The 55,807-nt window shown below is 63.6% G+C and carries 55 protein-coding genes (1 of these 55 running past the window's edge); 23 read left to right on the top strand and 32 right to left on the bottom strand.

All coding sequences use genetic code 11. The features are described 5' to 3' along the window. From IB262_RS02240 to IB262_RS02235, 4 genes are all read left to right on the top strand, one after another. Nucleotides 1-2,087, top strand: the 3' portion of a protein-coding gene (locus IB262_RS02240) for a mechanosensitive ion channel family protein (protein ID WP_127889124.1). The gene continues 211 nt to the left of window position 1, outside the view; only the last 2,087 of its 2,298 coding nucleotides appear in the window; its start codon lies beyond the left edge, outside the window; its stop codon occupies nt 2,085-2,087. A 239-nt stretch (nt 2,088-2,326) separates the two neighbouring features. Then, the gene (locus IB262_RS36415; protein ID WP_255380500.1) at nt 2,327-2,458 is read left to right on the top strand and encodes a hypothetical protein; all 132 of its coding nucleotides are present in this window, start codon (nt 2,327-2,329) and stop codon (nt 2,456-2,458) included. 417 nt (nt 2,459-2,875) lie between these two features. Beyond that, nucleotides 2,876-2,998 (top strand): hypothetical protein, encoded by a 123-nt coding sequence (locus tag IB262_RS36410; protein WP_255380501.1) that lies wholly within the window; start codon nt 2,876-2,878, stop codon nt 2,996-2,998. A gap of 482 nt (nt 2,999-3,480) precedes the next feature. Beyond that, nucleotides 3,481-3,873: a hypothetical protein gene (locus IB262_RS02235; RefSeq protein ID WP_112977157.1), complete on the top strand. Its 393-nt coding sequence runs from the start codon at nt 3,481-3,483 to the stop codon at nt 3,871-3,873. Between the two features lie 178 nt (nt 3,874-4,051). Here the strand turns inward: IB262_RS02235 and IB262_RS02230 are convergent, their stop codons facing one another. From IB262_RS02230 to IB262_RS02215, 4 genes are all read right to left on the bottom strand, one after another. Then, nucleotides 4,052-4,852, bottom strand: coding sequence for a nucleotidyltransferase domain-containing protein (locus IB262_RS02230; protein ID WP_348646882.1), 801 nt, complete (start codon nt 4,850-4,852; stop codon nt 4,052-4,054). Nucleotides 4,853-4,934: 82 nt separating this feature from the next. Continuing rightward, nucleotides 4,935-5,975 (bottom strand): cell division protein FtsZ, encoded by a 1,041-nt coding sequence (gene ftsZ / locus IB262_RS02225; protein WP_034793296.1) that lies wholly within the window; start codon nt 5,973-5,975, stop codon nt 4,935-4,937. Nucleotides 5,976-6,435: 460 nt separating this feature from the next. Then, the gene (locus IB262_RS02220) at nt 6,436-7,044 is read right to left on the bottom strand and encodes a glutathione S-transferase family protein (RefSeq protein WP_089043578.1); all 609 of its coding nucleotides are present in this window, start codon (nt 7,042-7,044) and stop codon (nt 6,436-6,438) included. A 167-nt stretch (nt 7,045-7,211) separates the two neighbouring features. Beyond that, on the bottom strand, nt 7,212-8,009 hold the full coding sequence (locus IB262_RS02215) for an aminoglycoside phosphotransferase family protein (RefSeq protein ID WP_034793279.1): 798 nt from the start codon (nt 8,007-8,009) through the stop codon (nt 7,212-7,214). A gap of 151 nt (nt 8,010-8,160) precedes the next feature. Between IB262_RS02215 and IB262_RS02210 the strand changes: the two genes are divergently transcribed. Next, nucleotides 8,161-8,457 carry a hypothetical protein gene (locus IB262_RS02210; RefSeq protein ID WP_063891143.1) on the top strand — a complete coding sequence of 99 codons (297 nt, stop codon included), beginning with the start codon at nt 8,161-8,163 and terminating at the stop codon, nt 8,455-8,457. Nucleotides 8,458-8,469: 12 nt separating this feature from the next. Here IB262_RS02210 and IB262_RS02205 read toward each other — a convergent pair whose 3' ends face one another. The 4 genes from IB262_RS02205 to IB262_RS02190 form a co-directional block, all read right to left on the bottom strand. Beyond that, the gene (locus tag IB262_RS02205; protein WP_192493374.1) at nt 8,470-9,510 is read right to left on the bottom strand and encodes an ABC transporter ATP-binding protein; all 1,041 of its coding nucleotides are present in this window, start codon (nt 9,508-9,510) and stop codon (nt 8,470-8,472) included. Continuing rightward, on the bottom strand, nt 9,498-11,204 hold the full coding sequence (locus IB262_RS02200) for an iron ABC transporter permease (protein WP_246802576.1): 1,707 nt from the start codon (nt 11,202-11,204) through the stop codon (nt 9,498-9,500). Before IB262_RS02200 ends, IB262_RS02205 begins: the two co-directional genes overlap by 13 nt. 74 nt (nt 11,205-11,278) lie before the next feature. Next, entirely contained in the window at nt 11,279-12,259 is a 981-nt protein-coding gene (locus tag IB262_RS02195; protein ID WP_034793273.1) for an ABC transporter substrate-binding protein, read from the bottom strand. A gap of 171 nt (nt 12,260-12,430) precedes the next feature. After that, nucleotides 12,431-13,357, bottom strand: coding sequence for a peptidoglycan-binding domain-containing protein (locus tag IB262_RS02190; RefSeq protein ID WP_034793270.1), 927 nt, complete (start codon nt 13,355-13,357; stop codon nt 12,431-12,433). Nucleotides 13,358-13,590: 233 nt separating this feature from the next. Here IB262_RS02190 and IB262_RS02185 point away from each other — a divergent pair, with 233 nt between their 5' ends. Then, complete coding sequence (locus IB262_RS02185; protein WP_034793267.1) at nt 13,591-14,061, top strand: carboxymuconolactone decarboxylase family protein; 471 nt, start codon at nt 13,591-13,593, stop codon at nt 14,059-14,061. Continuing rightward, nucleotides 14,061-14,918: a sigma-70 family RNA polymerase sigma factor gene (locus tag IB262_RS02180; RefSeq protein ID WP_060603541.1), complete on the top strand. Its 858-nt coding sequence runs from the start codon at nt 14,061-14,063 to the stop codon at nt 14,916-14,918. Before IB262_RS02185 ends, IB262_RS02180 begins: the two co-directional genes overlap by 1 nt. A 27-nt stretch (nt 14,919-14,945) precedes the next feature. On the opposite strand, the gene IB262_RS02175 is transcribed toward IB262_RS02180, so the two are convergent. Further along, the gene (locus IB262_RS02175) at nt 14,946-15,353 is read right to left on the bottom strand and encodes a RidA family protein (protein WP_034793253.1); all 408 of its coding nucleotides are present in this window, start codon (nt 15,351-15,353) and stop codon (nt 14,946-14,948) included. A 171-nt stretch (nt 15,354-15,524) separates the two neighbouring features. Between IB262_RS02175 and IB262_RS02170 the strand changes: the two genes are divergently transcribed. Then, a complete protein-coding gene (locus IB262_RS02170) occupies nt 15,525-16,121 on the top strand; it encodes a TetR/AcrR family transcriptional regulator (RefSeq protein ID WP_192357120.1) in 597 nt (198 codons plus the stop codon). Between the two features lie 38 nt (nt 16,122-16,159). Here the strand turns inward: IB262_RS02170 and IB262_RS02165 are convergent, their stop codons facing one another. The 7 genes from IB262_RS02165 to IB262_RS02135 all read right to left on the bottom strand — a co-directional run bounded on the left by IB262_RS02165 (nt 16,160) and on the right by IB262_RS02135 (nt 25,102). Continuing rightward, nucleotides 16,160-18,064: an adenylate/guanylate cyclase domain-containing protein gene (locus IB262_RS02165; protein ID WP_112977162.1), complete on the bottom strand. Its 1,905-nt coding sequence runs from the start codon at nt 18,062-18,064 to the stop codon at nt 16,160-16,162. Between the two features lie 146 nt (nt 18,065-18,210). Beyond that, complete coding sequence (locus IB262_RS02160; RefSeq protein WP_034793244.1) at nt 18,211-18,816, bottom strand: nucleoside deaminase; 606 nt, start codon at nt 18,814-18,816, stop codon at nt 18,211-18,213. 299 nt (nt 18,817-19,115) lie between these two features. After that, a complete protein-coding gene (locus tag IB262_RS02155) occupies nt 19,116-20,600 on the bottom strand; it encodes a nucleobase:cation symporter-2 family protein (protein ID WP_060516100.1) in 1,485 nt (494 codons plus the stop codon). Nucleotides 20,601-21,007: 407 nt separating this feature from the next. Then, complete coding sequence (locus tag IB262_RS02150; protein WP_060516099.1) at nt 21,008-21,346, bottom strand: hypothetical protein; 339 nt, start codon at nt 21,344-21,346, stop codon at nt 21,008-21,010. A 156-nt stretch (nt 21,347-21,502) separates the two neighbouring features. After that, nucleotides 21,503-22,141 (bottom strand): glutathione S-transferase family protein, encoded by a 639-nt coding sequence (locus tag IB262_RS02145; RefSeq protein ID WP_112977164.1) that lies wholly within the window; start codon nt 22,139-22,141, stop codon nt 21,503-21,505. A gap of 85 nt (nt 22,142-22,226) precedes the next feature. Next, entirely contained in the window at nt 22,227-22,574 is a 348-nt protein-coding gene (locus IB262_RS02140; RefSeq protein ID WP_112977165.1) for a hypothetical protein, read from the bottom strand. A gap of 92 nt (nt 22,575-22,666) precedes the next feature. Continuing rightward, nucleotides 22,667-25,102: an arylsulfatase gene (locus IB262_RS02135; protein WP_192493373.1), complete on the bottom strand. Its 2,436-nt coding sequence runs from the start codon at nt 25,100-25,102 to the stop codon at nt 22,667-22,669. Nucleotides 25,103-25,411: 309 nt separating this feature from the next. Between IB262_RS02135 and IB262_RS02130 the strand changes: the two genes are divergently transcribed. Further along, nucleotides 25,412-26,425, top strand: coding sequence for an aldo/keto reductase (locus IB262_RS02130; RefSeq protein WP_112977175.1), 1,014 nt, complete (start codon nt 25,412-25,414; stop codon nt 26,423-26,425). Between the two features lie 228 nt (nt 26,426-26,653). Here the strand turns inward: IB262_RS02130 and IB262_RS02125 are convergent, their stop codons facing one another. The 4 genes from IB262_RS02125 to IB262_RS02110 all read right to left on the bottom strand — a co-directional run bounded on the left by IB262_RS02125 (nt 26,654) and on the right by IB262_RS02110 (nt 30,602). After that, complete coding sequence (locus IB262_RS02125) at nt 26,654-27,595, bottom strand: efflux RND transporter periplasmic adaptor subunit (RefSeq protein ID WP_089043567.1); 942 nt, start codon at nt 27,593-27,595, stop codon at nt 26,654-26,656. Then, nucleotides 27,592-27,879, bottom strand: coding sequence for a DUF3302 domain-containing protein (locus IB262_RS02120; RefSeq protein WP_112977167.1), 288 nt, complete (start codon nt 27,877-27,879; stop codon nt 27,592-27,594). Before IB262_RS02120 ends, IB262_RS02125 begins: the two co-directional genes overlap by 4 nt. Nucleotides 27,880-28,016: 137 nt before the next feature. After that, nucleotides 28,017-29,522: a M81 family metallopeptidase gene (locus IB262_RS02115; RefSeq protein WP_112977168.1), complete on the bottom strand. Its 1,506-nt coding sequence runs from the start codon at nt 29,520-29,522 to the stop codon at nt 28,017-28,019. A gap of 291 nt (nt 29,523-29,813) precedes the next feature. After that, nucleotides 29,814-30,602 carry a transporter substrate-binding domain-containing protein gene (locus IB262_RS02110; RefSeq protein WP_034793219.1) on the bottom strand — a complete coding sequence of 263 codons (789 nt, stop codon included), beginning with the start codon at nt 30,600-30,602 and terminating at the stop codon, nt 29,814-29,816. 243 nt (nt 30,603-30,845) lie between these two features. Here IB262_RS02110 and IB262_RS02105 point away from each other — a divergent pair, with 243 nt between their 5' ends. Next, complete coding sequence (locus IB262_RS02105; RefSeq protein ID WP_051659269.1) at nt 30,846-31,757, top strand: LysR substrate-binding domain-containing protein; 912 nt, start codon at nt 30,846-30,848, stop codon at nt 31,755-31,757. Nucleotides 31,758-31,842: 85 nt separating this feature from the next. On the opposite strand, the gene IB262_RS02100 is transcribed toward IB262_RS02105, so the two are convergent. Continuing rightward, nucleotides 31,843-32,826: an aldo/keto reductase gene (locus tag IB262_RS02100; RefSeq protein WP_112975920.1), complete on the bottom strand. Its 984-nt coding sequence runs from the start codon at nt 32,824-32,826 to the stop codon at nt 31,843-31,845. Nucleotides 32,827-32,897: 71 nt separating this feature from the next. Here IB262_RS02100 and IB262_RS02095 point away from each other — a divergent pair, with 71 nt between their 5' ends. Then, the gene (locus tag IB262_RS02095; RefSeq protein WP_112975883.1) at nt 32,898-33,293 is read left to right on the top strand and encodes a MerR family transcriptional regulator; all 396 of its coding nucleotides are present in this window, start codon (nt 32,898-32,900) and stop codon (nt 33,291-33,293) included. Here the strand turns inward: IB262_RS02095 and IB262_RS02090 are convergent. From IB262_RS02090 to IB262_RS02080, 3 genes are all read right to left on the bottom strand, one after another. Next, nucleotides 33,241-34,311 carry an NAD-dependent epimerase/dehydratase family protein gene (locus IB262_RS02090; RefSeq protein ID WP_192493372.1) on the bottom strand — a complete coding sequence of 357 codons (1,071 nt, stop codon included), beginning with the start codon at nt 34,309-34,311 and terminating at the stop codon, nt 33,241-33,243. The two genes, IB262_RS02095 and IB262_RS02090, sit on opposite strands and share 53 nt — an antisense overlap. Before the next feature lie 27 nt (nt 34,312-34,338). Next, entirely contained in the window at nt 34,339-34,917 is a 579-nt protein-coding gene (locus IB262_RS02085; protein ID WP_060583254.1) for a TetR/AcrR family transcriptional regulator, read from the bottom strand. A 500-nt stretch (nt 34,918-35,417) separates the two neighbouring features. Continuing rightward, nucleotides 35,418-37,376, bottom strand: a complete 1,959-nt coding sequence (locus IB262_RS02080) for an elongation factor G (protein ID WP_060603559.1) — start codon at nt 37,374-37,376, stop codon at nt 35,418-35,420. Between the two features lie 353 nt (nt 37,377-37,729). Between IB262_RS02080 and IB262_RS02075 the strand changes: the two genes are divergently transcribed. Next, complete coding sequence (locus IB262_RS02075; RefSeq protein ID WP_060603562.1) at nt 37,730-38,410, top strand: glutathione S-transferase family protein; 681 nt, start codon at nt 37,730-37,732, stop codon at nt 38,408-38,410. A gap of 82 nt (nt 38,411-38,492) precedes the next feature. On the opposite strand, the gene IB262_RS02070 is transcribed toward IB262_RS02075, so the two are convergent. Beyond that, on the bottom strand, nt 38,493-38,738 hold the full coding sequence (locus tag IB262_RS02070) for a hypothetical protein (RefSeq protein WP_034793196.1): 246 nt from the start codon (nt 38,736-38,738) through the stop codon (nt 38,493-38,495). A gap of 470 nt (nt 38,739-39,208) precedes the next feature. After that, on the bottom strand, nt 39,209-40,186 hold the full coding sequence (locus tag IB262_RS02065) for a transporter (RefSeq protein ID WP_112975886.1): 978 nt from the start codon (nt 40,184-40,186) through the stop codon (nt 39,209-39,211). Between the two features lie 239 nt (nt 40,187-40,425). Here IB262_RS02065 and IB262_RS02060 point away from each other — a divergent pair, with 239 nt between their 5' ends. Continuing rightward, nucleotides 40,426-41,475 carry an aldo/keto reductase gene (locus tag IB262_RS02060; protein WP_192493371.1) on the top strand — a complete coding sequence of 350 codons (1,050 nt, stop codon included), beginning with the start codon at nt 40,426-40,428 and terminating at the stop codon, nt 41,473-41,475. Between the two features lie 98 nt (nt 41,476-41,573). Here IB262_RS02060 and IB262_RS02055 read toward each other — a convergent pair whose 3' ends face one another. After that, on the bottom strand, nt 41,574-42,197 hold the full coding sequence (locus tag IB262_RS02055; RefSeq protein WP_060516083.1) for a hypothetical protein: 624 nt from the start codon (nt 42,195-42,197) through the stop codon (nt 41,574-41,576). A 507-nt stretch (nt 42,198-42,704) separates the two neighbouring features. On the opposite strand from IB262_RS02055, the gene IB262_RS35855 reads away from it, so the two are divergent. The 8 genes from IB262_RS35855 (at nt 42,705) to IB262_RS02015 (ending at nt 47,638) form a co-directional block, all read left to right on the top strand. Continuing rightward, a complete protein-coding gene (locus tag IB262_RS35855; protein WP_034793180.1) occupies nt 42,705-43,097 on the top strand; it encodes an antitoxin Xre-like helix-turn-helix domain-containing protein in 393 nt (130 codons plus the stop codon). Further along, entirely contained in the window at nt 43,094-43,789 is a 696-nt protein-coding gene (locus IB262_RS02045; RefSeq protein WP_060603575.1) for an RES family NAD+ phosphorylase, read from the top strand. The genes IB262_RS35855 and IB262_RS02045 overlap by 4 nt, the downstream gene beginning before the upstream one ends. 431 nt (nt 43,790-44,220) lie before the next feature. Then, nucleotides 44,221-44,661, top strand: coding sequence for a GNAT family N-acetyltransferase (locus IB262_RS02040; RefSeq protein ID WP_112975889.1), 441 nt, complete (start codon nt 44,221-44,223; stop codon nt 44,659-44,661). Nucleotides 44,662-44,773: 112 nt separating this feature from the next. Then, entirely contained in the window at nt 44,774-45,361 is a 588-nt protein-coding gene (locus tag IB262_RS02035) for a GrpB family protein (RefSeq protein WP_348646577.1), read from the top strand. Next, nucleotides 45,354-45,755 carry a hypothetical protein gene (locus IB262_RS02030; protein WP_060516079.1) on the top strand — a complete coding sequence of 134 codons (402 nt, stop codon included), beginning with the start codon at nt 45,354-45,356 and terminating at the stop codon, nt 45,753-45,755. Before IB262_RS02035 ends, IB262_RS02030 begins: the two co-directional genes overlap by 8 nt. A gap of 104 nt (nt 45,756-45,859) precedes the next feature. Continuing rightward, on the top strand, nt 45,860-46,423 hold the full coding sequence (locus IB262_RS02025) for a hypothetical protein (protein ID WP_112975890.1): 564 nt from the start codon (nt 45,860-45,862) through the stop codon (nt 46,421-46,423). 78 nt (nt 46,424-46,501) lie between these two features. Continuing rightward, the gene (locus tag IB262_RS02020; RefSeq protein WP_060516077.1) at nt 46,502-46,837 is read left to right on the top strand and encodes a hypothetical protein; all 336 of its coding nucleotides are present in this window, start codon (nt 46,502-46,504) and stop codon (nt 46,835-46,837) included. A gap of 234 nt (nt 46,838-47,071) precedes the next feature. Then, nucleotides 47,072-47,638 (top strand): hypothetical protein, encoded by a 567-nt coding sequence (locus tag IB262_RS02015; RefSeq protein ID WP_112975891.1) that lies wholly within the window; start codon nt 47,072-47,074, stop codon nt 47,636-47,638. 3 nt (nt 47,639-47,641) lie between these two features. Here the strand turns inward: IB262_RS02015 and IB262_RS02010 are convergent, their stop codons facing one another. Together IB262_RS02010 and IB262_RS02005 are read right to left on the bottom strand one after the other, a co-directional pair. Beyond that, entirely contained in the window at nt 47,642-48,412 is a 771-nt protein-coding gene (locus tag IB262_RS02010) for an adenylate/guanylate cyclase domain-containing protein (protein ID WP_060516188.1), read from the bottom strand. A gap of 116 nt (nt 48,413-48,528) precedes the next feature. Continuing rightward, nucleotides 48,529-49,416 (bottom strand): LysR family transcriptional regulator, encoded by an 888-nt coding sequence (locus IB262_RS02005; RefSeq protein WP_060583237.1) that lies wholly within the window; start codon nt 49,414-49,416, stop codon nt 48,529-48,531. Nucleotides 49,417-49,541: 125 nt separating this feature from the next. Here IB262_RS02005 and IB262_RS02000 point away from each other — a divergent pair, with 125 nt between their 5' ends. Further along, nucleotides 49,542-49,886, top strand: a complete 345-nt coding sequence (locus tag IB262_RS02000; protein WP_162728764.1) for an antibiotic biosynthesis monooxygenase — start codon at nt 49,542-49,544, stop codon at nt 49,884-49,886. A 63-nt stretch (nt 49,887-49,949) separates the two neighbouring features. Here IB262_RS02000 and IB262_RS01995 read toward each other — a convergent pair whose 3' ends face one another. Then, a complete protein-coding gene (locus tag IB262_RS01995) occupies nt 49,950-51,389 on the bottom strand; it encodes a DUF1254 domain-containing protein (protein ID WP_112975892.1) in 1,440 nt (479 codons plus the stop codon). 329 nt (nt 51,390-51,718) lie between these two features. On the opposite strand from IB262_RS01995, the gene IB262_RS01990 reads away from it, so the two are divergent. After that, on the top strand, nt 51,719-53,656 hold the full coding sequence (locus IB262_RS01990) for a TetM/TetW/TetO/TetS family tetracycline resistance ribosomal protection protein (protein ID WP_112975893.1): 1,938 nt from the start codon (nt 51,719-51,721) through the stop codon (nt 53,654-53,656). Between the two features lie 106 nt (nt 53,657-53,762). Here IB262_RS01990 and IB262_RS01985 read toward each other — a convergent pair whose 3' ends face one another. Together IB262_RS01985 and IB262_RS01980 are read right to left on the bottom strand one after the other, a co-directional pair. Beyond that, nucleotides 53,763-54,611, bottom strand: a complete 849-nt coding sequence (locus IB262_RS01985) for a hypothetical protein (protein ID WP_034793150.1) — start codon at nt 54,609-54,611, stop codon at nt 53,763-53,765. A 521-nt stretch (nt 54,612-55,132) separates the two neighbouring features. Continuing rightward, complete coding sequence (locus tag IB262_RS01980) at nt 55,133-55,555, bottom strand: YciI family protein (protein ID WP_192357115.1); 423 nt, start codon at nt 55,553-55,555, stop codon at nt 55,133-55,135. Nucleotides 55,556-55,807: the final 252 nt, after the last annotated feature.

The following is a 55,807-nucleotide window of genomic DNA, read 5'->3' as shown; positions in this document are numbered from 1 at the left end:
AGGCCTCGGGCGAAACGCCGACGCCCGCTGGCGCTGGCGTCGCGGCACCGGCGCCCGCGTCGGGGGGCGCGGCCACGCATCAGGCTGCACCCGCAACCACGACGCCTGAACCAACGTCCTCGCCCGATCAGCCGGACACGCTCGACACGCTTTCCGCTCGTTTTGTCAATGGCTTGCAGATGGGCGTTGCCGGTATGTCCGGCATCGCCGGGGTGATGGCTGACGTTGCGGCAGGCATCCGCGCCGAGGGCTGGTCGGTGGTTTCGGTAACAGCCGTGGCCCTGCTCGCCGTCGCAGCCGGCCTTGCCGCCGCCTTTGCCAGCCGGCTCCTCATCCACCGGCTGTTCGGCGCCTCGTTCGAAGTGGTCGATCTGCTCCACCGCATGCGCGCCTCGCTGATCCGGCTTGGCTTCGACATCGCCTATCTGGCGATCTTCGCCGTGGCCGCTCATGCCGTTGCCCGCCTGTTCCTGACGCCGGCCACTGCGTCTGCCGAACTCGCCCACGCCCTCATCACCATCGCCCTCGCCTCCGTGGTCTATGCGGTCGGCGCCCGCTTCCTGTTTGCGCCGACGCGGCCCGAGATCCGCCTGCTCGATATCGCCCACCCGCGCTTCCACGCCAACATGCTGACCGCCTATGGGGCGATCGGCGCCATCCTCGGCGCCAGCCTGCGCTTTGCCCACCAGCGCGGACTGGAGAACGCTGCAACCGATGGCTGGCTGTTGATCGGCGTGACCCTGTTGACGCTGTTGAAACTCTATTGGTTCATCGCCGGCGCCGGCGATATCCGCACGGTGTTTGCCGGTGAAAACCCAGGCCCGGTGCGCCGCGCCATCGCCTTCGGCGTGCCCGAATTCTATGCGGCAAGCGCCATCGTGCTCTGGCTGATGAGCGTCATCGTTGCCGGCAGCCCGAACAGCGCCGCCTGGAGCTTTGCCGGCGGCACGACACAGATCATCCTGCTCGCGCTTCCGATCCTTGCCTTCGGCATCCATTCGCTGGCGGGGGCTGCCGCCGAGCGCCGGCGCACGCCGGCCTCCCACGCGCTGCACGCGGCGATTTCGGGCAGCGTCCAGACGGCGCTTGCCGGCGCCATCTGGCTGATCGGCCTGCATCTGATCATCACGCTCTGGCGCCCGGTGCTCGTCCAGCATGATACGGCCGGCGCCATCGGCTGGATCGTCATCCTCGAGCGCATCAGCCTTGCGGTGGTCGCGAGCTGGGTGATCTGCAGTTTCCTCTGGAAGAGCTTCGAGGCCTTCGCGCCCACCGCCCGCCTCGCTTTGCCCGGCGACAGCGAGGACGATACGGTGGTCCACCAGCAAAGCCGGATTTCGACCATCCTGCCGCTCGTCCGCAACCTCATCTTCGGCGGTATCTTCGCCGTCACCAGCCTCGTCATCCTTTCCGCACTCGGCATCAATATTGCGCCGCTGATCGCCGGCTTCGGCGTGCTGGGTCTCGCCCTTTCCTTCGGCTCGCAGACGCTGGTGAAGGACGTCGTCTCCGGCATCTTCTTCATCGCCGACGATGCCTTCCGCGTCGGCGAATATGTCGATACCGGCAAGCTCAAGGGCACGGTCGAGCGCATCTCGCTGCGCTCGCTCCGGCTGCGCCACCAGAACGGCCAGATCCACACGATCCCCTATGGCCAGCTTCAGGCGGTCACCAATTTCAGCCGCGACTGGAGCACGGTGAAGTTCGAGTTGAAATTCGAGCGCGATGCCGACCCCGAGAAAATCCGCAAGACCATCAAGAAGGTCGGCCTTGCCATGCTGGAGGATCCCGAGATCGGCGGCGAATTCCTGGTGCCCTTGAAGATGCAAGGCATCCAGGACGTCACCGAAAACTCGCTCGTCGTGCGCCTCAAGTTCACCGCCCGCCCCGGCAACCCCAGTATCCTGCAGCGCGAGTCGATGAAGCGCCTGCTGCCGGCGCTGCGCGAAGCCGGCCTCGACCTCGCCTCCAACGCCGTCACCGTGCGCTCCGGCGCTGCCGGTGCAGCCGAGGCGGAAGCGGCCGCCGCCAACCTGGCGCTGGCGAAAAAGCCGGCAGCGGCCGAAACGGCGGAGGCGGAGGGATAAGCAGGCAGTCGATGGCGACAGCGGCATGGACATGCCGTAGCTGCCGCGAGACGCAACCTGCCCCACCCTGTCCTTGAGCAACCGAGCTGCGACATGCCGTGTCCGCCAACGGCACGCGTCCTCCACCGATCTCGGTCCGGCGGCGAAGACACGCAATCATTCCACGCGCCGCGACGACCTTTGCGTGTATGGTGGGTCGCGCGGGCGCGGCAGCAGCGCCTTTCGATGGAGCGTCAGGAATGGATAACGATCACCTCTGGTACTGTCTCGTCGGCACGAAGGACACCAACACCGGCATGGCCCGCTTCCTGCTGGCCGTCGGCGCATTCATCGTGCTGTTCGGCGTCGTCTTCTGGATCCTCGGCCTGTAGGGCCGTTCGGCGGCCATCTCTTCAAATCGACATCGAAGGTCCAGAAGCCCGAGGGGATGCGAAAGCACTCCTCACGCGTCCGAATTCACGCGGCTTCGCCCCTTCAGCCGCCCGTTGAACTTCTCGGTGGCCGGCCGCAACTCCGATCCGTCGTTCTCGCGCAACCGCTTCAACACGGCGTGTAGCTCCCCGGGGAAATCTCCGGCCCAGGACGGGCTGGAGCACACCGAAAAGCTGCATGCCTCCCCGATTTCCCGCTGTCCCCACGGGAACAATAGTCGGCCCCGCCCATTTGCTAGAACAGGTTCAACAAAAGGCCGGAAGGCCTTTGACCGGAAAGCACAGGGCTTCCGGATCGATCACCGCCCGGCGCAACGAAGGATCACGGCCAGGCAAGAAGGAAGTCGGAGCAACGCCATGCGCATCATCCTGGTAGCCCTTGTCGCCTCAGTCATGAGCATCCTGGTGTTCAAATATGCCGATCATTCGCTCGGCAACACGCAGATCGTTGCAACAGCCGAACAGCTGGCCGCCCTTTAAGAACCTCCCCCTGATCGCGCTGCCGGTAGCAGAACGATGCTCCGGCCCGGCGCGACACCTCTCCATTCTCCCCATCTCTGGCTGAAGACGGCACTCGCGCTCGAAGCGCCACCACAGGGATTGCCTTTGTCCAGTTGGCGCGAAGGACATCGGTCGTGGCCCGCCGACCGTTACCGTTTCCATCCCAGACGTCTCTGGCAGCTGCCCCGCAGGCGCAGCGACATAGCCCCGCCACCGATCGTGCCCTGCCCGCCCGTCCCCGCTCCGGCCGAGGGCGCAATTGGGAGCGCCCAATTTCGCAACCTCTAATAGACACCGAACGATCGGAGAACGGTCCAAGCACGAAAGTGGTTTTCCCGTAGCCTCCTCCCCCAAATGGGGGAGGAACATTTCGTGAAACCACTCGACGCGTAAGCGCGCCTCTTGCTAACCGTTAAAGTTGTCTTACATAGGCATGAGCAACAATTTATACGATTGAATAAATGGACTTTCGTCTCGTCGCCGGCGGCATGTTTGTCGCTCTGCTGTGCGCAATCGCCATCGTCCTGTTCGCGCCGCGAACCGAGCAATATATGAGCTATTCCAAATATGAGTGGACGATCTCCGCGTTGCGCAAGCGCCCGCGCGCGCAGCGGCAATATGTAGAGGCATGCGTATCGGAGTACCTGCCCGACCTAAAGGACAATGCGCTTGAGGGAACGCCCTATTCCAGCCGGAAAGAAATGGCGGAGGACGTCTGCCGGCGCTACTTCAAAGTGTTCATCGATGGCAGGCTGACCTTCGCCGAATTCAACCGCTCGATGTACGAGGAGCTTCCATTCTCCGTGGTCGAGGAGGCTGAGCGCCGGGAGCCACGCCCTCCGCGCAGCAAGTGAAGGCCAAAGGCCTCGCCTCTGCACTCGCCGTAGCTGTTGGCTCACCCAGAACTTGGCGGCCGTCAGCCATGCGGGCGCCGGCGCTCGTGTTGAAGCGTCCCGGCGGTTTCTCGCAAACAGATCATGTCCCCACCCGCGCCCAAGGCATCGGAGGCGGCCATCCCACAAGCCGGCGCATTCACTGCGCGAGAAGACCAGGACGCCGGGCATCCGGCGGCGCCGTCCGACGGTCGCCGGCAAACAACGGCCCGCCATGCGGCGCCAGTTCCAGCTCGGCAAGCCGGATCAGCTCTGCTGCCTGTCCTGCGCCCGCGTAGCGCAATGCCGTGTCGAAGCTTTCGGCAAGCGACGCGTCCGCCCGGACGAGCAACCGCGGCAGCCATTTGCCGCGCCCAGACCATCGCCCGCGGCCAAGCAGCATCAGATCGGCGAGCGGCTTCGTCAGTTCGGCGGCAATGGCGCGGATCTCGGCGGCCGGGCGTGCATCGCGCAGATCATCCACCAGATCGGTGATCTGGTAGCGTAGTCGGTCGCGTATCTCAGGCGTCAGCGGCGCCGGCCCTCGTTCCAGGCGCTGTTGCGCCCCGGCCTGAAGCGCTTCGGCACGCGCCCGCTCAGGCCCGATAGCAACGCCGCCCGCCACCATGTCCGCAAGCACCGGGCAACCGCCCGCCATATCCTGGTCGACAAACCAGTTGAGCGTCTCGAAGTCGTGCACGAAGGCCTCGATCGGAAAATCGTCGAAATGGAAGCTTCCCCGCCAGGCGGCCGGCAGGGCCTCGTGCAGCACCACCAGGTCGATATCCGAGGTCTGCGTACCCTCGCCGCGCAGGATCGAGCCCGCGACGATCGCAAAGATCGCCTGCGGAAAGCGTTCCGCGAGCACCGCCTCAGCCGCCATCACCGCTCTCGCCGCACGGCCTGGTGCCGCTGGCGCGTGCTTTGCCGCCTCATCGGCGGGCACACCCTCGTCGCTCATTCGAGCCTCCAAACGCAAGGACCCTCCCGATATGGCGTCATCACATCGGGAGGGTCCTTGAAGCAGGCGATGGATGCGTATGCTATTGCAGCGTGCGGGTCGGTGCAGGTTCTGCCGCCGGCTGGCCGACGGCGGCACCGGCCGGGTTGGCGGATGAGCGCGCGCCGTCGAGGCCGGTCGCAACGACGGACACGCGGAAGGTACCGTCGAGCGTACGGTCGAAGATCGAACCGACGACGATGTCGGCTTCGTCATAGACCTCTTCGCGGATGCGGGTCGCGGCTTCGTCCACCTCGAACAGCGTCATGTCCATGCCGCCGGAGATCGAGATCAGCACGCCGCGGGCGCCGCGCATCGACACTTCGTCGAGCAGCGGGTTGGCGATCGCAGCTTCGGCCGCCTTCAGCGCGCGGCCCTCGCCGGTCGCCTCGCCGGTGCCCATCATCGCCCGGCCCATGCCCTTCATGACAGATTTCACGTCGGCGAAGTCGAGGTTGATCAGGCCTTCCTTGACGATCAGGTCGGTGATGCAGCCAACGCCCGAATAGAGCACCCGGTCGGCGATCACGAAGGCATCGGCAAAGGTGGTCTTGGCGTCAGCGATGCGGAAGAGGTTCTGGTTGGGGATGACAATGACGGTATCGGCCGCCTCGCGCAGCCGCTCGATGCCCTGCTCGGCCGTTTCCATGCGGCGCTTGCCTTCGAAGCTGAAGGGCTTGGTGACGACGCCGACCGTAAGGATGCCGGCCTTGCGTGCCGCCGCCGCAATTACTGGGGCCGCGCCCGTGCCGGTACCGCCGCCCATGCCGGCGGTGACGAAGCACATATGCGTGCCGCCGAGGTGATCCATGATCTCGTCGATCGATTCTTCCGCCGCCGCCCGGCCGACATCCGGCAGCGAGCCCGCGCCGAGGCCTTCGGTCACGGCGGCGCCGAGCTGGATGATGCGCGACGACTTCGACATGGCGAGCGCCTGCGCGTCGGTGTTGGCGACCACGAAATCGACGCCCTGAAGCCCTTCGTTGATCATGTTGTTGATGGCGTTGCCGCCACCGCCGCCGACCCCGATCACGGTGATCTTCGGGCGCATTTCGGTGATCGTGGGCTTCTTGAAATCGGTCATGGCTTGTCTCCTAGAGCCAGCGCCTTGCAGGCGCCCGGCAGCGGCGAATCGGGCAGCTTGTATTTTAGGAATTGAAAAAAGCCATGGAGAAGGCAAGCAAAAAGGGCGACGCGCCTATCCACATATGAATTTTAGCGGGGGCGCAGAGGCGAGAATCCGGTCGTTGGGTTTCGTCTGCAGAATGGGGAAATCTACAAAATAATCAATGCTATAGCGCATGCCAGCCCCTCACCCTGACCCTCCCCCCGCCTGCGGGGAGAGGGAACGCGGATGACGGCCGGCTCCCAGGTCGAGACCTGCCGACGGGCAACGCGGCTGCCACATTGGCCGAAGGAACGAGCGGCCGCCACGTCCCTCCTTCTCCCCGCGACAACGGGGAGAAGGTGGCCGGCAGGCCGGATGAGGGGCCGATCTCGCCACCCTAAGACAGCGCGAAACCGCCCCTGCCACAGGCTATCCCTTAAGCCTCAAAACTCGGCCGCGAACGCACCCGCTCCAGCCAGCGCTGGACGTTTTTTGCGGAAGCCGGGATTTCCATGCCGAAGACCTCGCAGAGCCAGGCGGTGACCCCTGCGGTGATGTCGGCGATCGAGAATTCGTCGCCTGCCAGGAACGGCCTTCCATCCGAGAGCTCATCGTCGAGCCAGCCCCATTTCTTCGGCACGGCCGCCCGCTCGGTCTCGGCAAAAGCCGGAAACTGCGTCAGCCGCTCGGCAAAGAACGCGTCCGAATGCAGCGCCACATTGCCGACGGTGCCGAGGATCACCAGTTCGGCGCGCCGGTTCCACATCTCCACCTTGGCGCGGCTGACGGCGTCATGGCCGAAGAGCTGCGGCTCGCGCGTGGTCTCTTCGAGATAGCGGCAGATCGCGACGCTCTCGGTGATAACAGTGCCGTCGTCGAGTTCCAGCACCGGGATCTGACCGAGCGAATTGACCGCCAGGAATTCCGGCGCCTTGTGCTCGCCCTTGGCGAAATCGACATCCACCATCGGCAGCGAGATCCCCTTCTCCGCCATGAAGATGCGCACGCGATACGAATTCGGTCCCATGCCCTGATAAAGCTTCATCTTATCCTCCTGTCGATGAGGCGACCGCCCCGTTCCTCCTCAACCGCATAAAAGCGGAACACCGGTTGCTTATAACAACCAGTTTCATTTAACTCAATGGTTTATTTCAGTAGGCAAAGATTCTTTTTCGCGAACGCTATCGGCTCACCCCGCCGCTTCGCCGGTCGTCAGACAAGGTTTCGAGACAATAGCGTCCTATAGCGCTCGAAGGCGTCCCGCTCTCGCCGCCAGTGATCGAGATGCCCGTCCCGTTTCAGCCGCTCGGTCGCGGCCGCGCCGATCATTGCCAGCATCGCCGCCTCGTCGCCCATATGCCCGAGCACATCGGCGACCATCCCAAGCAACGCATCGTCCGAGGCAAGACCGTAGGTCGCGCACAGCCGTTTCAGCCGCCGGCTGCCATCATCGAGATCCGCCAGCGCCGCGGCCTTCAAGTCATCGGAATGGAAGGAAAGCGGCACGGTCCAATAGGCGAGATAGGCAAGGTCGCGCAGCCGCGGCCCGGGACCGGCGAGATCGAAGTCGATGATCCCCACCGGTTCGCCGGCCCGAAAAACGAGATTGTACGGCGCAAAATCATTGTGGCAAATGACCTCCCATCGACGCCGATCCGGATATCTAAAGGCCCAGCGATCCGCCGCGCCGAAGTCGAATTCGGCCGTCGCATCATGATAGGCGCGAAGCAGCCGCCCTGCGGCAATCAGCGCATCCTCGCAAAGCCAGATGTCGGAAGAGACACCGGCATCGCCTTCAACAAAGCTCAGCATCTCTCGTCCCTGGCCGTCGAGACCCAGGAACCGCGGCGATCCCGCAAAGCCCTTTGCCTCGAGACGGAGGAGCAGCCGGTGAACGGTCGCGCTCTCAGGGCGCGTGGCGCGGCGCACCGTATCGCCCACGCGTACGACGCCAGCATTGACGTTCCCGCCCGCAAGCGGCGTTTCCTGTATCGGCGTTTCGGATGTCATCGGACCGTTCGAGAGGCTGGAGGCGAAGCTGGCCGAGGATCGTCTTCGGATCACCCCCTGTCAACGAACCGTTCCCATCGACGGCCCGGCCGATCGCTGTCCTTGAATCTGCCGGGCGATCATGCTTGCCTCTTCCAAACAGGAGCTTGCCATGTTCGCCCGATCCGCCGTCGCCTGCCTCGTCCTCGTCCTTGCCACTGGTCAGGCCAATGCCGCCCTTGCGCCGAATTTTCAGCGTGCCCGCGAACTGAACGCGGTCATTAACGCGGTCGCCGTCGCCGTTCCCAAACACCCGATCGACAAGGTCATCAGCCAGGGCCGCGACCGTTATGCCGTCGTCGCCGGCAAATGCACGGTGATCGCAAGGATCGTCGGTCTGCCGGCAAAGCCTGGCGTTGTCGGCCCGCGCCAGTTCGAGGTCGAACTCGACAAACCCGATTGCGACTGACGCCAACCCGGCCTAGAGCCGCCACCCCTGGCTCATCACGAAGCGCGCCGTGTCTCCCGGCATGATCGCCCTGTCGCCATAGGCCTTCAATGACTGACCGTCCGGCAAAGCCAAGGTCAGGGCAAAACGCTCGCCTTCGAACACGCAGGAGACGACGCGGAGCGCCATGCCCTCGCCGTCGTGGCGCACATGTTCCGGGCGCACGAGGACGTCGCGCACGGCGCCATCGCCTGCGCCTTCCATGCCGACGCCGGCAAGCGCTGACCGCAGCGTTGGCCAATCCATCGCCCGCGGCATGCCCTCCGGCACGGCGAGCTTGAGCACCGAGCCGCGGCCGATCAGGCCGCCGACGACCGCGCCTTCGGGTCTTGCGTAGATCTCGGCCGGCGGCGCCATCTGCATCAGCCGCCCCTCGGACATGACGGCGACATCGGTTGCGAGCGCCATGGCTTCCGCCTGGTCGTGCGTCACATAGATCATCGTCGCGCCCGAGCGCTCGTGGAAGATGCGGAAGGTCTCCTCCATCGACTTGCGTAAGTGCTGGTCGAGATTGGCGAGCGGCTCGTCGAGCAGCACGACATCCGGTGAGGTCACCAGGCAGCGGGCGAGCGCCACGCGCTGGCGCTGGCCGCCGGAAAGGGCTGCCGGCCGGCGGTCGGCATAGTCGGTGAGCTTTACCAACGCCAGAGCATCGGCGACGCTCCTTTGCCACGCCGAGCCTGAAATGCCGCGGACCTTCAGCGGATAGCCGACATTTTCGGCCACCGTCATATGCGGCCAGAGCGCATAGGACTGGAACACCATCGCCATGTTGCGTCGCTCCGGCAGCAGCGCCCGTGCAGCATCCGAAAGCCGTCTTTCGCCAAAATCGATCGATCCATCGCTGGGCTGCTCAAAGCCGGCGATCATGCGCAGCACCGTCGTCTTGCCGCAGCCGGAAGGCCCGAGCAGCGCCAGGAAGCCGCCTTCCCGCACGGTCAGCGACACATCGGAAACCGCCGGCCGGCCGCCGCCGAAATGCTTGGTGACGTGATTGAGGATCAGTTGCGCCACGGCAGCACGCCTTCCGGGAGATAGTTTGCGAGAGCCTCGAGCGCGGCCATCAGCACGACGATCATGACGACCACGAGCACGGAAAGGGCTGCAGCCAGGTCCGACGAGCCGCTGTCGTCGAGATTGAAGATGGCGACGCCGAGTGTCTGGGTACCGGCCGACCAGAGCAGCGCCGAGACCGTCAGCTCATTGGCGGCAATCAGGAAGACGAGGATGATCGCCGCACCCGCGGCCGGCGCTACCAAGGGCAGGATCACGTCGGACATCCGCCTGAAGAAGCCAGCACCGGCGAGACGCGCCGCCTCTTCCAGCGATGGGTCCATCTGCAGGAAAGCACTCATCACCGGCTTGAGGCTGACGGCGAGGAACGAGGAGAAGTAGGCAACCAGGATGATCCAGATGGTGCCATAGAGCGAGACCTTGAGGATCGGCAGAGGTGCGGCAAAGGTAAGGATGAAGGCGACGGCCAACACGATGCCCGGCAGCGCATAGGGGATCTCGATGAGGATGCCGAGCGTATTGGCAAGCCACCCTTTGCGTCGCGTCATGAGATAGGCTGATGGCACCGAGACGGCGAGCAGGCCGAATGCGGCCGTTGCTGCAAGGAACATCGAATTGCCAAGCGCCTTCAGCGTCATCGACTGGCGGAAGAGAATTTCTTCGTAAGCGCGCAGCGACACCGTCTGAAGGTTAAGCGGCACGCCATAGGCCGGCACCAGCGAGCTCGCGACAAGAGCGGCGAGCGGTGCGACCAGCACGAGAAGCAGGATCGCCACGAGGACCAGCTCGACGACCGGGCGGAAGCGGCCGAGCGAAAAGGCGGCATTCGCCCCGGAAAGGCCGATGATGCGGTAATCCCTGCCGACAAGCGCCTTCTGCTGCAGGATCAGCCCGGCAGCCGCGATCATGGCGATGAGGCTGGAGAGCAGCGCGATCTCGCCGAAGGTGCCGGCGCCGAAGCTGGCGAGCCGCGTATAGATCAGGGTCGGCAGCACCTCGATGCCTGCGGGAATGCCGAGGATCGCCGGAATGCCAAAATTGCCGACGCCGGAGACGAAGGCGATCGCCGCACCGGCAATCAGTCCCGGCAGCGACAGCGGCGCGATGATGTCGCGAAAGACACGGAATGGCGTGGCCCCGGCAAGCCGTGCCGCCTCCACCCCGTCGCGCGGGGCGGCGGAAAGCCCGGCTTTCAGCGCCAGGAAAACCAGCGGCGCATGCTGGACGCCGAGAAGCAGCGAAATGCCTGCCAGCGAATAGAGCGGCTGCGGGCTGCCGAGCGGCGGCGCGATCCCGAGCGTCTTTAACAGCGGGCTCGCCGGCCCGGTCATCTCCACCCAGGCAAGCGCCGTCACCTGCGGCGGGATCATCATCGGCAGCATGAAGGCAAAGCTGAGCGCAAGCTTGCCGCGCACATCCGTCAGCGCCACCGAGAAGGCGAAGAGCGCGCCGATGACAACGGAGACGACCATGCCGCCGGTCGCGGTTATCAGCGTGTTGCGGAGGGCGGCAAAGGTTGCAGGTTCCGTGAGCACGCCAATCGACCGGCCCGAAATAAGCCCGGCAAAGCCGGCCTTCGCCAGGCTGAAGAGCGGCAGCAGGCAGAGGAGAAACAGGCAGGCGAGAACGAAGGGCACCAGCCAGCGCGGCTCGGCGGCGGGGCTCGCCCCTGCCCGCACCTTGGGCGCGCCCATCGTCCGGCCGTGAAAGGAAAGGCGCAGCCAGCGGGGCCGGCTGCGCGCATCGTTGCGTTCAAGCATTCCCGGGATCAGTTCGTGCCGAAGATGCCGGAGAAGGTTTTGAGATCCGCGTCGGAGTTCTTCACGGCCTCGGCCGCATTGACCGGCAGCACCTTGATCGTCTCGCGGGCCGGATAGCCCGCAGGCAGCGCCACGCCGTTGCGGGCCGGGATATAGCCCATCTTCACCGCCGCCTTCTGGCCTTCCTCGGACAGCAGGAAGTCGACGAACTTCTTCGCCGCCTCGACGTTCTTGGCGGTCTTCAGGATGCCGACGGGCTCGGTCACGGCAGACACGCCCTCGGCCGGGAAGACGAATTCCACCGGCGCGCCCTTGGCCTTCTCGCGGATCGCCATGAAATCGACGAGCATGCCATAGGCCTTCTCGCCGGTCGCAACCGCCTTCAAGACGCCGCCATTGCCGCCGGCAGCCGTAGCACCGTTCTCGGCGAGCGCCTTGTAATAGTCCCAGCCGAGGCCATCAATGCCGGTCAGGGTCTGAGCGTGAATGAGAGCCGCACCCGAGGTCAGCGGGCTCGGCATGGTGACGAGGCCCTTGGCCTCCGGCTTGCTGAGATCCTGCCAGCCTTCAGGCTTCATGGCGGCGGAGGTGTTATAGACGATGCCGGTCGTGATCATCTTGGTGGAGTAATAGGCGCCGTCCGCATCATAGAGTGCCGCGTCGTAGCTTGCCGCTTCCGGCGACTTGTAGTCGGCGAGATGGCCTGCTTCCTTCAGCCGCTGCATGGTCACGGTGTCGGCGATGAGCAGCACGTCGGCCACCGGATTGCCGGCCTCGATCTCTGCCATCAGCTTGGCCATGATCTTGGTCGTGCCCTCGCGTACCCATTCCACCTCGATGCCGGGATTGGCGGCCTGGAACGCGTCGACCGTCGCCTGCGCATCCTCGTTCGGCTGGCTGGTATAGAGCACCAGGCTCTCGGCATAGGCCGCGGTCGAAAGCAGGCCTGCGACAACAGCGCCGGCAAGGACGGAGACAAACGATTTCATGGATACACCCTCGTGTTGCAACTGGCGCCGAGGGATAGGGCCACCCTTTTACAGGGGTATGACAGAACCGGGGGACGCGCGATCTGTGGGTCCCGATGCAGGTCGCGCAAATGTGCGCAGCGGTTTTGCGGCGACGACGTGCATAAAAACAAGAGCTTCACGCGATGAGCTTTAGCGCGCGCCCGTCGACATCTGGCTGCGGTGGAGCACATAGGCATTGGCCAGTGTGTAGAGGAACTCGCGGTCACTGTAGTGCGCATAGTGGTCCAGCCTGTAGACGCGCGCGAAATTTCGGGCAGCGACCTCGAACTCCGGTCCGAGCGCATTGTCGACATCGCCGAAATAGAAGCCGATGGCCTTCAGGTATTTCTGAATGAGGCGAAGGTCGCCCTCCGCCGACTGGATGGTCAGCTTGTTGAATTCGTTGGTGGTGAAGATCGACAGGTCGTCATTGGTGTTGCGGTGCTCGAAGGTCATGACATAGCCGAGGTTCTCCGCAGCGATGAAGGCGTGCATCGTCTTCAGGATGACGTTGTACTCGACCGGCCGGCCGCTCAAGGGCGCCATGCCACGGTTGAAGAGCAGCATCATCGAGGCGATCCTCGACGTCATGGAAAAGGGACTGCTCGGCGAATAGCCGAGCACCTCGAAGACGCAGCCAGCGGCCTGATAGTCCTCGGCCGGATCGAGCACCCGGCGCAGATACTCGTTGTCCACACCGATAATCCGGTTGTCCTTGCCATAGTGAAGCCGGCCCTTGATGGGAGCGCCCTCTTGGGTCGCGGCCTGGCCCGCCTCGACGGCCAGCTCGCGAATGGCCATGCCGAGTCGGCCCATCAGCATTGTCGCGATTACCGCCTCGACAGCGGCCTTTTCCATGCCGTTTCGGGGAATGACCGCACTGCCGTGGCCGACATAGGCATCGAGCGCGCCGAAGCTTGCTGCGAATTCTCCCTGGAGTTGGCCATACCAGTTAGGCAAAAGCGCCTTCAGCGCAAAGCTTCGCCTCTCCAGCTTCCGCCACAGCGCCGCAAAGTCGTTAATGGTGATCTCGAAGACATACGGAATATCGAGTGCGGCATTGAATTCGTCTGCCATTGAGTACCTCCCGAAGCACTCGGCACCACCACCTGCAATAAAGGATCCCCCAGGCTACACTCACATATCGGCCGAATGCGGCATAGTCATCCAAACGGGTTAGTGCGGCGCGGCATGCGCCGGCTCCGCACAAAACAATCCACACTGGAGTTTTCAAAAAAAATTCGCGGCCATGTCACACCGGCCGTCGCTCGCTCGTCATGGTATCGAAACCAACGAAAGGAAACGGAACCATGACTGCCAAGATCGACCTTTTCGCCGCTGCCCCGCAACTGATGAAGAGCTGGACCAGTGTCTCGATGGCCGTTGCCGCGAGCCTTGACGCCACTATTATCGAACTCGTGAAAATCCGCGCCTCGCAGATCAACGGCTGCGCCAACTGCATCAACATGCACACCCAGGAAGCCCGCGAAAAGGGCGAGACGGAACAGCGCATCTACCTGCTTTCCGCCTGGCGCGAAGCGCCCTGCTATTCCGATCGCGAACGCGCCGCGCTAGGCTGGACAGAATCGCTGACGCGGCTTTCGGAAGGCCACGGCCATGAAGCGGCCTATCAGGCGCTGAAGGACCATTTCACCGAGGAGGAACAGGTGAAGCTCACGCTGATGATCAACGTCATCAACGGCTGGAACCGTCTGGCCGTCGGCTTCGGCCTCTGGGTCGATCCGGCAGCCGCCAAGGCCGCCGCCCAGGCTGCCGCCTGATGGTGGACAGCGCCCATGAGGACGCAGCGGCGGTTTTCGACCCGCTGCGTCCGAAGCTCGTCCGCGTCGCCTACCGCATGCTCGGCTCGGTCGCCGATGCGGAGGACATGGTGCAGGAGGCCTTCATCCGCTGGATGGGGGCCGACCGCACGTCCGTACGCGAGCCGGAGGCGTTCCTGCGCCGCACCGTCACGCGGCTCTGCCTCGACCAGTTGAAATCCGCGCGGCTGAAGCGCGAGACCTATGTCGGCCCCTGGCTTCCCGATCCGGTCGTCGAGGAGGAGCCGGAGGACGACGTCACCCTGCCCCTGATGCTGGCGCTCGAACGGTTGTCGCCGCTGGAGCGTGCCGCCTTCCTGCTGCACGACGTCTTCGGCCAGAGCTTCGATGAGGTAGCGGCAACGATCGAGCGCGACGCCGCCGCTTGCCGCCAGCTTGCGGCCCGGGCCCGCACCCATGTGCGCGAGGAACGCCCCCGCTTCCAGATCGAGCAGCAGCGCGGCCTGGAACTCGCCAACGCCTTCTTTGCCGCCTCCCGCCACGGCGATATGAAAACGCTCGGCTCCATGCTCGCAGCCGATGTCAGCGTACATTCCGACGGCGGCGGCAAGCGCCCGGCCGCCCTGCAGCCGATCCTCGGCTTCGACGCCGTGATGAAGGTGCACGCGCAACTGGCCGCCCTCTTTGCCAAGCACGGCTCGACGCTCGTGCGCGCCGGCTTCATCAACGGCCTGCCCGGCTTTGTCACCCGGGAGGCCGATGGCGAACTGCAGACGACTGCGCTAGAGATCGAGAACGGCAAGGTCGTGGCGATCTACGTCGTGCGCAACCCGGACAAGCTGGTGCATTTGCACTAGAACCCGGGTTGCCACGTTCCCAATGACCTACGCGGCCAGTTGGCCGGCCGGAATCCGCGCGATCACCTTGATCTCGAAATCGAAACCGGCGAGCCAGTTGACGCCGATGGCGGTCCAGTTGGGATAGGGCTTTTCGCTGAAGATCCGGTTCTTGACGGCCATGATCGTCTCGAACTGGTGTTCGGGGTCGGTGTGGAAGGTCGTCACATCGACGATGTCGTCGAAGCTGCAGCCGGCTGCCGCGAGCGTCGCTTCGAGATTGTCGAAGGCGCGTTCGACCTGGCGTTCGAAATCCGGCTCCGGGGTGCCATCCTCACGGCTCCCCACCTGCCCCGAGACGAACAGCAGGTCCTGCGACCGGATGGCCGCGGAGTAGCCGTGCGCCTCGTAGAGCGCATGACGATTTGCCGGAAAGATTGCGTTGCGTTTGGTCATCGGTCTGATCCTTCTCGTAAATTGAGGACGCGCAAACGGGCGCGCGCTGCCGTTTCAGGCAGAACTTCACAAAACCCGCTTCATTTGGTATACGGAACGTATCTGAAATAGCGAAATACGACGCGTATTTTAAAATGCATATACGCGCCGTATCTGAATTTGAGGTCAATGATGGCCAGAAGCCGCCAGGAAACGATGGAGGAAAACCGCGCGAAGCTGATTTCGGCCGGCCGAAAGGCCTTTGCCGAAAAGGGCTATGCGGCGGCCTCGATGGATGAGTTGACCGCCGATGTCGGGCTGACGCGCGGCGCGCTCTACCACAATTTCGGCGACAAGCGCGGGCTCCTGGCCGCGGTCGTAACCCAGATCGACGGCGAGATGGCCGCCCGCGCCAAGCAGATCGGCGCAGATGCGGCAGCCGGTGACCACTGGCAGGCGATGCTTGCCGAAGGGGCCGCCTATATCGAGATGGCGCTCGATCCCGAAGTCCAGCGCATCGTTCTGCTCGATGGCCCGGCCGTGCTCGGCGACCCCTCGAAATGGCCGAGCCAGAACAGTTGCCTGCAGGCGACCAAGCGCTCGGTGGAGGACCTGCTGGACAAGGGCGTGCTGAAGCCGATCGATCCGGAAGCGGCCGCGCGGCTCTTGAGCGGTGCCGCCCTCAACGCTGCCCTCTGGGTCGCCGCCAGCGACGAGCCGAAAGCGGTCTTGCCGAAGGCGATCGAGGCCTTCCGCGCCATGGCCACCGGCCTGCTGGCGGAGCGCTGATCCGCCCCGTTGGGCGGTGGTCGTCGCGGCGGCAAGGACTAACGGGCGTTCGCGCTCACCAGCTCCCAGAGGTCGATGCCTCCCGAGCGCCCCTTGACGTGCACCATCCCCATCGCGCGGAAGTCGAAGAGGTCGGCAACCGCAGACTGCACCGCCCCGCTCACCAGGATCGACGTGTTGAACTCCTTGTTCAGCCCTTCGAGCCGCGAGGCGACGTTTATCGTGTCGCCCATGGCCGTGTATTGCTGCCGCGCGATCGCGCCGAAGCTGCCGACGACCGCCGGCCCCGTATGCACGCCAAAGCGCGTGAACAGCTCCGGCCGGCCGCCTTTGCGGTTGGTCTCGTTCAGGCGATCGACCGCCGCCTTCATCGCCAGCGCGCAATGACAGCCATTCTCGATGTGCTGCGGATCGGCAACCGGCGCGTTCCAGATGACGAAGATGCTGTCGCCGAGATACTGGATCACGGTCCCGTGGTACTGCTCGGCCACCGTGTTCAGCATCTCGAAATAGGCCGAGAGAATATCGACGACTTCCTCCGGCGAATGCTGTTCGGAGATGGTGGTGAAGTCGCGCACGTCGGTGAAAAGCGCCGTCACCTCCTGCCGCCTGCCCCGGACCGCCGCTCCGCCCTCAGGATCGATGATCCGGCGCACCACCTCGCGCGGAACATAGAGCGCAAACTGGACGATAGCGCGCCGGCTGGCGGAAAGCGCGCCGCCAAGCGTATTGATCTCGGTGATCCAGGAATGCGGGGCGTCCGTGCCGGCAAAGTTCAGGTCACCGATCCGCCGCGCCTCGTCGGCGAGGTGATAGAGCTTGCGGCTGATCACGCGGGACAGCATGAGCGAGCCGACCACGCCGGCCACCAGCACGGCTGCGGCAATCATGAGGTTGCGCACCAGGAGCCGGTTTGCCTGCACCACCAGATCCTGCAGCGGCACGACGATCGCGACCGAGCTGCCCTTGAAGAGGCCGGATACGCTGACGGGTGCCATCTGGACCAGATAGCGCTCGCCGGCAAAATCGGCTTCGGCAAGACCCCCGCCCGCATAGGCGGGATCCTTGCGCAGCCCGGCGACGACGTCGAGGCTGGGATCCAGGCTGCGCATGCCGGCGCCGCCACCACCCGACCAGGCGCCGAGGATTGTGCTCATGACCGCGGGATCGGAATGGGCGACGAGGTTGTTGTCGCTGCCGATGACATAGGACCGGGCCCGCGGTGAGATCTCGCGCGCATCGAGAAGGCGGCTGATGGTCTGAAGGTGGATGTTGGTGCCGACCACGATCCCCTCCTTGCCCTTCAGCGGAACGGCGAGCGCCAGCGTCGGAACCTTCAGCGTTCCCGTGACATAGGGCCCGACGGAAACCGGACCGCCGGCTCGCAACGCCGTCTGATACCAGGGGCTCTGCCGCGGGTCGAAATTTGTGCGCTCGAACGGACGCTCCCCGATCGTCTGCGCCGCAGCGTCGAGGAACCGAAGGGTCGAGACGGTGCCCGCGTCCTTGGCATGCGCAAGCAACCGAACGGCAAAGGCGGTGCCTGCCGGTGCCGCCAGACTTTGGCGAACATAGTCCCGCCCCGTGTTGATCACCTGCAGGTAGGATCCATCAGGATAGCCGGCATAGACGCTCGTCGCGTTGGAAACGCTCCTGAGCACCTCCAGGAAGAACTGCTCCTTCGGCTGCAGGTCGCCCGGCGGCGCGACGGCCAGCTGCGGCACGGTGGACGCAAGCGCGACCGCCTCGTGGCCGCCCTCGAGCGCATTCCTGTAGCCCTCGATCAGCCTCAGGCTCATCTCGCGCATGTGCTTTTCGCCGGCAAGGATCGCCGCCTGCCGCCCCTGGCTGAACGCCATCCAGATGATCGGCGTCGCCGTTAAGATGAGCAGCGCCACGACGAGCACGCTGAGATGCACCCTGAGAGGCCTGGACCAGTTCACGCAATTCCCCCGAAACGCGACTGTATGGAGGCGACCCTAGCACCTGCCCTGGCGAGGAGGAATGCATATTCTTTCAAAGAAATAGGCCATTTCAATCTCTGATGAGAGAATGAAATGGCCCGGTACAGGTGACGGCTTTTCGAGCGTCAGTTCAGCGGAATGGCGTTGCCGTCCTTGCTGTCCTGATAGACGGAGGAGAGATCGTCGTATTTCGCCCGGATCGCCTCGGCGCGGGCCTTGAGTTCCTGGCGTTGCGGCTCGGGCAGAGCGTCGATCAGCGCGTGGATCGACTGGCCCTTCCAGAAGGCATTGGTGCGGTTGTAGCCGCCCGGCTCCAGCGTGAAGACCTCCTTCAGGATCTTCAGGTCATGCGGAATGGAGAAACTGTCGCGGGAATCCTCGTGGCTGAAGAAGTAGAAGAAATTATCGAAACCCGCCCAGGTGATCGCCGAAAGGCACATCGAGCACGGCTCATGCGTCGAGAGGAAGATGAGGTCGCGGCTGTCCGGCCGCTTCTCGCCCTCGATCTCGTAGAACCGCTTCAGCGTGTGCACTTCGCCGTGCCAGAGCGGGTTTTCCGTCTCGTTGTTGGTTTCGACAAGCACGGTCGAAAGATCGGATTTGCGCATCAGCGCCGCGCCGAAGATCTTGTTGCCGGCGGCAACGCCGGCTTCCGTTGCCGGAATGATGCCCTTCTCCATCGTGTGAAGCAGCGCATCGAGCAGCGCGTAATTGTCGGTCTCACGTGTCATTCCCAATGTCCTTTTGTTGGGTTTTTTCAATCAACGCCAGGAAAAACAGGAAGCGGTTTCCTGCCCGGAATGGCGGGTTTCACAAGCAACTCCAGAAAAAGTGCGAGCGGTTTTTCGTCTGGGATTGCGTGTCTCAAAGCAACTCCAGAAAAAGTGCGAAGCGGTTTTTCGTCCGGAGTTGCGTGTCTCAAAACAATCCCAGGAAAAGTGCGATGCGGTTTTCCGTCCGGGATTGCGTAATTCAAAGCAACCCCAGGGAAAGCAGTCTGGAATTGCATCATTTCAGGGAGCTTGCCGGTTCAGTGCGCCTCCGCCGCAATCAGCGGCACCTCGGTGCCCTTGGCATCGTAGAGCTTGCCGTTGAGGAAGTAGTCGCCGTCGTGCAGCCTTGCGATGTCCTGGTAGCGGATCGTGCGTTCGGTTGCAGCCACGAAGACCGACTGCTGGTCGGAATTGCCTGCGGTGAAGTGATTGAACAGGAGGTTGAGCAGGATCGCCATGACGGCCGCCGACGAGATGCCCGAATGGAAGATCGTGGCGACCCAGGCCGGGAAATGCTCGTAGAAGCCGGGTGCCGCAATCGGGATCATGCCGAAGCCGATCGAGGTCGCGACGATCACCAGGTTCATGTTGTTATTGTACTCGACCTTGGACAGCGTGCGGATGCCGCTTGCCGCAACCGTGCCGAAGAGCACGATGCCGGCGCCACCAAGCACCGAGGTCGGCACCGAGGCGACGACGCGACCCATGATCGGCAAGAGGCCGAGCGTTACCAGGAACAAGCCGCCCGTTGCCACCACGTAACGGCTCTTCACGCCCGTCACCGCCACAAGGCCGACATTCTGGGCAAAGGCGCTCTGGGTGAAGGAGCCGACGACCGGCGCGAGAATGCTCGACAGCATGTCGGCACGAAGGCCGTCACCAAGCCGGCGCGAATCCACCTTGGTTTCGACGATCTCACCGACGGCGAGAATGTCGGCCGAGGTCTCGACCAGCGTCACCATGATGACGATCAGCATCGAGATAACAGCCGCAAGTTCGAAGGTCGGATAGCCGAAATGGAAGATCCTCGGCAATGCGAAGACCGGGCCGTTTGCAACTTGCGAGAAATCGGTCATGCCGGCGACATAGGCAATGCCGGTACCGATAACGATCGACAGCAGGATCGAAAGCCTGGAGATCGAAGCGTTGCCGAGTTTGCTCAAGAGCAGCACGATGATGAGCGTGACCGCCGCAAGCTGGATATTGGCGGTACTGCCGAAGTCCGGCGCCGCCTTGTTGCCGCCCATCGCCCAGAATGCCGCAACCGGCATCAGCGTCAGGCCGATGGTGGTAATGACGATGCCGGTGACGAGCGGCGGGAAGAAGCGGGTGATGCGCGAAAACACCGGCGTGATCAGAAGGCCGATCAATGAAGCCGCGATGACCGCGCCAAGGATCGCCGGAATGCCGCCATTGCCGGAAATGGCGATCATCGTGGCGACACCCGAGAACGAGACGCCCTGCACCAGCGGCAGGCGGCTGCCGAAGAACGGCACGCCGATCGTCTGCAGGATGGTGGCGAGGCCACCGGCGAAAAGCGAGGCGGTGACGAGCAGGCCGACATCGCTGGAATTCAAGCCCGCCGCCTGGCCGAGGATCAGCGGAACGGCGACGATGCCGCCATACATGGTCAAGACGTGCTGCAGGCCATAGGCGAGGTTCGCGCCGATGCTCAGCCGTTCGTCTTCCGGATTTTGCGCCGGATTCTGGGTATGCGTAGTGTCCTCTGAAATGCTTGCCAAGGGTATCTCCTCCATACCTTCGCGATATGTCCCGTCTCCAGCGGGACAACCAAAAGGGTACTGAAGGTAGGCAAATCTCGCTTTCCTAAAAAAGGCGAAACACCTTTCGGGTTTTGGGCGGGAATGGTTGGGGCGGGAATATCTGCCGCAATCGGCCTTTTTTAAGCGGTTTCCGACGCTTTCAACCGCAAAATCCGATCGCCAGGGGCAATCTGCTCCACCGATAGGCCATTCAAAGGAGAGCAGAGATCATCGCATTGCGCAATGGTCGCGGCGCTCTCGTACCGCTTTCCCCGCCGATCGAAGGGGCACAATGAAGCCGAGGCGGCCGCCGGCGTTCACCGCCCGTGTCACCGTTGCCTTCACTGCGAAAGTTCCAGCCCAGCACCAGTTGGACGCGACGGCCCCTAGAGGCTGCAGCCCGGATGCTTGTAGAGATCGGCCTGCGACAGATCCGGCGGGCATGGCGTGCTCTTGCCGCTCCCTTGGCCGCAAGCCGAGGGCTTGATCTGCGAGATCGCCGAGTAGTGTCCCTGGGAAACATGCACCCGGACGCAGGTCTTGGTGCCGGCATTCCACCAGGTATTGTTGCCGCCGACGTCGACATAGCCCCTGGACTGCATCTCGCTCTCGGCGCCAGGCGCGCGTGCGCCGACGAGATCGGCGATATCGGCCGGCGATTTGGCAAGGGTTGCTGTCGGAAGGGACATCAATGCTGCTGCTGCGATTGCGACTGTGAAACGCATCGGACGAATTCCTTCTGAGCAAGAAGAGGCTGTTCGCATGCTAGCGCGACTGTATTAGCAGAGGAGAAAATGGATGGCGAGAACAATCACGCAACCTGCGAATGCGCGGCGACAACCACCGGCCGTCGCCGCTCGACGGCAGGCAAAGGCCGCCGCTCAGCCTGATATCGGAGGCAACGCGGGCGCATCAAGCCCGCGGAACGGATCGCGCCAGGCGTCGACCGCCTCGAGCTGCCCGGCCCAGCGCGCAAGTGCCGGATAGTCCGCGAGCGGCAGCCTTGCCACATCATTGTAGGGCAGGAATGTCGCCATGCGAAAATCGGCGTAGGAGACCGCCTCGCCGACCAGCCAGGCGTGAGCGGAGAGTTCGGCATCGAGCAGCCGGGCCGCCTTGTGGAACGCCTTCATCCCCTCCTCCACCATGGCCTCGTCACAAGTGCCGATGCCGTAGCGCAGCTTGGTGCCGCGCTCCCAATGCACCATGTCACAGGCCTTCACGAAGTTCTCCTTGCCCCAGCTGATCCAGCGGATCATCTCCGGCTCGTCGTCATCCCTTCGCCAGAGGTTGGAGCCGACCTGGCGAGAGAGAAAGCAGGCGATCGCATCCGCCTCCCACAGCGCCCGGCCGGGACGCTCCAGGATCGGCAAAAGCAGGTTGGGATTGAGCGGCCGATAGCGGTCCGCCTGCCCCGGCGCCAGCGGCTCGGCATATTCGAACGCGACCTCTGCCTTCAGAAATCGGGCCGTGGCGACCGCCAGGCGCGGATTGGGGTTGCGGCTGAAATAGAGCTTCATGCGGCTTGGTCCTCCGTGTGCACATCCTGAAGACGCACGAATGCTGCGTTTGCCGACAGAGACCGAGACAAAATCGACCGCGACTCTAGCCGGTGCCGGGCGTGTGACGTCCGCGCCAGAGCAAGACCGACAGCACCGCATGAACTGCGATCGCAGGCCACAGAAGGACGCCGGTGGAGCCGTCCGTCAGTCCGAACCAGGCCAGATAGAGCGTGACGGCCGCACTGTAGATCAGCATGCCGATGAGGCTTGAGTTCTTCCAGCAGGCAACGCCGAGTGCGATCAGGGCAATTCCCGCCACCCGGGCCGTCGGGATCGCCGGCCCGGTGAGTAGCTCGCCAAGCAGCACCTGCCCCACGAGCGAAGGCGCCACCTCCAGTGCGAGCCCTGTTGCCATCTCCCCGAAGGCGGCGAGATCAAGCACGCGTATCATCGGAACGCACCTCTGCCAGTCGTTTGTGTCCGGGCCTTGCGATGCAAGGTCGCCAGAGCGTCCCATGTGCGTTCACGTGAACGCACGGCGCTCTAGGGCGTTGCGTTTGGCTTCAATTCGAAAGTCAGTTTGTCGATCTTGCCCGTAAAGCGGAAGGGCGTGTCGTAGCGGTGTTCCAGAAGGGCGACGCCGGTGCGCGTGTCGAGACCGACGTCGAAGGTCTCATCCTCGGGGAAAGTGACCGGGATGCCATGATCGATGCTGTTCCTGGCGACCTCCTTGCCGTCCACCGACAGAACGCCGGTGCCCCCGGCGCCAAGTCCCTTTCCATCCGACTTGAAGTCGAAGACGATCCTGTGTTTGCCGGGTTCGAGTTCCGGTCCTTCCCACAGGGTGCGCTTGAGGTCGAGGAGATTGTAGAGGAACACGACCTTCCCACTGCCGACACCGAAGTCGCCCTGGCTGAGGAAGAGGCCGTAACCGCCAAAGCGGCCACCCTCGGTGACGATCATGCCTTGCGCACCGCCGTCGGGTATCTCGACATCGGCCGTAATCGTATAGGACTTGTTCAAGGTGCTCGGCGCAGCGCTGGCCGGCACACCACTCAGTTCGCCGCGGTAGGTGAATTCCGTACGGCCGGCCGTCAGGTTCGGCCGCGGGGCGTTCCAGCGTGCGAGCGTCGAATTGTCGAGCGGCAGCACGTTGTACTTCTTCGCCTCGGCATAGAAGAGGTCCTGCAATTCCTTGAGTTTGTCAGGCATTTTGGCAGCAAGATCGGTGAATTGCGTCGGGTCTTCATCGACGTTGTAAAGTTCCCAGTTGTAGCCGGTGATCACGTCGGGCGGCGTCTTGGTGCTGAGTTCCCACGGCAGCGTCGCTGGCGTCGTCGCGGCGACCCAGCCGTCGTGGTAGATGGCGCGGTTTCCCAGCATCTCGAAGTACTGCGTCTGGTGTTGCGTCGGGGCAGCGGCATTTGCCTTGTCCCATGTGTAGGCCATGCTGACGCCTTCGATCGGCTCCTGTTTGATGCCGTTGATCGTCTCCGGTTGCGGGATGCCTGTCGCTTCCAGGATCGTCGGCACGATGTCGATGAAGTGGTGGAACTGCGCGCGGATACCGCCAGCGTCGTTGATATGGCCGGGCCACGACATGACCATGCCCTGCGCCGTCCCGCCGAAGTGCGATGGCACCTGCTTGACCCACTTGAACGGTGTCCCCATCGCCCAGGCCCAGCCGGCTGCGAAATGCGGGAATGTCCGCTCCGCACCCCAGAACGGATACCAGAGAAACTGGTCCTTCACCGGAACGTCGACGCCGTTGAATGTGGTGAACTCATTCGGCGTGCCGTTGAGCATGCCCTCGGCGCTCGCGCCGTTGTCGCCGCCGATGTAGATGATCAGGGTGTTGTCGAGCTCGCCGATATCTTCCACCGCCTGGATGACGCGCCCGATCTCGTTGTCGGCATAGGCAAGGTAGGCGGCGTACACATCGGCCTGCCTGATGAACAGTTTCTTCGCCTCCAAACTGAGGGAATCCCATTGCGGCAACCCCTCCGGCCACGGCGTGAGCTTCGCGTTCTCAGGCATGATGCCGAGCCGCTGCTGATTGGCGAAGATCGTCTCGCGCACCTTGTTCCAGCCCTCGTCGAAGAGGTGCATGTCGCTGATCTTCTTGATCCATTCGGGCGTCGGGTGGTGTGGTGCATGGGTGGCACCGGGCACGTAGTAGACGAGCCAGGGCTTGCCCGGGGCGATCTCGCTCAACTGCCTGATGTGCTGGATCGCCTCGTCGGCCATGGCCGTTTCCAGGTACCACTTGGGATTGCCTTCAAACGGATAGATGGCCGTGGTGTTGCGGAACAGGTTCGGCTGCCACTGGCTCGCATCGCCGCCGACGAAGCCATAGAAATAATCGAAGCCCATGCCCGTCGGCCACTGGTTGAAGGGGCCCGCCTGGCTCGATTGATAGGACGGCGTGTTGTGGTTCTTGCCGAACCACGCGGTGGCGTAGCCATTTTCCTTGAGGATCGTGCCAACAGTGCCTTTCTCGATCGGGATGATCGAATCGTAGCCCGGATATCCGGTCGCGATCTCCCCGACGACCCCGTAGCCAACCGAATGGTGATTGCGCCCGGTGATCAGCGCCGCACGAGACGGCGAGCAGAGCGATGTCGAGTGGAAGTTCGTGAAGCGCAACCCCTCCTTGGCGATGCGGTCCATGGCCGGTGTCGGAATGACGCCGCCAAAGGTGCTGGGCGCACCGAAGCCCTGATCGTCCGTCATGATCAGCAGCACATTGGGCGCGCCTTTCGGCGGCACGACCCGCGGAGCCCACCAGGGCGTCGATTCCGAGGCCTTTTCCTTGATTACACCGCCAAAAGCCGGACTTGGTGACGGAAGCTGCTTACCCGTAATTGTTGTCGTCGCTCCCGGGGCGCCGAGCGTCCCTGAAACCTGCTGTGCCCATGCGGACGTAAAACCAAGCGCGAAGAAGGCTGCACCCGCAAGCATGCTCTGGCCAATGGTCATGGCGAACACCCCTATTGCAGATCGTTGAATCTCCACCGATTTAGGCTAGTCTAATATACGCAAACCAGACCCGAGACGCGAGAAGTTTACGACCGGTGTTCTCCATCCGATCCGTCGCAGACGGTCTGCCCGATGGCTTCCCCGGAACACTTCACCAGTTATCCGGCTCCGAACATCGCATCTGTGAATTCGTTTCCCATATCCTGCGAAGCGTGCCCCGCTACCGGTGATCCGCTCGCTGACCTATTTTTCCAAACAACGGCGATGCACCGCATCACCTGCCCCATCGATCAGCAAAGGACAGGACACATGACACTCAAGGATATTCTGCCCGGCAAGCTCGGTTTCGGCGCAGCCCCGCTCGGCAACATGTTCCGCGAAATCCCCGAAAAGGAAGCGCTTGCCACCGTCGAGGCCGCCTGGAACGACGGCATCCGCTATTTCGACAACGCCCCGTTTTACGGCGCCGGCCTTGCCGAGATCCGCATGGGCGAAGCGCTCGGCGGTCGCCCGCGTGACGAATACGTCATCAGCACCAAGGTCGGCCGGGTCATCCTCGACGAGATAGAGGACGTCAGCGCCCGCGACCTTGGGGAAAAGGGCGACGTCTTCCGCTATGGCCGCCCCAACAAGATCGTCAACGACTACTCCCATGACGCCACCCTGCGGTCGATCGAGGACAGCCTCAAGCGCCTGAAGACCGACCGGATCGAGATCGCCTTCGTTCACGACGTTGCCCAGGATTTCTACGGCGACGAATGGCTCGACGTTTTCGAGACGGCGCGCAAGGGCGCCTTCAGGGCGCTCGACCGGCTGCGCGACGAAGGCGTGATCAAGGCCTGGGGGCTCGGCGTCAACCGGGTGGAGCCGATCGAACTGCTGCTCGCGCTCGAGGGTCCGCGTCCCGATGGCTTCCTGCTTGCCGGCCGCTATACCCTGCTTGACCATGACCGCGCACTCCAGCGCGTCATGCCCGAGGTCACCAAGCGCGGCCTCGGCATTGTCGTCGGCGGCCCCTATAGCTCCGGCGCGCTCGTCGGTGGCCCGAACTTCGAGTATGCCCCGGCCACGCCGGCAATTCTCGACAAGGTCGCGCGTATCAAGGCGATCGCCGACCGTCACGGCATCTCGATGAAGGCGGCCGGCCTGCAGTTCTCGCTCGCCAACCCCGCGGTTGCCGCCGTCATCCCCGGCGCCAGCCAGCCGAGCCGCATCGCCGAAGACCGCGCCGCCCTGAACGAGGCCGTGCCGACCGACTTCTGGCGGGACTTGAGGGCAGCCGGTCTCGTCAACCCGGAGGCGCCGCTACCGATTGCCGGCTAAGCAATTCCAGGAAAAGTGCGCAGCGGTTTTCCGTCCGGAATTGCGTCGTTTGGCCAAGCAATCCCAGGAAAAGTGTGAAACGGTTTTCCGCTAGGACTTGCGACATTTGGCCAAGCAATTCCAGGACAAGTGCGCAGCGGTTTTCCGTCCGGAATTGCGAGAAACCGTCCTATCCTCGCCCGTCTTCCAGCGGGCGGGGCAGCCGGTGGCACCCCGCCGCGCAGCCGATCAGAACGGATTGACGTAGTTGGTGATCGCGATCTGGCGCAAAAGCACCCGGCGGATCACATGCGCCACCTTCACCCGGTCGGTGAAGATGGCCGCGTCCCCCGTGGCGCCGGCCGGCAGCCGTGCGGCGAAAGCCTGGTCGTCGAGTTTCACCCGCACGATGAAGGGCGCGGCGGAGACTGCCTCCGGGGTCACCGCCGTGCCGGACACCCGGGCTTGCCCGGAGGCGATCGCCTGCAGCACGCCCTCGACCTCACCGGTATAGGTCTCGCCGGGCGCAAACTTGAAGGTCGCCTCCACCATCTGGCCGGGCTCTATATAGCGCGCATCGATCTGGTTGATCTCGACCCCGATGATCGTCTCGGAGGTGTCGATAAAGGCCATGGCCGGCGACAGCGGCAGCGTCGTCACGCGCGCGCCCTTGCGCAGCGCAAGGTTGGTCACGTAGCCATCGGCCGGCGCCCGCACCGTCGTCTTGCCGAGTTCCCACTCGGCATTGCTGATCTGGGCTCTCAGATTGTCGACGTCCGCCTGGCGTTGCTGCACGTCGAATTCGGTTGCCGCATCGCGCGACTGCAGCTTCGTCATCTGCGCAAGCCGCAGCTCCTGCAGCGAAAGCTGCGCCTGCAGCGCGTCCACCTTCGCCTGGTAGGGCACGGGGTCGATGCGGAAGAGCACGTCGCCGGCTTTCAGCGGGCTGTTGGAGGCGACCGGCACCTCCGTGACCTCGCCGGCGACATCGGGCACGATCGCCACCGAATTGCGCACCACCAGCGCCTTGCCCTGCGGCGCGCCCCAGTTCATCGGGATGAACAGACCGACGAGAAGCAGCAGGAACACGATCGCCGGCGAAATCTTCCAGAACAGGTTGAAAGGCACGATCCTGAATTTCACCAGGCAGAAGAGAATCGCCAGATAGACATTGAAGAGAAAGACGATCATGGCTGGCCCGCCTCGCTCGGATGAACCTCGCCTGCAGGGGTCGCCGCCGGATGCGCGCCGCTCGGGCGCGGCACGTCGACATAGGCCCAGATGAGCGCGATCGGCCACAGCGCGAAGCCGAGAAACAGCGTCACCCAGCCCGCCACATTGACCGCCTCGCTCCAGGGATGATTGCGCCTTTTCGCGATCGACCCCGGCAGCATGGCGAGAAAGATCAGCACGGCGACCGTGCTCACCACGAGCACGATCAGCACGATCCAGGCGAAGAGATCGATAAAACTCATGAAGTTGCGCTCCCCTTCACGACGGGGACGCTAGACCCAAAGCCGGGCACTGCGGAAGTACGTAACGGTTACCGCGCCATACGGCTGCCCCTTTAGAGGGCGCAGCATGAACCTTGGCCCGTGAACGGCAGCCCGCCTCAGCCGAGTTCGCCGTGATCCAGCGGATAGACCGGCCGCCGCACCCGCTGGAATTTGCGCGCGCCGATATTGGCACTGCTGAGGCCCGTGCCGTCGATCTCGACGATCTCGGACGCGATCGGACCGAAGGCGGCGCGGAAGTGCTGCTGCGATTTGACGACGACGATCTGATAGTCGGACGGCTCGATGCCGACGGCGCGGAAGAGGTTGCGATCGAGCATCTGCTGACGTTCGCTGCAGATGAGGATGTCGATGCCTTCGACATGAAAGCGCACGCTCGGCCCCATCGTCGCCGGCAGCCCTTGAAACATCGGCCCCTCGAAGACGATCCTGCCGTCCGAAATCGCCTCCACCCTGCCCTTGATCGTGATCGGCCCGCCGCCGACTTCAGGGTCGATCTTGCAGCCGAGCGTAACCTCGCGTGTCGCACCGATGCCGGCAGCGATCAACTCGGCCACGACTTCCGGATCGCAGAGCGCGCCGAAAGCCGCGTTTCGGACGCCGGTATCGAGCAGCCTGGCGAGCACGCAGGTGGAATCGCTATAGGCACCGCAGCCGGGATTGTCGGAGAAGTCGGCAATGACCAGCGGCGTCCCGGCCCCATCTTTCGCAAGATGCGCCGCGACGATGCCGGGCAGCGCGTCGAGCGGCAGCTGCACATCCTGGTGCTCGCGCCGGTCCCAGATCCCGCGGCAGAGACGCTCGGCCTCGGCTTCCGCGTCTTCGGCCGCCACCCGGTTGCGGTCGTAGCAGATAACCGCCGATGGGCCGGTATTGAAGATATCGGCATCGTAGAAGCCGGCATTGATCGAGGTCGCCAGCATGCCGTCGCGCGCCGCGATCCCGTCGGCAATTTCGAGCAGCTCGGTCATGGCGCAGGCATGGGTCGTGCGCCCGTCGTTGCAGCCGTTCAGCATCGGCGGCTGGCGGATGGCGAGCGCCGGCCGGATTTCGCCGCGTATGGCGCGCTCGAGCAATGCGCCCGCCTTGTGAGCGCATTCGGCCATGTCCACATGCGGATAGGTGCGGAACGAGACGGCAATATCGAGCAGGCCGGCCATTTCGGGCGCCGAATTGGCGTGCAGGTCGAACGTCGCGGCGATGGGAAGTTCCGACCCGACGATGCCACGCACCACCTCCAGAAGCTGGATCTGCGCATCGTCAGCCGTTTCCGTGCACATAGCCCCATGGAAGACGATAAACACGCCGTCGAGCCTTTCGCCGTCGAGCGCGCTTTGGAGATCCGCGACGAAGCGCTGCCGCATCGCCTCCTCGATCCTGCCGCCGGGTTCGGCCCGCGCCGCCACGGTATAGACCGGCTGCCAGCCGTACGTGTCGCAACAATCGATGAAGCCGCCGATCTCCGAATTGGTGCCGCGGCAATGGGTTTCGATCTCGGCGCCAACGAAATAGTGGCAGGCCTCGAAGTCCCTGAACCCGGTCTTGAGCTTCGAAAACGTGTTGGTTTCCTGGTTGAATTCGAGAACGGCGACCCGGAAGCTCATCCTATGCACTTTCATTTTGCTGACTGGAAAAATCGAGAAGACGGGCGCCGGGGAAAACGCGAAACCCCGACGCCGCGCCTGTTCTCCTGCCGCGCGATGCGTTGAACGCAGGGCGCGACAGGCGAATTCTGGATGGTTGGAGTTGAACCTTGGATCCGCGGCGGCCCCTCTCGGCACCTTAGAAGAGACGCCCTCGCGCATCTTCCGAGGAGTTGCCCCTCACCCTAACCTTCTCCCCGCAGGCGGGGAGAAGGTGGCCGGCGGGCCGGATGAGGGATAGAGCCACAAACCTCAGCGGAAATACTCGCTCGTGGTCTTCGGCTTTGCCATGATGTCGAAATCGAAATACTGCTTGCGGATCTTGTCGTAGGTGCCGTTTTCCATGATCGTCTTCAGGCCGGCATTGAGCTTGGAGAGCAGCGCCTCGTCGCCCTTGCGTACCGCCATGGCGTTGCCCTCGGCCGTGTCGAGCACGAAGCTCTCGCCGACAAAGGCGCAGCAGCCGCTTTCTTCCTTGGCCAGCCACTCCGTAAAGGCCATCTGCCCTTCGAGGATCAGGTCCAGCCGGCCGTTTTCCATGTCGAGAAACACTTCGCTCATCGTCGGATAGAGCTTCACTTCGCTATCGGGAAAAAACTCCTGCAGCGCCTCGACCGCGACTGAGCCGGACTGCGTGCCGATCACCTTGCCCTTCAGCGCCTCGGGCGAGATGTCCTTGAGGCCGAGATCCTTGCGGGCGACGAAGCGCATGGCGTTGAAATAGTAAGGGGTTGTGAAGTCGACCTGCGTCTTGCGATCCGGATTGATCGCCATCGAGGCGATCATCACGTCGAACTTCTTGGCCTGCAGGGCCGGGATGATGCCCGCCCACTCATTGGTGCTCCAGACACAGTCTACCTTGATTTCGGCGCAGACCGCCTGGCCGATATCGTAGTCGAAGCCTTTGATTTCGCCGGCTGCGGTCACATAGTTGAATGGCGCGTAATCGCCCTCGGTGCCGATCGCCAGCGTCTCGGCATTGGCGGTGCCGGCCGCAAACAGCGCGGCGATGACCGATGCGGTCATGAACTTCTTTTTCATCTCGTTCCCTCTGTCCTTCCTGTCGGCCACCCACGAAGTTCCGGTCGCAAGCGTGACCATTGGCCTGACCAAAGGAGCAACTTGCTTGAAACTATCTGGATTTTCGGCCGATTTCAGTTTTCGTTTTGCTTTATTATGCTTCGACAATGCGGGAGGTCTCCAGCCTTCGCAATGTGAAAGAAATCATTCCAGCTATCGAAAAAATTCATGTAGGCTGCAACCGATCCAGACCCGGAGCAACGGATGCGTGACCTGCCGAGCCTCAAATCCTTGCGCGCCTTCGAGGCGGCCGCGCGCAACGGCAGCCTGACGGCCGCCGCCGACGAGCTCTGCATCGGCCAGGGCGCGATCAGCCACCAGATCCGGAATCTGGAACTCAATCTCGGCCTTCGGGTCTTCGTCAGAAAACAGCACGGTGTCGAACTGACGCCGGAGGGCGGGCTGCTTTACGCCTCCTGCCAGCGCGCCTTCGACGATCTCGAAGGCGTGGTCCAGCACATCCGCCCACGCACGAGCGACAAGATCCTGCGCGTCCGGGTCGGCCCGTTCTTTTCGATGAAAGTGATCGCGCCGCGCATCTCCGAGTTTCTCGCCGCCAATCCCGGCGTGCAGATCCACCTCTCCCACCTCGAAACGATCACCGCCGGCACCGGCCCGGCCGACGTCACGATCGCCTATTGCCTGCAGCCGCCACCCGGACGCTTCACCCGCAAGCTCTTGCGCGAGCGCCTGGTGCCCGTCTGCGGCCGCGACCTCTGGCAGGGCGACAGGCAGGCACTGCTTTCCGGCAACCGGCTGCACTATCGCGGCCTTCAGGAGTGGCAAAGCTGGATCGCCTCCTCCGGCCTCGCCCTTCCGCGCAGCCGCCAGGACCTGATCTTCGACGACCAGCACATCATTCTCGAAGCGGTGAGAGAAGGCCAGGGCGTGGCGTTGATCGACCGCACCATGGTCGAACACGAACTCAAATCCGGCCAGATCCGCCTCGCCCACGACCATTTCTACGAGCCGCCCGAAACCTACCAGTTCGTCTGCCAGGAAGACCTCCTGCGCACCAAGCCGGTAACAAAGGCCTTTCTCAACTGGCTGATCGCCGAGATCGAGGAGCGCGAGCGGCAGAGCGCAGAGGCAGTGCAGACATCTGGCACAAGCTAGCCGTCGGCGGCCGGCGAGCGTACCTCCTCCCCACCCAACACAAGAACCGGCCGCCGCACGCCCGTCGCGCACGGCGGTCGCACCCTTAGACGGCGGCTCCTTGCACAGCCCCGGCGAGCGGATCGAGCATGGCCGTTACATCATCGGGGAGGATGATGGACGCCGCCGCGACGTTCTCCTCAAGGCGGCTGCGCCTGCGTGTTCCGGGGATTGGCACCACCTTCGCATTCAACTTGCGGCCCTGCGTGTGCAGCCAGGCTAGTGCCAGCTGGGCCGAGGTAATGCCGAGGCCACGTGCGGCTTCCTCTACCTTTGCCACCACCTGCATGTTCGCCTGGTGGTGCTGCGATGCAAAGCGCGGGAAATTCCTGCGTGCATCTCCCTCCGTCAGGGATTGGGCAAAGGCCTGGCCGGTCAGCATGCCACGTCCGAGCGGAGAGTAAGGCACGAGCGTCACGCCGAGTTCGAATGCAGCGGGAACGACATCTTCCTCGATCTCACGCGTGAGAACAGACCATTCCGACTGCAGCGCTGCAATCGGATGGATGGCATGCGCGGCCCGCAGCTCCGCTGCGGTCACCGCCGAGAGGCCGAGCCAACGGACCTTTCCGGCCGCGACCAGATCGGCCATCGCGCCAATGGATTCTTCGAGTGGTACGGCATCGGTGCGGCGATGCATGTAATAGAGGTCGATGACATCGACACCCAGGCGCTTCAGCGAGCGGTCAGCGGCAGCACGAATGAACTCGGGCCGGTTGTCTATGCTCCAGTCCTCTGGGCTTTGCGGCGTGCGCGCATAGCCGAACTTGGTGGCGATCAGGACCGCTTCACGATGCGTCCTGACGAAGGACGCAAGAAAGGCCTCGTTGGCGCCGATACCGTACATGTCCGCCGTGTCGAACAGGGTGACGCCGAGTTCGAGCGCCCGTTCCAGAGTGGCGCGAGATTCGGCCTCGTCCGTCGTGCCGTAGAACTCGCTCATGCCCATGCAGCCGAGGCCCTGGGCCCCGATCAGCGGGCCATCCGAGCCGAGTTGGACGCGGTGTAGAATCTTTTCCTTGCTTGTCATCATGGGTCTCCAATTCCAGACAAGCAGCTCTTATAAGTATTGACCATACTCCATGGTCAAGGGTTTGCTGCATGCTGATTTCGGAATTTGCGAAGGCCACGGAACTGCCGGTCGATACGATCCGCTTCTACATTTCCAAGGGGCTGCTGAAGCCGGAGCGCAGCGCCAAGGGCGGCTCTAATCCCTATCAGCTGTTCAGCCAGGAAGACGTTACCGCCGCGCGGATGATCCGGCTGCAACAGACGCTGGGTTACTCGCTGCGGGAGATTCAGGCCCTCAATGACGCGTATCGCGCCGGCGAAAGTTCGCCCGCACGAACGGTGGAGATCCTGCAAGCGCAGATCGCGCGACTAGAAGAGCGGAAGGCCGCGCTGGACGCGGCTCTCTCGTTCCTGCGCGGCAAGGTGGACTGGATCAAGGCAGGCAAGCCGGACACGGTGCCGCAACTGGAGGACTACCGGTGCTGACGGTCCGAAGCTCGTCCAGCCCCTGCTCCCGCGAGATGACAGGAACATAGCCCAGCGCCCGCTTTGCCTTGCCGATATCAAGCGAGATCTCGACGGCCGACGTCGCATAGGCCTGTGATGTCAGCGGAACGCTGATCCTCCCCCTGGAGAGGGCAGCGAGCACATCGCCGCCCCAGGCAACGGCTCTGACGACGGCGCGGGGAACGGATTTTTCCGGCGGGACGATCCGTTGCGTTTCCAGAAGCTGCGAGACGAACGTCCTGAACGGAACGGCATCGCCATCGGTGATGAAATAGACCTCCCCGCCCCGCCCGTTTGCAAGCGCAAGCGCCACGGCCTGGCACAGGTTGGCGATATGCGTGGTCGAGGTCAGATAGGTGCCTCCCGCGATCCAGGCGAGCTTGCCGGAGCGGGCAGCCTCGACCAGTGCCGGCAACGCCGTGGTATCGTCACGCCCCCAGACGAAGCGCGGCCGAAGGGCAACGACCGGGAAAGCCGGACTGCTGGCCGCAAGGGCTACACGCTCGGCCGCCGCCTTACTGCGCGAATAGCTGCCGGCCGGGCGGCGCGGAAACGGCGCCGTCTCGTCCACCTGCACCAGCGGGTGCCCATCGGCAAGCACGGATTCGGTGCTGATATGGATCGCTTTGCGGATACCGGCGGCGCGGGCCGCCTCCATGACGATCCGCGTGCCATCCTCGTTCACCCGGCGCTGCTGCGGCGTGCCTGGTCCATGATCGGTATCGGCCGCCGCATGGACAAGCGCGTCGCAGCCCGCCATTCCCGCGGCGATGTCTGGACTGAGCAGGTCGCCCATAAAGGCCGTCGCACCGAGTTGGCGGACGCGGTCGGCCGCCTTCTGGCTGCGCGCCAGAGCGACACCAGAAGCGCCCGTCGTGACGAAATGGCGGATGAGGTTGCGGCCGAGATAGCCGCTGCCACCGGTGATGAAGATGCGCCGGAACGGGGCGCGTTCGCCCGTGGCCACGGCGGATGTGGCATCGCATGCTTGGTTCATTTCGCTGCACCTATGAGGTTTGGACGCTTAGCGCTCGTCCGGAAGATCGGCTGCCTGCGGGGTTGCAGTCACGAGCCAGTTGATTTCGCGCAGCACCTCGTCGCGGTCTGCACGCGCAAAATGGTGAAAGTCGAGATATTCGAGGAACTTGAGACCCTCGAGCGCGAGATAGGCAAGCAACGCCCCGCGCGGCGACTGGGAGTTCTGGAGAATTCTCGCGATCGTCGCATCCTGGCTTGCCTGCATCTTCCGGCGCAAACCGGCATCGAGCGTAAGCGCCGCGCTGAGGTTCAGTGCCACCGCCCGGAATTCCTCGGGCGGCGGTTCGGCCGCAGCAACGATGCGCCCCCTGACCGCTCGATCCTGAATGTCTCCGATCTTCTGCTCGACCTGCGCATGGTGTGCGTTGTCGCGCTCAAACGCCCGGTCGACGACGGCCTCGATCAGCGCCTGCTTGGACTTATAGTCATAAAGCACACTCGCCTTGCTGACGCCGGCTTCCCTGGCGACGGCATCGACAGTCAGGTTGGCAGCGCCATCACGACCGACGACCCGTTCGGCGGCATCCAGCACCTGCTGTTGATCAATTGCGCGTTTCCGGCCCATGGCTCCATCCGATTTATTTCCGACCGGATGGTTATAAATAATTTATCGGCGCCTTTGTCAAGCGCGTCGGATCCCTCAGAAAGCTGGATCGCCTCCTCCGGCCCCACCCCATGCGCGCAGCGCCACGACCTGATCTTCGATGACCAGCACACCATTCTGAAGTAGTGAAAACGCAGCCGAACCCAGGACCGATCAGCGGTTGCTCGCGGACTACCGCGCCGATCCGCCTTTACACGAAGTTGAGAGAGCGTGATGTCGGAGACTGCATCCGCAGAACGGCGTTGCCGGGTTACGGCCTTGAAAACAACCTCACGGAAGGCGACCCGCGCACTTGACCTTGCCCGTCGGCGGTCCGGGCAATCGGCGAGACCTATCGATACGACAAATACGCTCCGTGATTGCGCGGCAATGAATTCGCCACCGAAGAGACGTTGATGCGCGACTAAAATTGCTCGGCGCGGTCATGGTGCATCGCGCCAAGCCGCTGCTCTCATAGACGATCACCCCGCCTGCTGTGCCCCATGCGCGTGGATCACCGCATCCGCCTCCTTGCCGTAGAGCTCCTCGAAATGGTCGAAGCTCTTGGAGAAGTAGCCGATGCCTTGCGTCGCGGCCCTTAGTGTCCGGGCGAGATCGTCGAGCGCCGATCCCGGCACCAAGGCGCGAAAGATGTCCCAGCCCTTGGCGGTCTCGTCACGGTCGAAGCCGAGCACCTGGCCCTTGTAGGTGGAGACGATCGGCACCAGGCTGCCGGAATAGATCGAGGGGATGTGGATCTCGACGCGGATGACCGGCTGCATCAGAACGGCCGAGGCCTGCGACAGCGCCTGGCGCACGCCCATCTTGGCGGCCGCGCGGAAGGCGAAGTCGTTGCTGTCGACCGCATGGTGCTGGCCGTCCGTCAGGGTCACGCCGACATCGATCACCTGAAAGCCGAGCGGCCCCTTCTCCATCGCTTCGCGCGCGCCGGCCTCGATCGCCGGGATGAAGTTGCGCGGCACCGCCCCGCCCTTCACCGTCTCGGCGAAAGAGAAGCCGGCGCCGCGCTCGTTCGGGTGCACGCTGAGCTTGACGTCGGCGAACTGCCCGGCACCGCCCGTCTGCTTGCGGTGGCGGTAGTGCACGTCGGAGGGTTTCAGCACGGTCTCGCGATAGGTCGGACTCGGCGGCCTGTCGGTGACGCCGACATGGAAGACGTCGGCGAGCGTCTTGCAGAGGTCGCGCAGGTGCATCGGCCCCTGCACGCAGACGAGCTGCGCGCCGCTGCCTTCCTCCTGCATGACCGCGAGTGCGCGGTCGGTCTCGGCGAGCTTGGCAAGCGTGCCCGAGAGCTTGGTCTCGTCGCGCTCGCTGTCGGGCACCAATATGCGCACCAGCATCGGCGTCGGCGGCAGCGTCCAGTCCGGCGCCTCGGCGGTGCTGCTGGCGGCAAGCAGCGCCGGCACCGGCAGATGGTCGGCCTTGACAGCGGCAAAGATCGCGCCCGCCTCCGGCGTGGCGTTCGGCAGCGGCTTGCCGGTCGCCGGGTCCTGCAGCGAGCCGAGGCTGCCGCCACCGAGCGTCGCACCCTGCTTGATACCGGATGTCAGCGCCCTGACCAGCACCGTCTTGCCGACATTCGCCTTGTGATAGGCGTGAAAGCTGACGGCCGAAAGCGCCGTCTCGGCGATCGGTCCGGCCTCAGCCAGCCTCTTTCGAAGCGCGTCGACCTGAGGCGCCTCGTGGCGCAGCGCCTTCATCAGCCGCAGAATGCCGTTGGCGTGGCTTGCAGCGCCCACCAGCACCGGGATGATGCGGTTTTCCTTCAAGAGCCGCGTGGAGATCGCATAGATCGTGTCGTTGGCCGGCGCCCGGTCCTCGATCAGCTCTTCGAGCAGCCAGTCGTCGAATTCCGAGAAATGCTCGAGCAGCTCGGCCCGCGCCTCCTTTTCCCGATCCATCACCGTGTCGGGGATTTCGATCAGCGCCGAGGTCTGTCCCTCGCGGTAGCGCCAGGCGCGCTCGGAGATCAGGTCGCAGGTGCCGACGATCTTGTCGCCTTCGCGGATCGGCACCTGGCGCAGGAGCAGCATGTGGCCGGAATAGTCCTGAAGCGCGGCGATCACGTCGCGCAGCCGCCCCTGCGGCTCGTCCATGCGGTTGATGAAGAGAATGCAGGGCGTGCCCGACGCCTCGATCGCCTTCAGATAGGGCGCGGCCAGCACTGCCTCCTCCGGCACCGGCGAAACGCAGAGCACGCAGGCGTCGCTGGCGATCAGCGCGTGCTGGGCGTGTCCCAGCGCCTCGGTGCCGCCGGGTGCGTCGAGCGCGCACCAGGCTTCGCCGCCAAATTCGAATTCCGTGAGGTTCAATCCGTAGGGTGAAGCAGCTTTTCTGGAGGCCCCCTCCAGACCGGCCAGCTTGTCTGCCAGCGTGGTCTTTCCGGTCTGCGAGGGCCCAAGTACCGTGAAGCAGCGCATCGGCAATCCTCCCCTGTCGCGATGACGACGGGCGCCGAGCGTTGCGACGCCCTTGTTCTATTAATTCTAGGGCAGCTTTTGCGCTTTCAATGGTAGCCGGGCACGATGGCGGCAAGTCTTTACGCGTGCGCGTTCTTTTCCGGCGCTAACCGCTTGGAATCGATCAGCATGGCGTCCCCAAAAAATCGGCGCGTGTCCGGCGCGGCTGCCGCCGTTCTGCGCCACGGGCCCCGATCTTTTGGCCCTGAACCCCGAAAACCGATTGCGAAACAGGACCGGTTTTGCGATAAACGGGCACGTAAAGACCTGACGACCGATCCGCAAGCGTCCCTTCCGCACTGGAGAATACGCGCATGTCCCTCACGCTTTACCAGCATCCACTCGCTTCCTTCTGCCACAAGGTGCTCATCGCGCTTTACGAAAACGAGACCCCGTTCAAAAGCAGCCTGGTCGACCTGCTCGACCCGGAAGAAGCGGCCCGCTTCGCGGCGCTGTGGCCGGTCGGCAAGATGCCGGTCTTGACGGACAGCGCTCGCGACGTGGTGATGCCAGAGACGTCGATCATCATCGAATATCTCGACCGCCATTATCCGGGCCGCCGGCGGCTGATCCCCGATGACCCCGACATGGCTCTGAAAGCCCGGCTCTGGGATCGCTTCTTCGACAACTACATCCACGTGCCGATGCAGAAGATCGTCACTGACACGCTGCGGGCGCCAGGTGAAAGCGACCACCGCGGCGTTGCCGATGCCCGCGCCGCGCTTGGCTTGGCCTATGGCATGGCCGACGCGCACTTCGCCACCCATGAATTTGCCGCGGGCGATGCCTTCAGCCTTGCCGATTGCGCCGCCACCCCGGCTCTCTTTTATGGCGGCATCGTCGAGCCCTTCGATGAGACGCATCCGCATCTTGCGGTCTATTTCGAACGGCTGCTCGAACGCGCGTCCGTCCGCCGGGTGCTCGCCGAGGCGCGTCCGTATTTCCATATGTTCCCCTACCGGAACCTGATGCCGGAGCGGTTCTTCGAGATTTAGAGAATGTCGCGCAAAAGGGCGCAGCGGTTTGCGATAGACAACTCAATCTGAAAATCGCGATGTGCTTCAGGCGCCGCCGGCGTCAATTGTCGGCGCGATGCCGCGTTGAACCACCCTGCTGCTCCAGCCACATGGCGTTTTCGAACAGCACGCGCTCGTCGGCAATGCCCCTGCGGAACTGGCCCGTAATGTGGCGGGCCAGCCGGTCGGCACGTTTGCCGTAGCGCGGGATGTCGCACCAGATGCAGACCCGGTCGAAGGTGCGTTGCAGCATATCAAGATCGTCGGGGCCGATCGGGCCGTCCGGTTCGCGTGCAAACTCCTGCATTGAAGCCTCCTGGCTGCCAAGGGCCGGCGCGCCGCTATCCGCGTACGCCGCCAACCGCGGGTCGAAACCAATTGTGCCTTTCAGGGCGGACGCTCTTACGAATGCCCGCCGGCTGCGACGGAAGTGACGCGTGGCACTTGCTTCCGCCCAATCGCCGTTGCACGGACACCCGATCTCGGCGCCTGATCGATCCGGTCCATTGCGTGCAGGAGAAGCGCCTGTGGCCTGGCCGTCCGAGACATTACGCGACCGCCCGTATCGGGACGAAAACGCGAACGATCTTACAGCCGCCGGAGCCGCATCCTGCCCAGCGAAGGCGGCAGTATGCGCCGATCGGGAGATAAAGCAACGTCGCCGCACGCGAACCCTGCCGCGATCGGTCGTTTCCAGACCGGCACGAAGGTCACCGTCATCCATGCCTCCGCCGGTCGAAAACGGCGCCGGCGGGGCATGCGAGGCTTGGCTCAAGCCTACTTCACCTGGGCCGGCGGCGTGCCGATCGGGAAGGCGATGGTGACGAAACCGGCCGTGCCTTCTGGCCGGTTCTTGGCGCCAAATTCCTGGAAGACCTTGAGCGTCAGCGATACCGGCGTCTCGGCCATCTTGAAATTGTAGCCCATGGTGCCGCCGATCGCGGCAATACGGCCCTTGAACGGGCCGAGCCTTGCGCCGGCGCCACTGTCGCCGGTCACCTGCTGGTAGAAGTAGCCTGCAACGCCGGCGGAGAACTCCTGCCCGAAGTGCTTGGTAACGGCCCATTCCGCGTGGAATTCCGTACCCGTGCGGTAGTCCGTCGCCGGGTTCTCGCCGTTGAAGGTGAAGCCCGCGGCGCCCGAGATGTCGAAGCCGGTTTCCGGATTGAACCAAGTGCCGGCGAGCGTGAAGTCGCCAGCCCAGCGGTTGAACGAGAGATTGGCGAGCTGCCCCTTCTGGTAGTCGCCGATCGGCACGTTGACCGAGGCGTTCGCCGTCCAGTGGAAATCGCCCTCGTGCCAGCCGAGAACCGCGCCCAAAACGGGGTCGCCGATAGTGAAGACAGAATCGCTGACCGAGGCCGAGCGACCGGCCCTTGGCGCCGAAAGCGTAGCGTCGATATCCGGCCCCCCGAAGGGCACGATCGCGGTGAAGCCGAGATTGCCGCCGAGCACTTCTTCGGGCATCACCCAGAGGCCGGTGCCGAAGATGCCGATCAGCGTCGCATCGACCTCGCCGACGATCTCGCCACCGAGCGGAAGCTGCTTGTTGCCCTTGAGCTCGCCCACATAGAAGTAGGTGTCGTTCTGGAAGTAGGTTCCGGGCGGCGCCAAAAGGCCGGCCATCGGGCCACGTGCGCCGAGCAGATAGAAGCCGGCACCGTTTTCGGCCGCATTCGCCGTCAAAGGCGCAACAATGCAACCCAGACCGGCAGCGATCGCCGATGTGGACAGCAGACGCTTTACAACGCTCATCCAGTGATTCCCCTTAATCTCTCGACGAAACGATAACATTTTGCCGTGTTCAAGCCAGCCCTAAGAAACCGGAGCTGCAACCACCGCAACATCCGATTGCAGAGTGTTGCAGGCCTACACACTGGGCCCGCGCCGCGGACGCGGCCTCTTTGACCGCCACTTGACCGCCGCTGTCGCCTTCGGCTTTCATCCGGTGAAGCTTGCGTTCCCGTTTCCCCACCAGCAAAGGACCAGAGACCATGGAATACCGGCTGCTCGGCCGTTCCGGCCTGAAAATCTCTGTCATCACCATGGGCACAATGACGATCGGCGGCCGCGGCAAGTTCGCCGAGGTCGGGAATGTCGGGCTGAAGGAGGCGCGCCGCTATGTCGACCTCTGCCTCGATGCCGGCGTCAACCTGATCGACACGGCCGACATCTATTCGACCGGCCATTGCGAGGAGATCATCGGCGGGGTCCTCGGCGGCCAGCGCAAAGACGGTGTGCTCGTCGCTACCAAGGCGCGCTTTTCGATGGGGCCGGGGCCGAACGACGGCGGGCTCTCGCGCCAGCACCTGATTGCCGCCTGCGAGGCGAGCCTGAAGCGGCTGAACACCGACGTCATCGATCTCTACCAGGTGCATGAATGGGACGGCCTAACACCGCTCGAAGAAACGATGGAGGCGCTCGACAGCCTCGTTCGCAGCGGCAAGGTCCGCTATATCGGCTGCTCCAACTATTCCGGCTGGCACATCATGAAGGCGCTCGGCGTCAGCGCGCTTGAAGGCCGCCAGCGCTTCATCAGCCAGCAAATCCACTACACGCTCGAGGCCCGCGAGGCTGAATACGAGCTGATGCCGATCGCCATCGACCAGGGGCTCGGCGTGCTCGTCTGGAGCCCGCTTGCCGGCGGACTTCTCTCCGGCAAGCACCGGCGAAACGAGACACCGGAAGGCACCCGCCAGCTTGCCGGCTGGAAGGAGCCGCCGATCCGCGACGAGGAGCGGCTCTGGAAGATCGTCGACATGCTCGTTGCCATCGCCGCCGAGCGCGGCGTGTCGCCGGCGCAAGTTGCGCTCGCCTGGCTGATCGGCCGCAAGGGCGTCACATCAGTCATCATCGGCGGCCGCACCGAGGCGCAGTTCAGCGACAATCTCGCTGCCGCAAACCTGAAGCTCACCGATGAGGAGAAGGAACTGCTCGACGCCGTCAGCCTGCCGCCGGTGATCTACCCTTACTGGCATCAGCTCTGGACCGCCAAGGACCGGCTCGGCGAGGCCGACCTGTCGCTGCTCGGGCCGCATGTCTGACGCACGTGGGAACGGACCTGCGACCCGGGCCGAGTGTCCGGGCCGTCAGGATGAAACCAAGGCGTGTCCCTTGCGCGTTACGATAAGGTGAAAGCGCCCTATTTCGCAGCAAAGCAATAGAACAGCCCCTCGCCGCCGGTGCCCTTGAAGGCCTCGACGGTGCAGCCGCCCCGCGTCGCGTGTGAAGAGTTCCAGGATTTGGCCTCGGCGGAATCGTTCAATCCGGTGCGGTCGCTGTGGCCGACGATCGCCGCGCCGTCGGCGCCGCCCATCGTCCAGTTGCCGCAGGTGTCCGGTGCCGCCGTGCCATCGGCTTTCGAGCCCGTCAGAATGTCGTGGCGGTTGGGCGTATCGCCGCGCCCGTTGATCACCTCGCCCTTTTCATTGAGCGCCGTCTGCTTCGTCAGGTTGTTCTTGTCGCTGTGGAGCGATGCGACATCATCGGCGATCTTCTCGCCCTTGGCGTTGTACCAGGGGCCTGCGCCGATCCGGTCCTTGGCGTTCTCCGCGTCGGTGGAAAGATAGGCCTTCCAGCTCTTGCCCGTCGCCCCCGCTGCCTTGGCGAGCGTATCGCAATAGGCGTCCGCCCCGGTGAGGCCGCCCAGATCGCCGCCCTTTCCGGGGTTCACGCTGGTGACGAAGAAACTCATGCTGGTGTCCTGCGCATAGGCCGCGCCGGAACAGGCCAAGGCGAATGCGATTGCTGCTAATGCGCGCTTCATGGCTCTCTCTCCCATCAACTGTGCCGAAAAGCCTATCGGCCGCCGCCAACCGAGTAAAATCGAATTGCCGTGATGGAGACCGCGCCATCTCAACGGATGGCGACGCAACGCGCGCGGCGACCTCTGCGCCACGTCAGGTGAAGGGCGATCCAAGCGCCGAGAGCCTCGACAGGTTTGAGGATGGCCCTTTTGCAGCAGAAGCGCTGCCCCTCACCCCCTGCCGGGACCTTCCCCCCGTCACGACGGCGAGAAGGCGACGTGGTCACCCGCTCCCCCCACAGAAACCTTGTCTACCTTGGGTTTGTGAGATCAGCCGCCGAGTGACGGTGCCCCCGTCGTCCATGTCCCCTCTCCCCGCGTGGCGGGCAGAGCGTTAGGGTGAGGGGCAGAGCCGGGCGCGTTCGCTCGGCAGTGCAAAAAGGCATCAGCCGGCCAACCCTTGACTTTCCGCCCAACATCGCCATTTCATATCATATGATACACTCAGTCACCGCATAGGAGACATTCATGGCGCTGGCGCAACCGGCTTTCGCACCCGCCCGGCAGGAAGAAGCTGTGATCGTAAAGGCGGTGGTGAAAGCCTGCGACCTCTGGAACCTCACCAATAGGGAGGCGGCCCAGCTCTTCGACGTGCCGATCGCCACCTGGAACCGCATGAAGGCCGGCGACTTCAAGGGCAGGCTCGACCAGGACAAGCGCATGCGCGCGAGCCTGATCGTCGGCATCTTCAAGGGCCTGCGGCTGTTCTTCAACGGGCCGCTTACCTATCAATGGCCGAAGGCGGTCAACACCGGCCCGCTGTTTTCCGGCCGCTCGCCGGTCGACCTGATGATCGAGGGCGGCATTCCCGTGATGATGAAGGTCAGGCGCTATCTCGACGGGTTGCGCGGCGGCCTATGATCGCGCTGCCGGAAATCGACTTCAACGAGCCGGCAACCGTCCGGCTGATCTCGACCGCCTATATCGACGAGCCCGCGGTCAAGCCGCTCGCCGACGATGACGACGAGATCGAGATCCTCAACCGGCTGGAGGCGATGACCTCGGCGCGGCTGAGCCCGCTCGCTCTGCCCATCGGCGTCGATCCTGCCGAACTCCTGAACGAGACCTTCGGCTACGGCTGGTCGCTGATCAATGCCGCCTTCTGCCATGCCCGGCCTCCAGGCAACCGCTTCAACGGCGAGGAGCGCGGCGCCTGGTATTGTGCCTTCGGCCCGCGCGCACTCCAGACCTGCCAGGCGGAGATCGTCTATCACCGCACCCGGGCGCTTCGCGAGGCCGGCAGCTTTCATGACATCGGTCGCTACCGCGAACTGATCGCCGGCTTCACCTGCCGCTTCCATGACGTGCGCGGCGAAGTGGACGCCGCCTATCTCTCCCCCGACACCGCCGTCGCCTACCCCGCCGGCCAGGCGCTCGCCGCCACCATTCTTGCAGAAGGCGGCAACGGCCTGATCTATCCGTCGGCCCGTGATCCTGAGGGCACGTGCCTCGCCGTCTTCCGCCCCTCGGTCATCCAGAACGTCCGCCAGGGCCACACCATCACCTTTGAATGGACGGGCAAAGCAGAGCCACGCATCATCGAAGAAACCTGAGCGGCTGGCGCGAAGGCCGTTTCTTTCTTGCCATCGCAATGTTGCGGTAATGCGCCCGTTGGAGAAGGGCTCGCTTTCCGGATTTCGGCGCCTCGAGCGGCCCGGCCGGTACGGCAGAAACTGAAAACGTGTAAATCAGATTGTTATTGACGCTTTGCCAGGCTGGACGCGTGTCCCCGTCCCTCCGGTTCCTTGCCCCCAACTCCCTCGCCCGCTGATCGGGAAAGGGAATGGCAGCGGCCCGGCTCCGCCTACCCTTCGGTTCCCCTGCCCGCCCCGCAGAGGGAACCGCTCGCGCCCAGGCGCAGGATGTGGACGCCGAGAGCGCTGCAAGGTCCCTTCTCCCCGCTCGCCCCGCGGGGAGAAGGTGACCGCAGACGGGATTAGACAGAGACTGCCGCCCAGGCCACAGCGTCGACCACGAGGACCGAATGACGATTACACTCCTGCTCGTCGATACCGTCGATGCCGATGTCATCCGGAGGCTCGACGTTCACGAAAACCAGATGGATTTCATCGCCAGCAACGACGAATCTCTCGAAGAACTCGGCGAACGCCCCGAATGCGTCGGTTTTGCCGTGATGGCCGAAGGCGCGCCGGTGGGTTTCGCCATGTATGCGCTCGACCCCGATGACGGCAACCACTGGATCTACCGGCTGATGATCGATGCCCGCCACCAGGGCAAGGGCTATGGCGCCAAGGCGCTCGCGGCCCTCCTGGACCACATGGCCAAGATCCCTGAATGCGGCGACATCTATCTCGGCGTCTACCCGGAAAACACCCGCGCCCACGCCCTCTACCACCGCTTCGGTTTCCGCGAGACCGGCATGGTCCTCGGCGAGGAAAAGGTCATGCGGCTCGACCGCAACTAGGCGGTGGCGCGATCCGACCAAACAACCTTCCTCCGTCCAGGCGGGGGAAGGTCCATGAATTCGTTCCGGGTGCTACCATGACACCACCGTCAAGAACCCGGAGCAAGCCGCCGTGCCGCTGACCAGCCAGATTTCAGTCTATGATCCGCGATGGCCCGATCTGTTTCTCTCCGAGCAGCAGCGCATCCGCAGCGTATTCGCAAATGCGCTCGTCACGATCCACCATGTCGGCAGCACCGCCGTCCCCGGTCTCGCCGCGAAGCCGGAAATCGACCTTCTGGTCGAGGTGTCCGAGCATCGCGACGTGGGCGATGTGACGGAGCGGATGAAATCGCTTGGATATGTTCGCGGCACGGACCTTTCGCAGGACCACCACTTCTATCGGCGCGACGTCAGTGGCGTTCGAACCCACAAGGTCCATGTGTGCCGGTCAGGACATTGGCAGATTGCAAGAATGCTGCGGTTTCGCGATCTTCTGCGGCAGGATCCGGACCTCAGCGCCCGCTATCAGGCGCTGAAGCTGCACCTCGATCACGAACCAGCATGGCATCGGCGAGTACCTCGCCTCGAAGGCTCCCTTCATCGACGCTGTCTTGGCGCACAAGCGCGAGCGAGATTGATATCCGGCCCCGATTGCGGACATCCCGCCATCGGGGCACTATGCCGCCTCGGTACAATAGCGGGAGCAGCTCATGCTTGACGGCTCATGTCACTGCGGCAATGCGAAGTGGACGCTCAAAGGCGACCCCGGCCCGATCACCGCCTGCAACTGCACGCTCTGCCACCGCTACGGCACGCTCTGGGCCTATGACTACGAAGGCGAGCGCATCGCAGTCAGCGGCGAACTCACCGCCTATACCCGCGCCGACGAGAAGGACCCGACGCTCGAAATCCTCTTCTGCCCGACCTGCGCCGGCGTCGTCGCCTGGCGCAGCCTGCACCTTGACGAACGGGGCCGCCGGCGCATCGCCGTCAATCTCAGGCTGGCGGCGCTGGACCGGGTCGCAAACCTTCCCATCGACCATTTCGATGGCCTGGTCACCTTCGAAGACCTACCATCCGACGGCCGCTGCGTGCGCGACCTTTGGGCGTAGGAGCTCGCACCACCACGAGATGGCAACCCCAAGGCAAGAAACAGTCTGGCGGCTCCAGCCTGCACAACGGCTGCAATCAAAGTAGATCGGTTCCAAGAAAGTAGATGAATATGCTCGAGCAAGCGAAGCCGTCACGGGGTTCCAATATGTCGGGCTGCCTCTTCCTCTCCTTTGTCGGCGTTGCTGTCTCGCCGGTCTTGCCGGAACTGTTCGGACATCCCTACATCCCCACAGCCAGTTGGATTGACTGGAGCGGGTCGGCGGCTATCGTGATCGGCATTCTCGCGGCAGTCTATTTCTTATGGTTGATCACGCTGGGGGCTGCGGGTCGCTTTCAGCGACTGGGTGCAAAGACAGTTTTGCTCACTTTTGCCGCGCCATTTATTGGCTTCTGGCTCGGGTACAGGGTCGTGGTGCTCGGCGGACCGATGCTCGTTGCTCTCGCCATCGGCAGCGGTATCGAACACACCTTCACAGTCAAGTCGAGTGAATCGGACTTCAGATGCTCGAGCAGTCTCACGGTCGCCGAACTCCCCGTGCTGGCTAACAGGTTCTGTGGTCTTGCTAAGGAATTGGCAGGCCCGCTCGGCCCTGGCTCGCGCGTTTCAATCACGGGGCGGGGCTGGCGATGGGGCGTGTTTGCGGGCAGTGTCAGACGGATCGATTGAGCCTCGGCCGCCTTCATGAAAAATTGAAGCAATCAGGCGTTGATCCGCACGCCGCCGCCAGATGGAGAGAGAACGTCCATGCGACATTTGACTTACGCGACCGCGTCACTTCTCGCTCTCCTCAGCCTGTCGGCCTGCTCCCAGTCATCCTCGTCGTCGCCTCCACGTCCCTCGACATCGGAGGCGACCGCAGCGGCGCTTCGCGGCGGAAACCCGACCGACGAGCGCGCCTGCGAACAGGCCGTCGTCAAGCAGACCAACAACCCCGACATTGCGACGCTGAGCTCAGAGATGTCGCAGGCCAACACGCAAGTCATCATCGGCGTCGGCCCCGAGCGCGCCAAGTGGCGCTGCCTCGTCTCCCGCGGCAAGGTCGCCGAGGTGATGTCGTTGACCGACGAAGGTGCGATGTAGGTAGGCGATCCGTGGACGGAAGCCACATCGCGCCCGGCGGGCAGTTCGCCCTGCCTCGCTCGGTCGCGCTTTCCCGGATCGACAATAACCGAACGTTGCGACGATATTGATGCACAATCGAAAACAGCTTATGTCTTGAGATGCCGGATGGTGAGGGACGTCTTGGTCCGCAATCGCACGGTTGCCGCCCACCGACCTGCCCCTTTACTCCCTGCCCCATATCCGGAACATCCCATGGACGCACCTGAGCCTGCGAAAGAGCCACTCTTCACCAAGCTTCTGCGTTATGTCGCCGTAACCTGCTTCTTGCTCTTTGCACTCCCTATGCTTGGCGCGTTTGTCGGATACCTCTATATCCCCTCACCTGAATGGATGGAGTTGACCCGGACAGCCGCTCTGATCGGCGGCGCCTGTGGCTCCGCGCTGATCCTGTTGGCGGTCGCGACCAGCCCGGACTCCATGAATTATGCCTACGCCGATCCAAAGACAGCCTTGTTTGTCGCCATAGTGCCGTTCCTCGGCTTCGCGATGGGGTACATCATCGTAACGATGGGCGTTCCGATGGCCGGCGCATTGGTCGCGGGCAGCCACGTCGAGCGCATCTACACCGTCGCCTCGATGGCCCGTTCCAAAAAATGCTGGAACTCCATCGAACTCATCGAGCCGCCGTTTCAGGCAGATCAGCTCTGCGGGTACTCGTCCGAACTTCGAGACAGTCTTTGGCCCCGTGATCGGGTGGCGATCAGCGGACGCGGCTGGAAATGGGGCCTCATCGCCAGCGACGTCAGGAAGATCAAATGAGCCTCAGCTCTGCTTTGCGATGACCCGCGCCGCGACCGGCTGATCGATGCCCTTTAGCGTCAGCAGCCGCGTCGCCGCTCCTGACGCCAGCTCCCCGGCCTGGCCCGCCGTTTCGGTCGAGACGATGATCTCCCCCGCCTCGGCCTGGGATTCGAGCCTCGAGGCCAGGTTGACCGTGCCGCCGATCGCGGTGAAATCGCTGCGGAATGTCGAGAACTCGCCGATCTCGACCTCGCCCGAATGAATGCCGACGCCCACGCCGAGCGGCCGTTCGCCGAGGTCGTCGAGGTCGAGGCGGCCGAGTGCATCGGCGCAGAGACGCTGGATATCGCGTGCTGCCATGATCGCCGCTTGCGCATGGTCTTTCCGGATGATCGGAAAGTTGAAGATCGCCATCAGCCCGTCGCCCATCTGCTTGTTGACGATGCCGTCATGCGCCCAGATCGCCTGGGCGCAGCGATCCTGGAACAGGCTGACGATCTGGCTCAAGCGCACCCGCTCGATCCGCTCCGAAAGATGCGTGAATCCGCGGATGTCGGCAAACAGGATTGTGGCACTTGCCGCAACGTGACTCTGCTTCTTCACGTAACGGAAGGAGCGCTCGCAGATCGTACAGATGTTCGGGTTCATCTTGCTGCGGGTAATACCGAAGGCACGGAACGGCAGCGCCAAAGGCCCGCGGATCGGGATCGGCACATGCATCTGGTCCCAGCATCCCCGGCAGATGCGGGCGTCATGGCTGGCGGCAGGCTGAATGGAAGAGGCGTCTGTCATGGTGCGCATCTGCTCCGGCTCGCATGACCCGATGGCGTCAGCGAAGCTTCGGACATTTGCAGCACTTTAGCAACGGCTGGATCGACGCCGGGGGAACGTTCCGTACCGCCCGGCCGTCACGCGGCAAACAGGTTCTCCGCCATGAAATCGACGAAGGCACGCACCTTTGGCGAAAGATAGCGATTGGTCGGCCAAAGCACGCGGAACGTGCCGGTTTCGCGAAGGTAATCTTCCAGCAGCGAGACCAGCTTGCCTTCCGCCAGTTCAGGCGACACGGCAAAGGGCGGCAGGCAGGTGATGCCGAAGGAGCGCTCCGCAAGAAAGATCAAGGGGTCAAGCGTACTCGCCACCGTGGTCACAGGCAGGTCCAGCTTCACCTCACGCCCGTCACGAACGAGTGGCCAGGGTTCGAGGCGGCCGGAATTGGCGTAGCGGTGATGAAGGCAGCGGTGCCCAAGCAGGTCCTCCGGCACCTCCGGCCGCCCATGAGCCGCGAGATATTCCGGCGAAGCGACGATCCGGTGCCGGAACGTCCCGAGCTTGCGGCTCATCAGGCGTGTATCCTTCACGTCGCCGGTGCGGATGACCGCATCGAAGCCCTCCTCGATCACATCGACCAGCCGATCGGTGAAATCGAGATCAAGATTGATCAGCGGATAGGCGCGCATGAAGTCCGATATGGTCGGCATCAGCAGCATGCCGGCGAGCGGCAGGCTGACGCGCAATTGCCCGCGCGGCGTCGCATGCGAGCGTGACAGTTGCGCCTGGGCCGTTTCGAATTCGGACTGGATGCGGCGGCAGGTGTCGAGAAAGAAGCTGCCGTCCTCGGTCAGCGCCATGCTTCTCGTCGACCGGTTGAAGAGGCGCACGCCCATCTCGTCTTCGAGCCGCGCGATCGCCTTGCCGACGGCCGAACCTGAAAGCCCTAGGCGATGCCCGGCGGCCACGAAGCTGCCCGCCTCTGCCACCTGAATGAAAATGCTGAGCGTTCCGAGCTTGTCCATCGCGCACCGATTACGGAATCTTTTTCCGAAGTGATGAGAATACGCGCTCGTTTATCCGCTATTTCTCTCCCGATATCCAGGTGCCGTCGCGGTCGATACGCCGCGGCGTTTAAATGGAGAGAAGCATGACAACGATCCCTACCCCCACTTTCACGGCGTCCCCCGTTCCGACGACCTTCGTCGTCAACGTCATCCACGCCCATCCCGGCAAGCAGGAAGAAGCCTTCGCCGTCATCCAGGACGTCGTGCACTACGTTGCCGAACGGAAGGAAGGTTTTCTGTGGAGCACGCTGTCGAAGAGCACCGACGGCGAGACCGTCGTCAATGTCGAGGCGATCCAGGGCACCGGAAATGTCGATGAGTTCTTCTCCGATCCGGTGTTCGCGGAGAAGTTCCGCAAGCTGGACGAAGTCTCCCGCAGCGAGTTCCACATCTATACGGTCGGCGATCTCGTGCTGCCGAAGCGCTGAGCCGCAGCCTGATCGCCACGCCCTGCGCCTTCACGCGAAGACGCAGGGACTCTTTCGCCTCTGTCATCCCGCCTTCTTCACCGGCGGGATGAGCCACGACCCGTCGAGAATGGAAGGCGGGCTGTCGTCGGGCCAATAGAGCCGCATCATCAGGATGAACTTGCCCTTCGGCGCCGGCAACCAGTTGTTTTCCTTGTCCTTGCCGGGTGATTCATTCTGGATGTAGATCTCCGTCGAACCGTCGGCATTGGCCTTGGGGCTGACGCGCGCGCTGATCGAATAGCGGTTGAGCGGATTGTCGACGAAGAAATAGTTCTCGTCGTACATGGTGATCGACCAGAAGCCGCGCACCGGCGGCAATTGCCCCTTGGGGAAGGTGACGAGGTATTTGTTGGAGCCGTGATAGGCGCGGGAAACCAGGCCGTCCCTGGACTTCAGCGACGTCGGATAGATCGCATCCTGCGGACGATTGGCGCCAAGCCCGATCGCCGTGATCAGCGCCCGCTGCAGATAGTTGGTGCCGTAGATACCGGTCTTGGTGGTGAAGCCCCAGCCGTTGACGTTCTGGATGTCACCATCGCTGAACTTGAAGTGCAGCATGATGCGATGGAACGCCATGACGGGGATGCGCGAGACGAAGGCGGCATCGAGCTTGCTCTTGTCGAAGTCCTGGCCCGGCACGATGCCGATTTCGGCAAATTTGGCGATCGCCTCGCCATCCGCCGCCGTCGGCGGATTGGTCTTCATCAACTCGCAAAGAAGCGTGAAATATTCGACCGCATCCATGCGATTGACCTGCTCGCGCACCGCCGTCTTCATGTCGATCGACGGATCGACCTTGCCGACCGGCGGCGTCCAGTCCTTGCCATAGGCGCTGAGCGGACAAAGCTTGCACTCGTCCTGAAGTGCATGCACCGCCGCATAGTCCTCCGGCGTGCCATCGCAATAGATGCGCCCGAGGATCCAGACGATGCCGGTTGAGGATTTGTATTCGGTCACGCCGTCGGGAAGGCTGCCCTGCCAGCCCGGCCCGGTAATGGCATAGGCCTGCGCCCCGCCGCCGGTCGTGCGCTTGCCCGGCACCTGAAACACCGTCGTCCAGCCGTCGAGCATCGGAAACAGGAAGAAGCGATCCTTCATGTCGGGGATCGACAGCACCCACGGCTCCTTGCCCACATCGACGAAGGCTGTCGTGTACAGCGTATCGGCATTCGGCGCGGTGACATCCTTGAAGGATGCGTTCGGATATTCACGCAGCTTGATGACGTGGCCCATCGGCCCCTTGCTGCCTTCGGGCTTGGCCACATTGGTCACCACCCGGCGGGTCATTTCCGTCGTCACCAGCGGATAGCCGTAGATATAGGCTTCCACCGCCAGCCAGAAATCATCGGCAGCCTCGACCGGATCGAAAAGCGGCGATTCCAGCGCGTTCGCAGGTAAGAACGATGCTGATGCAAGCAGGCCGGCGCCGCCCAATGCGACGGCGCGACGGGTCATGTCCATGTTTGCCTCCCCCTTTTTCTTTGGCGGGAGGAAGTTAGCATATACTAATAAGTACGACCAGACATTGTGTTCGGCCTGTCCTCGCGTGACCGCCCGAAGCGGGAGCGTCGCCATTTTTCGACGGCCCCGACCACACCAGCAAATCTGCAACACCGCGTCGGAGTTGTCAGGCGGCGCTTGACGCCTTTCCTGTGGCGTCCTTAGATTTCACGAGCACCCTCGCCTGCCGTGGGTTGCGCGATCCGCAAGAAGCTCAAGTCTGGAGGCCCCGATGCGCCGAGTCACTTCTCAAGAAACCCAGATCCGAATTTTTGAGAAGCTGATGGGATATGCGCACATTGAATCTGGGCATCCTCGCCCACGTGGATGCAGGCAAGACTAGCCTTACGGAAAGACTCCTTTTTGACACCGGCGCGATCGACAGACTCGGCAGCGTCGATAGCGGCAATACCCAGACCGACAGCCTTGAACTCGAACGGCAGCGTGGCATCACCATTGCCGCCTCCGTCGTGTCATTCAGGCTTGGCGATCTGGTCGTAAACCTCATCGACACCCCCGGGCATCCGGACTTCATCGCCGAGGTCGAGCGCGTGCTGCAATCGCTCGATGCCGCTGTCGTGGTCGTTTCGGCGGTGGAAGGCGTGCAGGCGCAGACCCGCGTGCTGGTGCGCGCCCTGCGCCGCCTCGGCGTCCCCTTCCTGTTCTTCGTCAACAAGATCGATCGCCTAGGGGCGCGTCCCGCCGAAGTGGTCGAAGAGATCGCCAGCCAACTCTCGGTCCGCCCCGTCAGCATGTCGGCGGCGGTCGAGGCCGGCAGCCGACACGCGAGAGCCGAGCCGATCGACTTTGCGCAGGAACCGCATTTTTCGGCACTTTCGGAGGCGCTTGCCGCCAATGATGAAGCCTTGCTCGACGATTATGTGCTGGCACAGCAGCGTCTGACTGTCGAGCGGCTGCGGAAGGCCTTGGCGACGCAGCTTGCCGAAGGCGCTCTGCACCCGGTCTATTGCGGCATCGCCATGACCGGCGTCGGCGTGCCGGGCCTGATCACCGCGATCGAGACGCTGTTGCCGGCGAAGGCGCCCGCCCCGGATGCACCGGTCGAAGGCCGGATCTTCAAGATCGAGCGCGGCTGGGGCGGTGAAAAGCTCGCCTTTCTCAACCTGACGTCCGGCACCGTCGCCATGCGCGACTATCTCGTCCTTCCCGGCGGCGCGGCGAAGGTGACCAGCATCCAGCTCTTCGACCAGGGCCGGCTGGAAAAGGTGGACCAGGTGACAGCCGGCCGCATCGCCAAGGTGGGCGGGCTTGCCCATGCCCGCATCGGTGATTGGATCGGCGTCGGCGGAAAGCGTGCCGGAGCGTTTCACTTCGCCCCGCCGACGCTCGAAACCCTCGTGCGGCCGAGGCGCCCTTCGGACAACACGGCGCTGTGGCTTGCCCTTCAGCAACTGGCCGAACAGGACCCGTTCATCAACCTGCGCACCAGCGACGATGCCAGCGAGATGTTCGTTTCGCTCTATGGCGAGGTGCAGAAGGAGGTGATCGAGGCCACCCTGTCGGCCGATTTCGGGCTGGAGGCGCATTTCGAGCAAAGCACGGTCATCTGCGTCGAACGGCCCCTTGGCACCGGAACCGGCATCGAGATCCTCTTCCGCGAGCCGAACCCCTTCCTTGCGACCGTCGGCCTCAGGATCGAACCGCGGCCGGCGGCAGCGGGCAACAGTTTTGCCCTGGAAGTGGATGTCGGCCAGATGCCTGCGAGCTTTTACCGGGCGGTCGAAGAGGCCGTTGCCGAAACGCTGAAGGCCGGGCTCTTCGGCTGGCAGGTGATCGATTGCCACGTCGCCATGACAGCGGCGCGCCAGACCTCGCCGGCCAGCACCGCCGTCGATTTTCGCCGGCTGACGCCGCTGGTGCTCGCCGAGGCGTTGTCTTCGGCCGGCACGGTCGTCTGCGAGCCGATCGACAGCTTCCGCCTTGAAGCGCCCGCGTCCGTCCTGACGGCCATTCACACGCTGCTCGCCAAGTCAGGCGCGGCGACGACGGATTCGATCATCGAAGGCGGCGTCGCCCGGCTTGCCGGAACGATCGCATCGGCCAACGTCCAGGGCGTCCAGCGGCAGTTGCCGGGGCTCACCAGCGGCGCCGGCGTGCTCGAAAACAGCTTCGATCACTACGCGCCGATCGCAGGCACGCAGCCTTCCCGGCCCCGGTTGGGCGCGAACCCGTTCGATCGGGCCAATTATCTCCGGAGCCTGCGATAACATAAGAACACCGCGCGCCTCTTCAGACGCGCGGTGCCACCATGCTCTTGCTTGATGATTGTACCTGGCTGGCAGCGGCGCAAAATGCTGCCGCCTGCCAAGCCGATCAGAACGCCAGGCGATTGCTGGACCAGACCGGGCCGAGGCGCTCTTCTTCCTTGAGCGTCGTCGAACCGTAGGAGAAGCGCAGGCCACCGAAAAGGGTGCTGGTGTCGCCGGAAACCGAAGCGCTCAGCCCTGAAAGCTCTTCGTTGGTGTATTTGTAGCCGGCAAAGAGCGTGACGGGGAAAGCGTCCAGCCGGTAGTTGGCCGTCAGCTTGACGCTGCGCAGGTCGTAATCCAGGTCGTTTTCGCTCATGCGATGCAGCGAGCCGTCGACGTCGAAGCGCAGGTTGTCGGTCGCGTAGATGCGCGCGCCGAGCGAGCCCATGTAATGATCGGCATCGATGTCGTCGAAGTCTTCCACACTCGCCTGGCCATAGCCGATCGCGCCATGCAGCGTCCAGGTATCAAGGAAGTAGGCCGCTTCGACGCCACCCATGTAATCGTTGAGGTCGAGGCCGATGCCCGGGTCGAGGCGTGCGCCTTGCACGAAGACGCCTGCCGCAAAAAGATCATTGCGGTAGTAGCCGTGCAGCGCGCCGTCATAGCTGTTCGTGTCGATATCCTCAAAGGAGGCGCGCGTGTAGCCGAGATCGACCTGCAGGTTGAAGCCGGCGCCGGCGTCGAAGTTCACCGCACCGCGCAAGTCCCATGCATCCGCATCGATATCGCCGGGCGAGTCCACGGCCGCGCCGTAGGACGTCTCGACGTAGCCGACGATGCCGCCCGACGCCTGCTCCACCGGCACTTCATAGGCATCCTGCGGCCCCACCAGCGGACCGTCGATATCGGCAGCAGCCGCAATCGAAACACTTGAAAGAAGAAAAATGACGAAACTGCTCGTCCTGACCATTGCCCCACTCCGGTTCAAACCCCGGAAATAAGGTAAACGAACACGGTTAATACAATCTCTACGGGAAGCGGAGCAGACGTCCTGCAAACGTCGACACGATTCGGACACTGTGGCAGCCGTTCATCCCGCGGACGGCCTTCGTCCCGCGCGCGCCGCGCCACACTCTGACCGCGCCACATCAGCGGCTGTCTCACAGCCCGCGGTGAGCGGCTTGCCCCTCATCCGGCCTGCCGGCAACCTTCGCCCCGCTTGGCGGGAAGAAGGACATGCGTGGCACTCCCTCCCGTGGCAACAGGCGCCACAGCTTTATGGCGGTCCAGTTTACACCCCGGTCTAATTGGTCTGCCTGGGACCAAACGCATTTGACGCTCGTTGCGACCGCGTTCGAAAACGCTGCGATCCGGGCTCGTCCCCTCTCCCCGCCTGCGGGGAGAGGGTTAGGGTGAGGGGCAAGCAGAGTTAGCTCTCGGGTTAAACCTGAGGAGATGGGTAAGGCCACCCCAAGGTTCGGCTAACAGCCCTTACTGGTTGGCGATCTTCTCGCGCAGCCGCTCGTCCTGGGCGGCGATCTCCGGCGTCACCAAGTCGCCGAAATCTTCCATCTCGAAGACCGGGCGGATTTCGATTTCGCTCGGGCCCGGCATCGGGTTCGGGCAGCGCTTCACCCAGGCGATTGCCTCGGCCATGTCCTTGACGGTCCAGATCCAGAAGCCGGCGACCAGTTCCTTGGTCTCGGCAAAGGGGCCATCGATGACCACGCGGTCGGCGCCGTCGAAGGCGACGCGGGCGCCACGCGACGAGGGATGCAGCCCCTCGCCCGCCTGCATGATGCCGGCATTGACCAGTTCCTCGTTGTACTTGCCCATGGCTTCCAGCAGCTCGGTCGAGGGCATGTTGCCCGCTTCGCTGTCCTTGGTCGCCTTTACAAAAACCACTACGCGCATTGTCCATTCTCCTCTGTCACGCCAGTCCCGGTCCTCGTGACCTCTGGGGGTGCCGGCGTGGTGAAACCCAAATAGTGAGAGCAGGCTGCGGGCGAAAGACCCGCGCGGATTTTTTTCCTATCCCGCTCCGGTGGAGGAAGCCAGATTGCCTCCCTGCCTAAATGACGAACGGGAAATGTCGGCGCCGACAGCGGTGTCGAATATTTTTCAGAAAAAAAGAACTGGCAGAAATGAAGAGAGAAAAGCGCTGCT

Origin of the sequence: Ensifer sp. ENS02 (assembly GCF_014851885.1) — a bacterium.
Classification (GTDB): domain Bacteria; phylum Pseudomonadota; class Alphaproteobacteria; order Rhizobiales; family Rhizobiaceae; genus Ensifer; species Ensifer adhaerens.
This window is presented reverse-complemented; position numbering and strand designations above follow the sequence as displayed.

Bases quoted from the DNA above. Each gene is read 5' to 3' on its own strand.
- IB262_RS02010 (WP_060516188.1), bottom strand. From the start codon at position 48,412: ATGACAGACGCCTCTTCCATTCAGCCTGCCGCCAGCCATGACGCCCGC.
- IB262_RS02085 (WP_060583254.1), bottom strand. From the start codon at position 34,917: ATGGGCCGGAAACGCGCAATTGATCAACAGCAGGTGCTGGATGCCGCC.
- IB262_RS02220 (WP_089043578.1), bottom strand. From the start codon at position 7,044: ATGAAGCTTTATCAGGGCATGGGACCGAATTCGTATCGCGTGCGCATC.
- IB262_RS02080 (WP_060603559.1), bottom strand. From the start codon at position 37,376: ATGCGCTGCTTCACGGTACTTGGGCCCTCGCAGACCGGAAAGACCACG.
- IB262_RS02065 (WP_112975886.1), bottom strand. From the start codon at position 40,186: ATGAGCGTTGTAAAGCGTCTGCTGTCCACATCGGCGATCGCTGCCGGT.
- IB262_RS02125 (WP_089043567.1), bottom strand. From the start codon at position 27,595: ATGATCGTCTTTCTCTTCAATGTCTATCTGGCGATTCTCTTCTGCCTG.
- IB262_RS02210 (WP_063891143.1), top strand. From the start codon at position 8,161: ATGTTCGCCCGATCCGCCGTCGCCTGCCTCGTCCTCGTCCTTGCCACT.
- IB262_RS02185 (WP_034793267.1), top strand. From the start codon at position 13,591: ATGACTGCCAAGATCGACCTTTTCGCCGCTGCCCCGCAACTGATGAAG.
- IB262_RS02230 (WP_348646882.1), bottom strand. From the start codon at position 4,852: ATGAGCGACGAGGGTGTGCCCGCCGATGAGGCGGCAAAGCACGCGCCA.
- IB262_RS02175 (WP_034793253.1), bottom strand. From the start codon at position 15,353: ATGACCAAACGCAACGCAATCTTTCCGGCAAATCGTCATGCGCTCTAC.
- IB262_RS02170 (WP_192357120.1), top strand. From the start codon at position 15,525: ATGGCCAGAAGCCGCCAGGAAACGATGGAGGAAAACCGCGCGAAGCTG.
- IB262_RS02215 (WP_034793279.1), bottom strand. From the start codon at position 8,009: ATGACATCCGAAACGCCGATACAGGAAACGCCGCTTGCGGGCGGGAAC.
- IB262_RS01980 (WP_192357115.1), bottom strand. From the start codon at position 55,555: ATGCGCGTAGTGGTTTTTGTAAAGGCGACCAAGGACAGCGAAGCGGGC.
- IB262_RS01995 (WP_112975892.1), bottom strand. From the start codon at position 51,389: ATGGACATGACCCGTCGCGCCGTCGCATTGGGCGGCGCCGGCCTGCTT.
- IB262_RS02110 (WP_034793219.1), bottom strand. From the start codon at position 30,602: ATGAAAAAGAAGTTCATGACCGCATCGGTCATCGCCGCGCTGTTTGCG.
- IB262_RS02070 (WP_034793196.1), bottom strand. From the start codon at position 38,738: ATGCAGGAGTTTGCACGCGAACCGGACGGCCCGATCGGCCCCGACGAT.
- IB262_RS02135 (WP_192493373.1), bottom strand. From the start codon at position 25,102: ATGACCATTGGCCAGAGCATGCTTGCGGGTGCAGCCTTCTTCGCGCTT.
- IB262_RS02180 (WP_060603541.1), top strand. From the start codon at position 14,061: ATGGTGGACAGCGCCCATGAGGACGCAGCGGCGGTTTTCGACCCGCTG.
- IB262_RS01990 (WP_112975893.1), top strand. From the start codon at position 51,719: ATGCGCACATTGAATCTGGGCATCCTCGCCCACGTGGATGCAGGCAAG.
- IB262_RS02060 (WP_192493371.1), top strand. From the start codon at position 40,426: ATGGAATACCGGCTGCTCGGCCGTTCCGGCCTGAAAATCTCTGTCATC.
- IB262_RS02150 (WP_060516099.1), bottom strand. From the start codon at position 21,346: ATGCGTTTCACAGTCGCAATCGCAGCAGCAGCATTGATGTCCCTTCCG.
- IB262_RS02190 (WP_034793270.1), bottom strand. From the start codon at position 13,357: ATGGCAGACGAATTCAATGCCGCACTCGATATTCCGTATGTCTTCGAG.
- IB262_RS02130 (WP_112977175.1), top strand. From the start codon at position 25,412: ATGACACTCAAGGATATTCTGCCCGGCAAGCTCGGTTTCGGCGCAGCC.
- IB262_RS02030 (WP_060516079.1), top strand. From the start codon at position 45,354: ATGCTTGACGGCTCATGTCACTGCGGCAATGCGAAGTGGACGCTCAAA.
- IB262_RS02090 (WP_192493372.1), bottom strand. From the start codon at position 34,311: ATGAACCAAGCATGCGATGCCACATCCGCCGTGGCCACGGGCGAACGC.
- IB262_RS02100 (WP_112975920.1), bottom strand. From the start codon at position 32,826: ATGACAAGCAAGGAAAAGATTCTACACCGCGTCCAACTCGGCTCGGAT.
- IB262_RS02235 (WP_112977157.1), top strand. From the start codon at position 3,481: ATGGACTTTCGTCTCGTCGCCGGCGGCATGTTTGTCGCTCTGCTGTGC.
- IB262_RS36415 (WP_255380500.1), top strand. From the start codon at position 2,327: ATGGATAACGATCACCTCTGGTACTGTCTCGTCGGCACGAAGGACACC.
- IB262_RS02005 (WP_060583237.1), bottom strand. From the start codon at position 49,416: ATGGACAAGCTCGGAACGCTCAGCATTTTCATTCAGGTGGCAGAGGCG.
- IB262_RS02145 (WP_112977164.1), bottom strand. From the start codon at position 22,141: ATGAAGCTCTATTTCAGCCGCAACCCCAATCCGCGCCTGGCGGTCGCC.
- IB262_RS02120 (WP_112977167.1), bottom strand. From the start codon at position 27,879: ATGAGTTTTATCGATCTCTTCGCCTGGATCGTGCTGATCGTGCTCGTG.
- IB262_RS02195 (WP_034793273.1), bottom strand. From the start codon at position 12,259: ATGAAATCGTTTGTCTCCGTCCTTGCCGGCGCTGTTGTCGCAGGCCTG.
- IB262_RS02200 (WP_246802576.1), bottom strand. From the start codon at position 11,204: ATGGGCGCGCCCAAGGTGCGGGCAGGGGCGAGCCCCGCCGCCGAGCCG.
- IB262_RS02095 (WP_112975883.1), top strand. From the start codon at position 32,898: ATGCTGATTTCGGAATTTGCGAAGGCCACGGAACTGCCGGTCGATACG.
- IB262_RS02015 (WP_112975891.1), top strand. From the start codon at position 47,072: ATGGACGCACCTGAGCCTGCGAAAGAGCCACTCTTCACCAAGCTTCTG.
- IB262_RS02105 (WP_051659269.1), top strand. From the start codon at position 30,846: ATGCGTGACCTGCCGAGCCTCAAATCCTTGCGCGCCTTCGAGGCGGCC.
- IB262_RS02160 (WP_034793244.1), bottom strand. From the start codon at position 18,816: ATGACACGTGAGACCGACAATTACGCGCTGCTCGATGCGCTGCTTCAC.
- IB262_RS02075 (WP_060603562.1), top strand. From the start codon at position 37,730: ATGTCCCTCACGCTTTACCAGCATCCACTCGCTTCCTTCTGCCACAAG.
- IB262_RS01985 (WP_034793150.1), bottom strand. From the start codon at position 54,611: ATGGTCAGGACGAGCAGTTTCGTCATTTTTCTTCTTTCAAGTGTTTCG.
- IB262_RS02055 (WP_060516083.1), bottom strand. From the start codon at position 42,197: ATGAAGCGCGCATTAGCAGCAATCGCATTCGCCTTGGCCTGTTCCGGC.
- IB262_RS02040 (WP_112975889.1), top strand. From the start codon at position 44,221: ATGACGATTACACTCCTGCTCGTCGATACCGTCGATGCCGATGTCATC.
- IB262_RS02115 (WP_112977168.1), bottom strand. From the start codon at position 29,522: ATGAGCTTCCGGGTCGCCGTTCTCGAATTCAACCAGGAAACCAACACG.
- IB262_RS02140 (WP_112977165.1), bottom strand. From the start codon at position 22,574: ATGATACGCGTGCTTGATCTCGCCGCCTTCGGGGAGATGGCAACAGGG.
- IB262_RS36410 (WP_255380501.1), top strand. From the start codon at position 2,876: ATGCGCATCATCCTGGTAGCCCTTGTCGCCTCAGTCATGAGCATCCTG.
- IB262_RS35855 (WP_034793180.1), top strand. From the start codon at position 42,705: ATGGCGCTGGCGCAACCGGCTTTCGCACCCGCCCGGCAGGAAGAAGCT.
- ftsZ (WP_034793296.1), bottom strand. From the start codon at position 5,975: ATGACCGATTTCAAGAAGCCCACGATCACCGAAATGCGCCCGAAGATC.
- IB262_RS02045 (WP_060603575.1), top strand. From the start codon at position 43,094: ATGATCGCGCTGCCGGAAATCGACTTCAACGAGCCGGCAACCGTCCGG.
- IB262_RS02025 (WP_112975890.1), top strand. From the start codon at position 45,860: ATGAATATGCTCGAGCAAGCGAAGCCGTCACGGGGTTCCAATATGTCG.
- IB262_RS02020 (WP_060516077.1), top strand. From the start codon at position 46,502: ATGCGACATTTGACTTACGCGACCGCGTCACTTCTCGCTCTCCTCAGC.
- IB262_RS02000 (WP_162728764.1), top strand. From the start codon at position 49,542: ATGACAACGATCCCTACCCCCACTTTCACGGCGTCCCCCGTTCCGACG.